Annotated in this window: 56 protein-coding genes and 1 pseudogene (1 of these 57 only partly in view); 16 read left to right on the top strand and 41 right to left on the bottom strand. The window is 62.6% G+C overall.

Annotated elements, in window-relative coordinates; genetic code table 11:
* Positions 1–334: 334 nt before the first annotated feature.
* Positions 335–1,588: a glycosyltransferase gene (locus tag EDC31_RS06375; protein WP_042061199.1), complete on the top strand. Its 1,254-nt coding sequence runs from the start codon at positions 335–337 to the stop codon at positions 1,586–1,588.
* Entirely contained in the window at positions 1,585–2,700 is a 1,116-nt protein-coding gene (locus EDC31_RS06380) for a glycosyltransferase family 4 protein (RefSeq protein WP_042061198.1), read from the top strand. Before EDC31_RS06375 ends, EDC31_RS06380 begins: the two co-directional genes overlap by 4 nt.
* Here the strand turns inward: EDC31_RS06380 and EDC31_RS06385 are convergent.
* The gene (locus tag EDC31_RS06385) at positions 2,654–3,574 is read right to left on the bottom strand and encodes a hypothetical protein (protein ID WP_132126960.1); all 921 of its coding nucleotides are present in this window, start codon (positions 3,572–3,574) and stop codon (positions 2,654–2,656) included. The two genes, EDC31_RS06380 and EDC31_RS06385, sit on opposite strands and share 47 nt — an antisense overlap.
* A gap of 322 nt (positions 3,575–3,896) precedes the next feature.
* On the opposite strand from EDC31_RS06385, the gene EDC31_RS06390 reads away from it, so the two are divergent.
* Both EDC31_RS06390 and EDC31_RS06395 read left to right on the top strand, forming a co-directional pair.
* On the top strand, positions 3,897–5,111 hold the full coding sequence (locus EDC31_RS06390; RefSeq protein WP_081797929.1) for a glycosyltransferase family 4 protein: 1,215 nt from the start codon (positions 3,897–3,899) through the stop codon (positions 5,109–5,111).
* Entirely contained in the window at positions 5,108–6,355 is a 1,248-nt protein-coding gene (locus EDC31_RS06395) for a glycosyltransferase (protein WP_042062180.1), read from the top strand. The genes EDC31_RS06390 and EDC31_RS06395 overlap by 4 nt, the downstream gene beginning before the upstream one ends.
* 517 nt (positions 6,356–6,872) lie before the next feature.
* Here the strand turns inward: EDC31_RS06395 and EDC31_RS06400 are convergent.
* Positions 6,873–7,984, bottom strand: a protein-coding gene (locus tag EDC31_RS06400; protein ID WP_132126961.1) for an IS3 family transposase whose coding sequence is annotated in 2 segments (ribosomal slippage) — positions 6,873–7,732 and positions 7,732–7,984 — 1,113 coding nt in all. Because the reading frame shifts where the segments join, the coding sequence is not laid out codon by codon here.
* A gap of 111 nt (positions 7,985–8,095) precedes the next feature.
* Between EDC31_RS06400 and EDC31_RS06405 the strand changes: the two genes are divergently transcribed.
* The gene (locus EDC31_RS06405; RefSeq protein WP_042058958.1) at positions 8,096–8,446 is read left to right on the top strand and encodes an HU family DNA-binding protein; all 351 of its coding nucleotides are present in this window, start codon (positions 8,096–8,098) and stop codon (positions 8,444–8,446) included.
* Between the two features lie 34 nt (positions 8,447–8,480).
* Here the strand turns inward: EDC31_RS06405 and EDC31_RS18365 are convergent.
* A pseudogene (locus EDC31_RS18365) lies at positions 8,481–8,833 on the bottom strand (haloacid dehalogenase); the annotation flags it as partial.
* A gap of 36 nt (positions 8,834–8,869) precedes the next feature.
* Here EDC31_RS18365 and EDC31_RS17660 point away from each other — a divergent pair.
* On the top strand, positions 8,870–9,082 hold the full coding sequence (locus EDC31_RS17660) for a hypothetical protein (RefSeq protein WP_042058961.1): 213 nt from the start codon (positions 8,870–8,872) through the stop codon (positions 9,080–9,082).
* A 196-nt stretch (positions 9,083–9,278) separates the two neighbouring features.
* On the opposite strand, the gene EDC31_RS06420 is transcribed toward EDC31_RS17660, so the two are convergent.
* The gene (locus EDC31_RS06420; RefSeq protein WP_052511928.1) at positions 9,279–10,331 is read right to left on the bottom strand and encodes a YncE family protein; all 1,053 of its coding nucleotides are present in this window, start codon (positions 10,329–10,331) and stop codon (positions 9,279–9,281) included.
* Between the two features lie 92 nt (positions 10,332–10,423).
* Positions 10,424–10,810: a hypothetical protein gene (locus EDC31_RS06425; protein ID WP_132126963.1), complete on the bottom strand. Its 387-nt coding sequence runs from the start codon at positions 10,808–10,810 to the stop codon at positions 10,424–10,426.
* A 93-nt stretch (positions 10,811–10,903) separates the two neighbouring features.
* Between EDC31_RS06425 and EDC31_RS06430 the strand changes: the two genes are divergently transcribed.
* A complete protein-coding gene (locus EDC31_RS06430) occupies positions 10,904–11,638 on the top strand; it encodes a hypothetical protein (RefSeq protein WP_052511930.1) in 735 nt (244 codons plus the stop codon).
* Between the two features lie 74 nt (positions 11,639–11,712).
* On the opposite strand, the gene EDC31_RS06435 is transcribed toward EDC31_RS06430, so the two are convergent.
* Genes EDC31_RS06435 through EDC31_RS06445 form a run of 3 tightly spaced genes read right to left on the bottom strand, consistent with a single transcriptional unit; the run spans position 11,713 to position 17,061 of the window.
* Positions 11,713–13,080 carry a sensor histidine kinase gene (locus EDC31_RS06435; protein ID WP_239641667.1) on the bottom strand — a complete coding sequence of 456 codons (1,368 nt, stop codon included), beginning with the start codon at positions 13,078–13,080 and terminating at the stop codon, positions 11,713–11,715.
* 40 nt (positions 13,081–13,120) lie between these two features.
* Complete coding sequence (locus EDC31_RS06440; protein ID WP_042058969.1) at positions 13,121–13,819, bottom strand: response regulator transcription factor; 699 nt, start codon at positions 13,817–13,819, stop codon at positions 13,121–13,123.
* Positions 13,816–17,061: an efflux RND transporter permease subunit gene (locus EDC31_RS06445; RefSeq protein ID WP_042058971.1), complete on the bottom strand. Its 3,246-nt coding sequence runs from the start codon at positions 17,059–17,061 to the stop codon at positions 13,816–13,818. The genes EDC31_RS06440 and EDC31_RS06445 overlap by 4 nt, the downstream gene beginning before the upstream one ends.
* 361 nt (positions 17,062–17,422) lie before the next feature.
* Here EDC31_RS06445 and EDC31_RS06450 point away from each other — a divergent pair, with 361 nt between their 5' ends.
* The 3 genes from EDC31_RS06450 (at position 17,423) to EDC31_RS06465 (ending at position 19,527) form a co-directional block, all read left to right on the top strand.
* On the top strand, positions 17,423–18,451 hold the full coding sequence (locus EDC31_RS06450; protein ID WP_239641668.1) for a sulfite exporter TauE/SafE family protein: 1,029 nt from the start codon (positions 17,423–17,425) through the stop codon (positions 18,449–18,451).
* 445 nt (positions 18,452–18,896) lie between these two features.
* The gene (locus tag EDC31_RS06460) at positions 18,897–19,130 is read left to right on the top strand and encodes an AbrB/MazE/SpoVT family DNA-binding domain-containing protein (protein WP_042058973.1); all 234 of its coding nucleotides are present in this window, start codon (positions 18,897–18,899) and stop codon (positions 19,128–19,130) included.
* A complete protein-coding gene (locus EDC31_RS06465; RefSeq protein ID WP_239641669.1) occupies positions 19,123–19,527 on the top strand; it encodes a PIN domain-containing protein in 405 nt (134 codons plus the stop codon). Before EDC31_RS06460 ends, EDC31_RS06465 begins: the two co-directional genes overlap by 8 nt.
* Positions 19,528–19,593: 66 nt before the next feature.
* Here the strand turns inward: EDC31_RS06465 and mobH are convergent, their stop codons facing one another.
* Positions 19,594–21,396: a MobH family relaxase gene (gene mobH / locus EDC31_RS06470; protein WP_042058977.1), complete on the bottom strand. Its 1,803-nt coding sequence runs from the start codon at positions 21,394–21,396 to the stop codon at positions 19,594–19,596.
* A gap of 315 nt (positions 21,397–21,711) precedes the next feature.
* Between mobH and EDC31_RS06475 the strand changes: the two genes are divergently transcribed.
* The 3 genes from EDC31_RS06475 to EDC31_RS06485 all read left to right on the top strand — a co-directional run bounded on the left by EDC31_RS06475 (position 21,712) and on the right by EDC31_RS06485 (position 22,807).
* Positions 21,712–21,945, top strand: coding sequence for a type II toxin-antitoxin system Phd/YefM family antitoxin (locus EDC31_RS06475; protein ID WP_042058980.1), 234 nt, complete (start codon positions 21,712–21,714; stop codon positions 21,943–21,945).
* Positions 21,942–22,328 carry a type II toxin-antitoxin system VapC family toxin gene (locus EDC31_RS06480; RefSeq protein WP_042059095.1) on the top strand — a complete coding sequence of 129 codons (387 nt, stop codon included), beginning with the start codon at positions 21,942–21,944 and terminating at the stop codon, positions 22,326–22,328. Before EDC31_RS06475 ends, EDC31_RS06480 begins: the two co-directional genes overlap by 4 nt.
* A 119-nt stretch (positions 22,329–22,447) precedes the next feature.
* Positions 22,448–22,807, top strand: a complete 360-nt coding sequence (locus tag EDC31_RS06485; RefSeq protein ID WP_081797607.1) for a DUF3742 family protein — start codon at positions 22,448–22,450, stop codon at positions 22,805–22,807.
* A gap of 20 nt (positions 22,808–22,827) precedes the next feature.
* On the opposite strand, the gene EDC31_RS06490 is transcribed toward EDC31_RS06485, so the two are convergent.
* From EDC31_RS06490 to pilL2, 28 genes are all read right to left on the bottom strand, one after another.
* The gene (locus EDC31_RS06490) at positions 22,828–24,357 is read right to left on the bottom strand and encodes a conjugal transfer protein TraG N-terminal domain-containing protein (RefSeq protein WP_042058985.1); all 1,530 of its coding nucleotides are present in this window, start codon (positions 24,355–24,357) and stop codon (positions 22,828–22,830) included.
* The gene (locus tag EDC31_RS06495; protein WP_042058986.1) at positions 24,354–24,725 is read right to left on the bottom strand and encodes a hypothetical protein; all 372 of its coding nucleotides are present in this window, start codon (positions 24,723–24,725) and stop codon (positions 24,354–24,356) included. Before EDC31_RS06495 ends, EDC31_RS06490 begins: the two co-directional genes overlap by 4 nt.
* A complete protein-coding gene (locus tag EDC31_RS06500; RefSeq protein ID WP_042058988.1) occupies positions 24,722–26,134 on the bottom strand; it encodes an integrating conjugative element protein in 1,413 nt (470 codons plus the stop codon). Before EDC31_RS06500 ends, EDC31_RS06495 begins: the two co-directional genes overlap by 4 nt.
* Positions 26,135–26,146: 12 nt before the next feature.
* Entirely contained in the window at positions 26,147–27,109 is a 963-nt protein-coding gene (locus tag EDC31_RS06505; protein ID WP_042058990.1) for a TIGR03756 family integrating conjugative element protein, read from the bottom strand.
* Complete coding sequence (locus EDC31_RS06510) at positions 27,106–27,546, bottom strand: TIGR03757 family integrating conjugative element protein (RefSeq protein ID WP_052511932.1); 441 nt, start codon at positions 27,544–27,546, stop codon at positions 27,106–27,108. Before EDC31_RS06510 ends, EDC31_RS06505 begins: the two co-directional genes overlap by 4 nt.
* Before the next feature lie 137 nt (positions 27,547–27,683).
* Complete coding sequence (locus tag EDC31_RS06515) at positions 27,684–28,256, bottom strand: hypothetical protein (RefSeq protein WP_042058993.1); 573 nt, start codon at positions 28,254–28,256, stop codon at positions 27,684–27,686.
* A gap of 467 nt (positions 28,257–28,723) precedes the next feature.
* Complete coding sequence (locus EDC31_RS06520) at positions 28,724–29,131, bottom strand: type II toxin-antitoxin system VapC family toxin (protein WP_042058996.1); 408 nt, start codon at positions 29,129–29,131, stop codon at positions 28,724–28,726.
* Positions 29,132–29,365: an AbrB/MazE/SpoVT family DNA-binding domain-containing protein gene (locus EDC31_RS06525; protein WP_042058997.1), complete on the bottom strand. Its 234-nt coding sequence runs from the start codon at positions 29,363–29,365 to the stop codon at positions 29,132–29,134.
* 121 nt (positions 29,366–29,486) lie between these two features.
* On the bottom strand, positions 29,487–30,209 hold the full coding sequence (locus EDC31_RS06530; protein ID WP_052511934.1) for a DsbA family protein: 723 nt from the start codon (positions 30,207–30,209) through the stop codon (positions 29,487–29,489).
* 9 nt (positions 30,210–30,218) lie between these two features.
* Positions 30,219–33,101: a conjugative transfer ATPase gene (locus EDC31_RS06535; RefSeq protein WP_042058999.1), complete on the bottom strand. Its 2,883-nt coding sequence runs from the start codon at positions 33,099–33,101 to the stop codon at positions 30,219–30,221.
* Positions 33,101–33,541 (bottom strand): TIGR03751 family conjugal transfer lipoprotein, encoded by a 441-nt coding sequence (locus tag EDC31_RS06540; RefSeq protein ID WP_042059001.1) that lies wholly within the window; start codon positions 33,539–33,541, stop codon positions 33,101–33,103. The genes EDC31_RS06535 and EDC31_RS06540 overlap by 1 nt, the downstream gene beginning before the upstream one ends.
* Positions 33,522–34,940: a TIGR03752 family integrating conjugative element protein gene (locus tag EDC31_RS06545; protein ID WP_456303998.1), complete on the bottom strand. Its 1,419-nt coding sequence runs from the start codon at positions 34,938–34,940 to the stop codon at positions 33,522–33,524. The genes EDC31_RS06540 and EDC31_RS06545 overlap by 20 nt, the downstream gene beginning before the upstream one ends.
* A 28-nt stretch (positions 34,941–34,968) precedes the next feature.
* Complete coding sequence (locus EDC31_RS06550; protein WP_042059006.1) at positions 34,969–35,883, bottom strand: TIGR03749 family integrating conjugative element protein; 915 nt, start codon at positions 35,881–35,883, stop codon at positions 34,969–34,971.
* Positions 35,880–36,569, bottom strand: coding sequence for a PFL_4703 family integrating conjugative element protein (locus EDC31_RS06555; RefSeq protein ID WP_042059008.1), 690 nt, complete (start codon positions 36,567–36,569; stop codon positions 35,880–35,882). Before EDC31_RS06555 ends, EDC31_RS06550 begins: the two co-directional genes overlap by 4 nt.
* The gene (locus tag EDC31_RS06560) at positions 36,566–37,003 is read right to left on the bottom strand and encodes a TIGR03750 family conjugal transfer protein (protein ID WP_456303999.1); all 438 of its coding nucleotides are present in this window, start codon (positions 37,001–37,003) and stop codon (positions 36,566–36,568) included. The genes EDC31_RS06555 and EDC31_RS06560 overlap by 4 nt, the downstream gene beginning before the upstream one ends.
* Positions 37,004–37,014: 11 nt before the next feature.
* On the bottom strand, positions 37,015–37,383 hold the full coding sequence (locus tag EDC31_RS06565) for a TIGR03745 family integrating conjugative element membrane protein (protein WP_042059011.1): 369 nt from the start codon (positions 37,381–37,383) through the stop codon (positions 37,015–37,017).
* A 23-nt stretch (positions 37,384–37,406) separates the two neighbouring features.
* Complete coding sequence (locus EDC31_RS06570; protein ID WP_042059013.1) at positions 37,407–37,646, bottom strand: TIGR03758 family integrating conjugative element protein; 240 nt, start codon at positions 37,644–37,646, stop codon at positions 37,407–37,409.
* Positions 37,643–38,008 (bottom strand): integrative conjugative element protein, RAQPRD family, encoded by a 366-nt coding sequence (locus tag EDC31_RS06575; RefSeq protein WP_042059016.1) that lies wholly within the window; start codon positions 38,006–38,008, stop codon positions 37,643–37,645. The genes EDC31_RS06570 and EDC31_RS06575 overlap by 4 nt, the downstream gene beginning before the upstream one ends.
* Positions 38,009–38,231: 223 nt before the next feature.
* A complete protein-coding gene (locus tag EDC31_RS06580; protein ID WP_042059019.1) occupies positions 38,232–39,413 on the bottom strand; it encodes a Fic family protein in 1,182 nt (393 codons plus the stop codon).
* Positions 39,414–39,896: 483 nt separating this feature from the next.
* Positions 39,897–40,535, bottom strand: a complete 639-nt coding sequence (locus EDC31_RS06585) for a YecA/YgfB family protein (protein WP_042059021.1) — start codon at positions 40,533–40,535, stop codon at positions 39,897–39,899.
* 155 nt (positions 40,536–40,690) lie between these two features.
* Positions 40,691–41,440 (bottom strand): TIGR03747 family integrating conjugative element membrane protein, encoded by a 750-nt coding sequence (locus EDC31_RS06590; RefSeq protein ID WP_042059023.1) that lies wholly within the window; start codon positions 41,438–41,440, stop codon positions 40,691–40,693.
* Complete coding sequence (traD, locus tag EDC31_RS06595) at positions 41,437–43,569, bottom strand: type IV conjugative transfer system coupling protein TraD (RefSeq protein ID WP_042059026.1); 2,133 nt, start codon at positions 43,567–43,569, stop codon at positions 41,437–41,439. Before traD ends, EDC31_RS06590 begins: the two co-directional genes overlap by 4 nt.
* A 12-nt stretch (positions 43,570–43,581) precedes the next feature.
* Positions 43,582–44,106, bottom strand: coding sequence for an integrating conjugative element protein (locus EDC31_RS06600; RefSeq protein WP_052511936.1), 525 nt, complete (start codon positions 44,104–44,106; stop codon positions 43,582–43,584).
* On the bottom strand, positions 44,103–44,684 hold the full coding sequence (locus EDC31_RS06605) for a phosphoadenosine phosphosulfate reductase domain-containing protein (RefSeq protein ID WP_132126972.1): 582 nt from the start codon (positions 44,682–44,684) through the stop codon (positions 44,103–44,105). Before EDC31_RS06605 ends, EDC31_RS06600 begins: the two co-directional genes overlap by 4 nt.
* Positions 44,685–44,782: 98 nt before the next feature.
* On the bottom strand, positions 44,783–45,355 hold the full coding sequence (locus EDC31_RS06610; RefSeq protein WP_132126964.1) for a transglycosylase SLT domain-containing protein: 573 nt from the start codon (positions 45,353–45,355) through the stop codon (positions 44,783–44,785).
* A complete protein-coding gene (locus tag EDC31_RS06615; RefSeq protein WP_042059028.1) occupies positions 45,340–46,071 on the bottom strand; it encodes a TIGR03759 family integrating conjugative element protein in 732 nt (243 codons plus the stop codon). Before EDC31_RS06615 ends, EDC31_RS06610 begins: the two co-directional genes overlap by 16 nt.
* Positions 46,072–46,084: 13 nt before the next feature.
* Positions 46,085–46,735: a hypothetical protein gene (locus tag EDC31_RS06620; RefSeq protein WP_042059030.1), complete on the bottom strand. Its 651-nt coding sequence runs from the start codon at positions 46,733–46,735 to the stop codon at positions 46,085–46,087.
* A complete protein-coding gene (gene pilL2, locus EDC31_RS06625) occupies positions 46,732–47,352 on the bottom strand; it encodes a PFGI-1 class ICE element type IV pilus protein PilL2 (RefSeq protein ID WP_042059109.1) in 621 nt (206 codons plus the stop codon). The genes EDC31_RS06620 and pilL2 overlap by 4 nt, the downstream gene beginning before the upstream one ends.
* Positions 47,353–47,743: 391 nt before the next feature.
* Here pilL2 and EDC31_RS06630 point away from each other — a divergent pair, with 391 nt between their 5' ends.
* From EDC31_RS06630 to EDC31_RS06640, 3 genes are read left to right on the top strand one after another with little or no spacing between them, the layout of a single operon-like run.
* The gene (locus EDC31_RS06630; protein ID WP_042059033.1) at positions 47,744–48,553 is read left to right on the top strand and encodes an ImuA family protein; all 810 of its coding nucleotides are present in this window, start codon (positions 47,744–47,746) and stop codon (positions 48,551–48,553) included.
* A complete protein-coding gene (locus EDC31_RS06635; RefSeq protein WP_252349748.1) occupies positions 48,453–50,003 on the top strand; it encodes a DNA polymerase Y family protein in 1,551 nt (516 codons plus the stop codon). The genes EDC31_RS06630 and EDC31_RS06635 overlap by 101 nt, the downstream gene beginning before the upstream one ends.
* Positions 50,000–53,167, top strand: coding sequence for an error-prone DNA polymerase (locus EDC31_RS06640; protein ID WP_081797609.1), 3,168 nt, complete (start codon positions 50,000–50,002; stop codon positions 53,165–53,167). The genes EDC31_RS06635 and EDC31_RS06640 overlap by 4 nt, the downstream gene beginning before the upstream one ends.
* A 108-nt stretch (positions 53,168–53,275) precedes the next feature.
* Here EDC31_RS06640 and EDC31_RS06645 read toward each other — a convergent pair whose 3' ends face one another.
* The 4 genes from EDC31_RS06645 to EDC31_RS06660 all read right to left on the bottom strand — a co-directional run.
* Complete coding sequence (locus tag EDC31_RS06645; RefSeq protein ID WP_042059036.1) at positions 53,276–54,313, bottom strand: nucleotidyl transferase AbiEii/AbiGii toxin family protein; 1,038 nt, start codon at positions 54,311–54,313, stop codon at positions 53,276–53,278.
* Positions 54,306–54,899, bottom strand: a complete 594-nt coding sequence (locus EDC31_RS06650) for a DUF6088 family protein (RefSeq protein WP_042059114.1) — start codon at positions 54,897–54,899, stop codon at positions 54,306–54,308. Before EDC31_RS06650 ends, EDC31_RS06645 begins: the two co-directional genes overlap by 8 nt.
* A gap of 210 nt (positions 54,900–55,109) precedes the next feature.
* Entirely contained in the window at positions 55,110–55,568 is a 459-nt protein-coding gene (locus EDC31_RS06655) for a hypothetical protein (protein WP_042059039.1), read from the bottom strand.
* Between the two features lie 92 nt (positions 55,569–55,660).
* Positions 55,661–55,923, bottom strand: partial view of a helicase-related protein gene (locus tag EDC31_RS06660; RefSeq protein WP_132126965.1) — the 3' end only. The gene runs 2,053 nt beyond the window's last position; 263 of the gene's 2,316 nt are visible here — the last part of the coding sequence; its start codon lies beyond the right edge, outside the window; its stop codon occupies positions 55,661–55,663.

Below are 55,923 nucleotides of genomic sequence, written 5' to 3' on the forward strand. Positions count from 1 at the left end.
CACTGGGGAATATCCATGAAAGTGAACGACTTTCTGGATTTCCCAGTTCCGGAACCTCAGTACAAGATACCCATCACGAAAAGTGCGGAAGAACCTACGATTGCCCCATGACTTCGTGAGGTGATGGGCCGATAACATAAACTGGCTTCTCCTGTATGGCCCGCGGCGTGACTGTCCGATCTTCGAAACCCGTCTCCATTCTCGATCACGCCAGCCGTGAGCATCAAGCCATTGCCTTTGCATGGTGGATACGTCAAGAGTTCGAGCTGGTTGTCTGCTGTCATGTTTCCGTCTGGGTACTATGGTCATCAAGTTACAGAGCCCGCCTGCCCGTATGAACGATGAAAGCGGCTTTCGCGTTCTGTTCATCAACGATACCTCCCGGAACGGCGGACCAGGACAGACCCTACTGGATATTCTGAAATTCCTGGACCCCGCGCGTATCGAGCGGAGCGTCATGCTTCCGCGCGAAGATATTGTCAGCCGTCGGATACGCGAGCACGCCGCTGCCGAGACCTTGATTATCGAACCGGCGATCATCGAGAACCTCGTCCAGCCGCTTTCCCGCGCCATGAGGCGCGACGATTTCGCCGCCCCGCTGGCGTTGCGCCTGTTGCGGGCGGGGGGCAATGTCGTCCGCGCGGTGACAGGCGCGCTGCGGCTGGTTCGCCATGTTCGGCGGGAACGCTATAGGGTGATCTTCTGCAACGGAACCACGGCCAATTTCATAGGCGGCGTACTGGCGGCGCTGCTTGGTGTCCCCGTGATCTGGCACGTGTTTTACCCTGCCGTGCCGCCGGCTCTGCGCGGGTTTCATCGGTGGCTGGCCTCGCGGTCGGGCGTGCGCGCCATTCTCTGCGTGTCGGGCGCTGTCGCCGCCCAGTTCCCGCCCGGTTTATCCAAAGTGCGCGTGTTGCATGATGCGCTCGACATCGCCGAATTCGACCGGATGGGTGCTCCCCCGGTTCTGAAGCAGGAACTGGGGCTTGAGGAGGATACGTTCATCTTCGGCGCGCATGGTCGCATCCTGCCCCATAAGGGGTTCGTGGAGCTGATCCGCGCCGCCCAGGCGGTTTTCAGTCACCTGGATGCGTCCGCCCGCGCTCGATGCCGCTTTGTCATTCTCGGCGATACCCCTCAGGATCTGCCTGTCGATCACCTCGCGAACTGTCGGGAACTGGTCCGGACGCTCGGGCTGGAGGAACAGGTGCTGTTCATCGGGTTCAGGCCGGTGGTGCGTCCTTATCTAGCGGATTTCGACGTGGCGATCGTGCCGAGCGTCTATCCGGACCCGTTGCCGAGGGCCGTTCTTGAAGCTATGGCGATGCGGAAACCCGTGATCGCCTTTGCGGTTGGTGGTATGGGCGAGATGATCACGGACGGGGTGGAAGGGCGGCTGCTCAACGGCGATCCGCCAGATATAGCCGGTCTGGCCGAGGCCTGCCTGAACGCGCTTAATGATCCCCAAACATGGCGTGCAAGAGGCGAAGCGGCGCGGCGGCGTATCGAGCAGGATTTCAACGCCCGGACCCATGCGGACGCCATTGCGCGCGAACTGTTTCGCGCGGCAGGTGCGCCCGCGCGATGAGCGCAAGACACAAGGTGGTTCACGTCGTGGTGGCGGGCGATATCGGCGGGGCCGAGCGCCTGCTGCTGGACCTGACCACCCGCCCGGTTGAAAGCAACGCCGAGCACTGCGTGGCCCTGATGACGCCCAACCCGAAGCTCAGGGCCTATATCGCTGCGAGCGGCGTTGCGCTCCGGGAGCGGGGGCCGATCCGTGCCGACCCACTTTCCTATCTCTGGCGCGCGTTTGGGCCGGTTGATGTGCAGTGGCTGGAGACGGTCCTGACGGAAGAGCGCGCCACGATCGTTCACATGCACACCTACGCCTCGCACATCATCGGGGTACGCGCGGCGCGGCGTCTGCGACTGCCGAGTCTGCGGACGGAACATGGCGTTCATCATTATACCGATCCGAGTTGCGCGCTCTTTCGCTCCTGGGCGTTGCGACATACGGATTCTGTCGTCGCCGTAAGCGACTATGTGCGCCGCTTCGTGAGCCGACGCGCGCCCTTCGCGGCGGGACGCATCCATGTTGTTCGTAACGGCGTGGATACGCGCTATTTCGCGCCGGTGCCGTCGCCTCCGCCCGGTCCGTTCACGCTGGCGCTGGTCTGTCGGCTTGAGCCGTGGAAGCAGGTCGATCTCGTGATTCGGGCGGCCGCGCATGTGCCGGGACTGCATGTGCGTATCGCAGGGGACGGCAGCGCACGCGGCGCATTGGAAGAGCTGACACGGAAACTGGGTGTGACAGACCGTATTGTCTTCATGGGTTACCAGCCCGATCCGCGTTCCGTCATCGCCGCGTGCGACGCCGCCATCAACACGTCTCGCGACGAACCACTCGGTCTGTCTGTCATGGAAGCGCTCTCAATGGGGCGCCCGGTCGTCGCCTTCGATGGCGGCGGTATTCCCGAGATCGTGCAGGATGGCGCTACCGGATGGCTCGTGCGGAGGCATAATGTCGAAGCTCTGGCCGCCACTCTCGCGCAGGTTGCGGTCAGTCAGGCCGAGGCTGCGCGTCTGGGGATCGCGGCGCGCGCATTCATTGAGCGCGAAGGCCGGATCGAGACAATGTGCGAAGGCTACGCTACGGCCTATGCGACGTTGCGCTACGGTCAGCGCGCAGGTGTGTGATCAGCCAGGAGACGCTTACCACGGCAAAGTCCATCACCTGCTGAAAAGCCGCCATGATGATCAACGTCGCTGCGACCTTGGGGCGGGAGAGATCCATCATTCCGGCTGCTTCGAGGCCCAGCCCGACGAAGAGAATATCCTTGCCCGGCACGAGCGGTAACCGCGTGACGATCAGCCGGAGCGCCACGAACTCGAAGCAGACGAACGCGCTGGGCAACGCGTCGGAAAGCCACCAGCTTGCGAATTCGAGGATAAGCGTCACAAAACTGCGCGCGAAATGTATGCCGAAAGTCCAGAGCATCTCCTGCCGCGTCAAGCGCGTAAGACGCGCTCCCGCCACCATCAGCACCAGACAAGGCAACAGCGGCAAGGTGGACGCGCCCAGCAACATCCAGTGTCGGCTTCCGGTAAGAAGTGGCAGACTGGCCCCACTGGACAGCAGGAAGATCAGCACCACCACCCAGACCATCGCCAGCCCCGCTCCGCCGGAAAGCAGCGCTGATTCCCGGACGACGTGAAGCAGGTTATCGCGCGTGAGCCGCAGTTTTTTCTGCGCCCAGAAGAAGAAGTAAGTTTCTCCTGAATACTCGACCAGTACGGAATTCAGATAGCGCTTGCGAAAGAGCACAGAAAGCGGAAGCTGCCCGGACACATCCAGCAGACGGCGAAAGATGAGCCATTCCGAGACAGGCTGCACCCCGTAAGGCAGGCATTGGATAAGGTAAAATCCGACCGTCCGCGGGCGTGCGTTCCAGACCTGCATCCATCCGATCGTGCTCAGGTTATGGATCAGGAAAACAAGCATCACGGCCGGAAAAAGCCAGCGCAACAGGAGAGATACTCGTCCTGTGATCCGGTCTTTCAGGTCAGGCATCTAAATCGACTTTCCGGGGGGGCATCTGCGACCATCGCTGGCTATGTGCAATATCGTCGAGGCCGACACAAGCGCCTGATTCCAATACCTTGTCTTGGTTGGGATTGTTTAATGAAATGATCAGAGACAAAGCCCATACCCGAGATTACAAACAGTGACAGGCTAGGTCTAAGTGCAGAAAAATAGGATGTTTCTGTGGTGTGAAATATCTTCTGTCTGCGGTTGGATGAATTATTCGACGGGCAGAACTTTTGCATGACCGAGTATACCCCCCCCCCCCCCCGCGAATGCGGTTAAAGATGATGTTTTGGAATCGCTGACCATGATAGCGGAGAGCGTGGCGTTCCGCGATGCCGACTCCGGACTGGAGCAGGTACCATGTCGGCGGCCAGACATCGCGGGAAGACCGCTGCGGATCGCAATTGTAGCCAGTTCGTACAATTTTATCAGTGACGGTGTGGCGCTTACGCTCAATCGTCTCGTCGGATATCTTGAGAAACAAGGTGTGGAGGTGCGTGTTTTCGCGCCTGTTTCCAGCACGACTTCGTTTCCCGCGCCTGGCATTATCGTACCTGTGCCTTCTATCGCTCTGCCTGGTCGCGGCGAATACCGGCTGGCTTTTGCCTTACCCTATGATGAAATCAAGGCCTTCTCCCCGGATCTGATTCATATCGCGCTTGCGCCCGATTACCTCGGCTTCACGACCCTGCGTGCCGCGCGCAAGCTCGGCATACCACTCGTGGCATCTTACCATACTCGTTATGAGACCTATCTGAAGCATTATTGGTACGTGGCATGCTTCGAAACAGCTCTTAAACGCTATCTCAGTGCCTATTACGCGAAGTGCTTGGAAATTTACGTTCCTACGCAGTCGATGATCGACATTCTTCAAGCTGACGGGCAGAAGGGTAAGTTGGTCCTGTGGCAACGGGGGGTTGATTCAGACCAGTTCAACCCCGGACATCGCTCCGTGCAGTGGCGTACCGATCATGGCATCGGCCCGGAAGAAACCGTCATTCTTCTGGTTTCGCGTCTTGTACGGGAGAAGCAACTTGGCGTCTTCAGTGAAACTCTCCGCAAGTTGAACGACAAGGATGTTCCCTATCGCGCCGTCGTCGTGGGCGACGGACCGGAGCGCGTGACCCTGGAGCGCGCCCTGCCGCAAGCCATCTTCACCGGTTTTCTGCGGGGTCAGGAACTCTCCATGGCTTATGCCTCGTCCGACATTTTTGTCTTTCCCAGCGAAACCGAGACGTTCGGGAATGTCACATTGGAAGCGATGGCCTCCGGGTTAGCTTGTGTCTGTGCCAACGCCTCGGGCAGCCGTTCACTCGTGCTTGATGGCGTAACCGGCTTTCTGGCCCGTCCCGGCGATGCGGAGGATTTCGCTTTTCGCGTCCAGCAGCTCACTCTTGACTCTACACTGCGGGCTGGAATGGCAGCAGCAGGTCGGGCGAGAGCACTGGCGTTCTCATGGGATCAGACCATGTCCAGCCTGTTGAATCATTATATGGCTTTGGTGCGGAATACGCCTTGAAAATTGTCGATATTTCGGAATTTTACTCCCCGACTAGCGGGGGGGTCCGCACTTATACTGAAGCGAAATTCCTGGCGGCCGATCGCCTTGGTCATAGGTTGACAGTTATTGCTCCGGGTCCGGAGGATCGAGTAGAGACGCGTGGGGCGGGGAAACTGGTCTGGGTGAAAAGCCCGCCGCTGCCATTCGACAAGAATTATCACATGTTTTGGTCGAGAAAGCCCGTCTGGCGGATTCTCGATGACGAGGTTCCGGATTTCATCGAAGGCTCATCTCCATGGCGTGGTGGGTGGATCGCCGGCACATGGCCTGGACCTGCGCCCCGGGCGCTGTTCATGCACGCAGACCCGGTCGCGGTCTATCCCCAGACCTTTCTGGGCAATATTTGTTCTCCAGCGCAGATCGACGCGGCATTTGGATGGTTCTGGTCGTACTTGCGACGTCTTAACAGCCGGTTTGACGGCACGATTGTCGCTGGAGCTTGGCTGGCCAAGCGATTTGCGGAACATGGGCTGAAGCACCTGCACACGGTGCCGTTCGGAGTCGATATCGCGTTGTTCTCTGCCGCTTCCCGAAGCGAGGACGTTCGTCGCGAAATGCTTCGCTGGTGCGGTCTTGGTCCGGAGGCGACCCTTCTCGTCACAGTCGGACGGCATCATCCCGAAAAACGTATCGGTCTCCTGATCGACGCCGTAACGCTGGCTCAACGAACATGTCTGGTCGGTCTGGTGATTATCGGCGACGGCCTGTCGCATGAGCGCGTGCGACGCAAGGCCGCGCGGGCTGCTCATATCCATGTGGCCGGCAGGGTGGATGACCGTTCGCGTCTTGCCACTATGATGGCTAGCGCCGATGCGCTGCTTCATGGGTCCACGGCAGAAACATTCGGCTTTGTGACGGCTGAAGCCTTGGCTTGCGGCACGCCTGTCATCGTACCGGACGCTGGGGGGGCCGGCGACATTGCGGACCCTGCCTATGCGCAGATCTATGCCTCCGGGAATGCGAACGCTGCCGCGGATGCCATCGTACGTTTCGTGACGCGCGATCGGAGTGTTCTGTCCGGTGCAGCGCGCGAAGCCGGAACCCTCATCGGCACGATCGATTATCACTTTGACAAACTATTTTCTTTTTATGAAAAAATGAAAAATTTATCATCTGTTCGTCTGACGCAAGCGTATGCTTCCACATCAAATTTCTCGCAAGACGATTGGGAGTGGTCAAGCAACGAGGCCGGCATACGGTAATGTTTTCTTGCGTTAGTGGAGCACCTCCGGGATTTTCCGGAGGCTGTTTTGTTGGAGTTATGCGGTCATCAATACGTTAACTGATACGTAATATGGTATTTGCGATATATCCTGACCATACACTTGGTGGCGAACATCGATCATCACAAGTAATCAGTATTCTCCCCTGGTATTCAGAAGGGGACGATTGGCGACACCGGGAGGCGGTGGGTCAAAGTGCCGGAACGCGTCCCTTGAGCCATTCTGGTGCGGCTGCCTCTCGCAACAGGCGAGGAGCAGACACATGGCGAGTCCGCTCCACCGCATAATCGTCCTCGCACGCATTTACATCTCCAGCAACGGCTGACCGATATAACCTCCCGGGCGTCGTCCCGGACAGGCGAAGAGGCCACCGCCGACATGGGTCGTGAACCGGTTCAGCATGTTGAACATCGACATCTGATCGAAGAGTTTCGTGAATCCGTTTGCGGGGCCGCACGGTATCAGGCATGACCCTGCCCCGAACATGCCCACGGATTTAAGTTAGGGTCTGTGCGTTGCTGTATGCCGTTTTGACGTGTTGAGCGAAAGCCTCTGGCGTCATGCCATTGAGGCTGGTGTGGGGCCTGACGGCGTTATAGTCGGCCCGCCAGTCCTCGATGACCGTCCGAGCGTGGGCGATATTACGGAACAGGTGCTCATTGAGGCATTCGTCGCGGAACCGGCCGTTGAAGCTCTCGACGAACCCGTTCTGCTGCGGCTTGCCCGGTGCGATGTAGTGCCACAGCACCGATCGCCGCTCCTGCCAGGCCAGGATCGCGTTCGAAGTCATCTCGGTGCCATTGTCGCTGACGATCATCAACGGCCAGCCGCGCTGCTCTCCGATCCGGTCGAGTTCGCGGCCGAGTCGTTCGCCTGACAGCGACGTATCCGCCACCAGCGCGAGACATTCGCGCGTGTAGTCGTCCACCACCGTCAGAACCCGGAACCGCCGTCCGTTGTTCAATGCATCCGAGACGAAATCCAGGCTCCAGCGCTGGTTCGGCCCGTCGGGCAGCATCATCGGCGAGCGTGTGCCCATCGCCCGTTTCCGGCCGCCACGCTTGCGGACCGACAGCCCCTCTTCGCGATAGAGCCGGAACAGCTTCTTGTGGTTCATCGCCATTCCTTCCCGGCCGAGCAGGATATGCAGTCGCCGGTAGCCAAATCGCCGTCGCTCCCCAGTCAGTTCGCGCAGCCGCCCGCGCACGGCAGCATCATCCGGGCGGCGTGATGCATAGCGCCAGGTCTTCGGGTCCATGCCGATCAGCCGGCAGGCCCGCCGCTGCGAGTAATCCCGCTCCGTAATCGCCCAGGTCACGGCTTCCCGCCGCAAGCCGGGCGTCACGAGTTTTTTGCCAGCAGGTCCTTCAGCGTCGAGACGTCCATCACGCTCTCCGCCAGAAGCCGCTTCAGCTTCGCGTTCTCTTCTTCAAGAGCCTTGAGCCGCCGCGCCTCCGATACTTCCATGCCGCCGTATTTCGACCGCCAGGTGTAGAACGTCGCATCGCTGATCCCGTGCTTGCGGCATAAATCCGCAGCCGTCGCACCAGCCTGATGCTCCTTCAGGAGCCCGATGATCTGCTCCTGCGTAAATCGTGCTTTCTTCATTGCCTGTCTCCAATGGACAGACCTTACTTCAATTCGAGGGCATTCCACGGGGCAAGGTCAGGCACGATACGAAGACCCTTTTTATCCACCCTGACTTTTTCAGGATGTTCCATGAACACATCAGAGCTGATCGAACAGATCGCTGAGACCACTGACCGCTCCAAAGCGGAAGTAAAGCAAATCCTCGAAGCCGTGCTCGATGCCATCACCGTCGCCGCGAAGAAGGGCGAGGACGTATCGTTGACGGGTTTCGGCAAGTTCTCCGTCCGTCATCTCGCGGCGCGCACGGGGCGCAATCCCGCCACCGGTGAAAGAATCGAAATCGCGGCTTCCCGCAAGCTGGCCTTCGCCGCCGGCAAGACCGTGAAGGACGCCCTCGTTCTGCCAGAAAAGCCGGTGAAGAAAACCACGGCGGAGAAAAAGGCTTCCGTGCCGAAGTCCGCGGCCCGGCGGCGCGCCTGAGCGAGTCAGCGCCAGTCGTCGATTTTTGGTCTTTTCATCCTTTTCCGAGCCTGAGCGCATTGGTGATGACCGTGACGGAGGAGAGCGCCATGGCGGCGCCTCCGATCATGGGCGACAACAGAAGCCCGAATACTGGGTAGAGGACGCCCGCCGCCACGGGGATACCGATCCCGTTGAACAGAAACGAGAACGCCAGATTTTGCCGGATATTGTGCATCGTATCATGCGCCAGCCTTCGGCGCGGATCAGCTCGCCGAGGCCGCCATGTGCGAGCGTGATCCCTGCGCTCTCGATGGTGACATCCGTTCCCGTGCCAATGGCGATGCCGACCGATGCGGCCGCGAGCGCGTCGTTCACGCCGTTCCCCGTCATCGCCATATGCGCGCCCGGTGCCGACCATGGCCGACATCGGAGTGTCAGACGATGAAGGTCACGACGGAGACAGCAAGCACCGGTGGCACGAATCAACCCGAGACGCGGTTGGCGACGGTCCGGATCGGCGTGCGCAAGCACTGGGATGAGGCGACCATCTTGGCGATCCGCGCCAGCATCGTGTCGCTGCCGTCAGCCTGCGCCATCGGCCTGTCGTCCATGTCAGCCATTGATTTCGTGCCGGACGCCTCACTGATCGGCTGAAGTGTCATGCCGCATTTCGGACGTTCGCCGGGTTTCGATTCCCGCACGTCCAGAGGGCGGGGGCAGATGGGTGTTGCTCGCCCTGCTGACGCGTCTCTGACATGCCGTTTCTCTCGATTGACGGCATAGGAGCCTGACCGTCGCAACCGGCCGATAGTCTTCCGGTGTATAAACGGGTATCGGAAGAGAATGAGGTTCAGCGCGTCTGGATGATCAGGACGCCAAAGCTTCCCGGTGTCAGATGGCGCTTTTTGTCTTCTCCTTTCGGGGCATTGCCATAGGGCAGAAAAGCATAACCAGTCTTTGGGTCGAAGGCTGCGGTACGTGCGCCGGGGCGCGTTCCCATGACGCGGACAACGCTGGGGCTAGCGCCGTCCAGGGCAATCTCGCTGAGGGTAGCATCCTTGCCGCTGGGAACGAGCACATGCTCGTTGGCGGCGTTGAAAATAGCGGCATCTGGTCCCTTGCCGATCTGCAAGGTCGCAACAGCCTTGCCGTGGGCGATATCTGTTACCTTCGCGACACCATTGGCGCAAACAGAGACGACCCACGATTTGCGCGGGTCAAGGGCAATGCCCGTCGGCCCCTCGCAGTCGTTCAGTGCAATCCTGGCTGTTACTTTGTGACTCGCCATATCCACCAGAGCCAAGGCATTCTGGTCCTCGATATTCACGGCTACGTGTCCGGCCCCATCGGATACCGCCGCTTCGAGGCCCCCCCCGATATTGATCGAGCCGACTAGCGTGCCGCTCTGAGGATTGATCATGTCGATCCGACCGTCATCGGCCGCCATCACCAGTACGTCGCCAGTGAATTTGTCAAAGAGCGCAGCGTCCGGCTTCGCGCCGGTATGGATGGTCGCACGGACCTTGCCGGTTATCCCGTCGGCAATCACGGCCGTGTTGCTATCGCCATTGGTAATCAGGATTTCCTGACCGCCCGGCAGAGGAAGAACCGCATGGGCATGTTGTGCAGGCATGAACGCGTTCGTGACACGCATCGACGACAGATCGATTGCCATCACGCTGACTCCGCGTGCGACATAGACGCGCCTCGTCACGGAATCGACGCTCGCATAGTCCCAGAGTCCGCCATCGTCCAGACCCGGCGTGTTCCGAGCGTTGATGTCTGCGACAATCTTGGGTTGGACCTTCGTCGGCTCCGCTGTTGCCACGCAAGGCGTTACCGCAGAAAGCGCAGCCACGCATACGCAGCGGACAAGAAAATGCGTAGAAAATCGGACCGCCATCGAATGATTATCCTGATAGATGAAGTTTGAAAATCTGAACTCCCAGCCAATATATACTGCGTAATTTCGCCAGGAAATGATTGAAACATTGCCTATTCCCAATTTTCTATGGTCGTTTCAGAGGGGATCTGTTTGCCGCGAGAGGCGGCCCACGGCGGTCCGTAGCCGGGGTCTCGCACGTGGCCGAGATCTACGCGGCCCGTCGCTGTCAGATGCAATGCCGGAATCGCGCTGCTGGGATATTCAGTCGTCTGCGCGATCCGCAGCGTCCGTGTTGAGACTACCAAACGTGTCAATCCGCTCAACGGAAAGTGGCGATTGATGTCAATAGCATGAGGCAGTTCCCCGAAATCCGAAGTGGCTCGGTTGCCGCAGAGCGATATCATCGTGCCAGTTTTATCGTGATTGGGAGAATGTAAGCTGACAACGTCGTCGGTTTCCCGTTCTTGATGAGCGTAGCTTAATACAGTCACGATCATGAATTCCGAGGAATTCCCCCAATGTCCAGTCATTTGGACCGTATACGACCAAGGCACATCCGAAACTCCGTCACGGCTGCGATCGGGGGCTCGATGCTGGCACTGGTGCTGTCGATGTCGACCGCGGCACAGGCCGCGGAGAGCGGATACCAATCTCTTATCATTTCCTATCGGACGACGCCTGCCGGCCGTCCTGCTCTCCTGGACGCCCTGCGTACCCGGCTGGCTCCCCGCCTTGACAAACTACACGCGAAGGACACGCTGTCTCACTATCGCATCCTGTTCAGTCGCCTTGCCGATTCACAGACCTGGGATGCGCTGGTAGTGCTGGAATTCCGCAATGCCGCCCAGTCCGCAGCATGGCGCGCCATTGATACGCAAACGCCGGGCGGCCTGGACGCCAAAAGTCTGGCGGATACGACAGCCGTTGAAAGTACGATCTCCGACTCGATCGGCAGCGGCGGCCCATTCTCGGGAGGCTCGGATCCGGTCTACATGGCCATTCCATATGATTATTTCGTGTCCCCGAGCGAGTACGCTGCCTACGCTCATGCATATGTAGAGCCGCAGACCAATGGCTGGATCAAAGCGGGAGCGCTGAATGCCTATCAGCTTTACATGGCGCGCTACCCTGCCGGTCGGGGCTGGATGTCCATGCTTCTGCTCGCCTATCACGGTGACGCAGGGCTGGATGAGCGTGACGCCGTGGTCGCGGCTACGCGCAAATCATTGGCGTCCAATCCCGAATGGGCCGCGCAGGCACAAGGCAAGCATCATATCCGCACGGAGAAAGCTGCCATGATCGCGGATAGGATCGCGGGAGACTGAGCATCATCGGAGATGCCATAAAATGTGTGGAGGCGGGTTCCGGCGGAAATCTGGTCGCGTCCTGGGTCAGAAAATCATGTCTGACCCACGACCGAGGCAGGAAGCGTGATCTCACAGCGCAGACCCGGTGCATTGTCATCGAGCCGGATGGTACCGCCGTGGAGGCGCACGATCGCTCGCACCATGCTCAGTCCCAGCCCGGTGCCGGGCACTGTGCGGCTTGCATCGAGCCGCACCATTTTTTCGAAAACCCGCTCGCGATCGTCAACCGGAATGCCCGGTCCTGTATCCGCCACCACCATGGCTAGTCCGCCTTCATGCGTGGTCGCCGACAGGGAAATCACCGTCTTCGACGGCGAATGATTAATGGCGTTTTCGACCAGGTTGGATAGCATCTGAACCAGAAGAACGCGACTACCCTCGATTACCATGTCCGGTGGAGGCATGGACATGGCAAGAGTCTGTCCATGATCCTCCGCAACCGCGCGATAGAACGCGTCGATCGTCTCGAACAGGTCCGCGACCGGGAACGTCTGGCTGCCGGGAATGCGATCTCCTGCCTCGATCTGGGCGAGCCTCAGAAGGGAAGAGAAAATCTCAAGCGCGTCATGAAGATCGCCTTTTGCTCTCTCCAGCGCAACATCCCGCCTATCAGGCTGAGGTGTCTCCGTGGCTTCGTCGAGATGCTGAGCCAACCGCGCCAGAGGCCGTCGCATATCATGGGCGATATCGTCCGACACCTGGCGGACACTGGCGATGAGAGCCTCATTCCGGTCGAGCATCGCATTGAGACTGCCGGAGAGATGATCGAACTCGTCTCCGGTGCCGTTCAGGGGCAGCCTGCGTGACATGTCGCCGCGCATGATCTCGCGCGCCGTCAGGCTGATGGTCTCGATCTTGCCGAGGACGAGACGGCTCAGGATAAAGCCGCCGCCAAGACCAATCAGGAGAAACGCGATGCTGCTCCAGGCCAGCGTGAACCAGAGATCCCGCCGCAGGGACTGGAGCGGCGTGGCGTCGATTCCAACAAAGAAATAGCCGCCATCTTGCAGAACCGCGCCGTAACCGATCACCGGATGGTGGTCGGCGGGCGTTGTGCGGTGTGTCCATGTCAGCCATCTCCACCCCGTGACAGGCCGCAGATGGAGCATATTGCCGATGACGACCTGTTCCCGTCCGTCCTGAAGCAGGTAGTAAAATGCAGGCTCATTCCGGACGAGTTCATGAATGACAGGGCGAAGACGGGGAACGTCCTGCCCCTGGGCCTCCGAACAGGCTTCATCCCGCTCGGCGGCAACGGTACGCCGGAGCTGCTGCAATAGCAGTTTCTGGCTGTGATAGCCGGAAAGCGCCACGACCATCAGCCCACTGACGAGAAAACAGGCGGCGAACAGGCCGACGATCCGAAAAGACGAACTGCGGAGAACCGGAAGTCGTCGCACTGATGCCAGGGACACCGAAGGCCGGGATTTGACCACCATATCAGGAGGACCGCAGCACGTAACCCTGGCCTCGGACCGTGTGGATCAAAGGTGCAGCGTCCCGGCCAAGGCGCTCGCGCAGCCGACTGATATGCGTTTCGACAAGATTGGTCCGAATGGGAAAATCGATGTCCCACACGGCCTGGAGGAGCATCTCGCGCGTGACGATCGCAAGAGGGCGGCGCATGAAATATTCCAGAAGTTTCAGCTCCTGTGCCTGAATGTAGAGCTTTTCACCAGAACGATAGACTTCTCTGTGGAGAAGATCGAGTTCGACATCGGCAAAAATCAGGCGCGCTTCCTGATGGTGCGGCATGATTCGGCGTAGCAGGGTATCGAGCCGTGCCGACAGTTCGATCACCGAAAACGGCTTGACGAGATAATCGTCGGCGCCGCTTTTCAACCCCGTTACCCGGTCGCTGATGCCATCCATCGTGGTCAGAAAGAGAGCCGGGGTCTGGATGTTGGCCGCACGCACGGACTCCAGGATTGTCAGGCCATCCATCCCCGGAAGTCGGCGGTCGAGAATGATGCAGTCCCATGTTTCATTGAGAGCCAGATACCGGCCGTGCGTGCCACTGGTCGCAACCGTGAGGGCAACGTGTGCCATTGCCGGTGATTGCGCGATACAAGCCGCGGTATCCCGGTCGTCCTCAACCAGCAGGACTCGCGGCGTTCTGTTATGGCTATCATCTGTCATAGATTGGCTCCCGCTGTCACATCGCGGCGGATTGCAGAGCCGCGACGGCTCGAAGAGAGCCTGTCCAGCGCCAGATAGAGGACCGGGGTCGTGTAAAGGGTGAGAGCCTGACTGACGGCGAGTCCCCCGAGTATCGTGATACCCAGTGGCAGGCGCAGCTCGGCGCCATAGCCATGACCGAACACCAGCGGCGAAGCTCCGAACGCCGCGGCGAAGGTGGTCATCATGATGGGTCGGAAACGCAGGGCGCACGCCTGACCGATGGCATCTTCGGCGCTGACGCCCGATCGTCGAGCCTCTATCGCGAAATCGATCAACATGATGGCGTTCTTCTTGACGATCCCCACCAGCAGAAGAAGCCCGATCATCGCCATGAGGGAGAATTCCTCTCCGCACAGCCAGAGAGCCAGCATTGCGCCGACGCCCGCCGACGGTAGGGTGGATAACACGGTAATCGGATGGATATAGCTTTCGTAGAGGATGCCAAGGATGACATAAATCCCGAAAACAGCCGCGCCAATCAGCAGTGGCTCGCTACTGGTCGAACTGCGAAGCTGCGCCGCATTGCCTGCGTAGGCCCCCTGGATCGATGGAGGGAGTCTGACCTGGGCGACAACCCGGTCGAGGGCGTCCATCGCCTGGTTCAAAGAGACGCCGGGGGGAAGATTGAACGAAATCGTCGTGGCCGTTGCCTGGCCTTCATGATTGACGGCAAGAGCTGTCTTGTTTGCTTGGCGGGTCGCGACCACCGAAAGCGGGATCATGGTTTCGCGCGCCGTCGACACGGCGGAACCCGATGAAGCCGCTGCACCCCCAGCCAGGCTGTTGGCAATCTGGTTGGTAACACTCTGCGCGCTGGTGTCGTTCGTGATGCCCTTGCTACTCGGCAATCGCACCCGAATGAGGTTGGATCGCGATGCGCCTCTGGGGCTTCCGCCCGACGTGCTGACCCATGTCTGCGTCAGTGATTCCGGCGACTGCCAGAAGCGCGGGGCGACTTCCATAACCACGCGATACTGGTTGAGCGGATTGTAGATGACGGATGCGGCTCGCTGCCCATACGCATCATACAGGACGTTGCTCACCAGTTGTGGTGTGATCTGCACGCGGGCCGCCGTGTCGCGCTGGATATGTACGTCCACGCTGTCCCCGCCCAGCAGCACGTCCGATGATACATCCATCAGCGTTTTTTCCAGCCTCAGCCGTGTAACAAGACGCTGAGTGTAGTCATAAAGCTCCTGCGGATTGTCTCCTTGCAAACTGTATTGATAGGCCGCATTGCTCGGACGTGCCCCGATCCGAATGGCCCCGCGTTGTAGTGCAAAGAATCGTGCGTCCTTGAGAACACGGGTTCGCTCACTTAATCGTCTGATGGTTGTGGCCACCGTATCGTTCCGCTCGGCCTTGTCCGTCAGCCGGATGAAGATATTACCCTGATTGGACGATCCCCGGCCGCCGAGAAAACCGGCGACACCCGCGACATCCGGATCCTGAGCGAGCAGGCCCTGCACCGTTTTCATATCACGTTCCATGGCCTGGAAGGAAATCGTCTCGTCGCCGATCACCCGCCCAAGCAGCATGCCCGTATCTTCATTGGGGAACAGCCCCTGGGGGATATGTTGATAGAGAACGCCAGTGAGGCCGAGTGCCAGAGGAAGAGAGAGCAGGGTTAAGGTCCGGTGACGCAAGGCAATCGCGAGCGTGCGTTGATAAATGCGTAGAGAGCGAGCATGCCAGTTCTCCAGTGTGTGGGTGAAGGCGTTATCGGCCGCATGGGTCCCCATACGAGCGCAGAGCATGGGCGTCAGACTCAGCGACAACGCCGCGGAGACGACCAGCGTCAGCGACACGGTAATGGCGAACTCGTGAAACAGGCGTCCGGTTAATCCCCCCATCAGCAGGATCGGCAGAAAGACGACGATGAGCGACGCCGTGATTGAGACGATCGTAAAGCGAACCTCTCTCGCGCCGCGTCTCGCAGCCTCGAACGGCGACATGCCCTGCTCGGCGTAGCGGGCAATGTTTTCGGCGACCACAATAGCGTCATCGACCACGAAGCCGGTCGAGATTGTCAAGGCCATCAGGGACATGTTGTCCAGACCATAGCCAAGCAGCCACAGGAAACCGAGTGTGCCGAGGAGGGATGCGGGAATGACAATGGCAGGGACCAGAACGATGCGCGGAGAGCCGAGGAATAGCAGGACAATTGCTATCACGAGGAGGACGGACAACCCGAGCGTCATGCGCGTGTCGGCCAGAGAGGCACGGATGACGATGGACCGATCCATCACCACCGCGAGATCCACACCGGAGACAAGGCTACCCGCAAGGCTGGCACTCTCGCGGTGGAATTGGTCCATGGCGGCGACCACGTTGGCGCCGGCCTGCATATAGACCTGCGCAATAATAGCGGGCTTGCCGCCATAATAGCCGGCATTGCGGACATCCTCCACGCCATCGACGATTTCGGCCACATCCGTCAGATGAATGGGATGGCCGTTGCGCCAGGCGACGACCAGTTGCCGGTAGTCGGCCGCGCGATGCACCTGATCGTTGGTCTCTAGTTGTACGCGCTGGTGGCCGGTATCGATGAAGCCTTTTGGGGTATGGGCGTTGGCGGACGCCAGCGCCGCGCGGATGTCCTCAAAACCCAGCCCGTATTTATAAAGGACCAGCGGATCGATCTCGACGCGTACCGCCGGCAAGGCGCTGCCGCTGATCTGCACCAGCCCGACGCCGCGGATCTGGGAGAGGCGTGGCAGGAGCCTGTTGGTGGCCTGATCGTATAGTTCCGGGAGTGTGTGGGTATCCGAAGTCAGGGCCAGGATCAGCGCGGGAGGATCATTCGGGTTCGCCTTGGAGTAGGTCGGGTTCTGGCGAAGCGTCGTGGGAAGGTCGGCTCGCGCCGCCTGAATGGCCGCAGCGACGTCGCGGGCAGCCCCATTGATGTCGCGCGAGAGCGCAAACTGCAAGGTTATACGCAGCATGCCGCTGCTGGACTGGGAGGTCATCTCCTGTAGGTCTGCGATGGTGCCGAGATGGCGTTCGAGAGGCTCGGCGATCGAGCTGGCAATCTGCTCCGGCGTTCCGCCGGGCTGAAGCGCCTGCACCTGAATGACGGGAAAGTCGATATTCGGCAGGTCGGACACCGGGAGAGAGGCGTATCCCATGAGACCGAGCAGGCAGAGCGAGAGGGTCAGCAGAATAGTGGCGACCGGCCTGGATATGAACCAATCCGTCATAAGAGTGTGCGTTTCAATTCATCATGTCGAAGATCCGCATTGGGATCGATTCCTTACTCTCTTGGAACTCCGAACCTTGGACAAGACAAAGCTGTCAAAGTTGGGAATTATTAACAGAACAATCAGTTATTTTTGATGTTGAGTGCGCTATACTTCGAGAGCAGGCAGGTCTTGTTGTTACTTTTGCATCGGGTTTGAGAGCATAAAAATGCTGAGGCGACTGTTTATAGGCGTTATTATGTTCAGCTTGTGGCTACAGGATAGGTGGAGACGAAAATAATTCCGATTTTATCCTCTGATCATTTGAGGGTAATGGCGTTTAAGATCAGGCGATGATGCGACAGCGTCAGAGGGTTCAGACATGATGTTCGGATTTATTGCTCTGTTTGCCATTGCAAGCGCTGCCTTTGCCCTTAGTGCTGTCTCGGGCGGGGGGGCCGGGCTGATCGTGATGCCCGTGCTGGGCGTGCTGCTCGCGGCGGACCACGTTCCAGCGGCGCTCTCGATCGGCACGGCCCTCAGTTCCGTCTCCCGCATCGCCCTCTTTTTCAAGGCCATCCGCTGGCCGGTCGTGCTGCGCTTCGTCCCGCTGGCGCTGCCCGCCGCGTGGGGCGGCATCGTGCTCCTCAAGCAGATCCAGCCCGCCTATCTGGATTTTCTCCTCGGCCTTTTCCTGCTCGGCAACCTGCCGCTCGTGCTCCGTCGCCCCAAGAAAGACGGCACGACCCGGGATGCCGGCGGCATGACATGGCTGCCGGTCGTCGGCGCCCTTGCCGGTTTCATCTCGGGCTTTACCGGCGCCGTCGGGTTACTCTTTAACGGCTTTTATCATCGTCTTGGATTGCGTAAGGAAGAAATCGTCGCAACCCGCGCCGCCAACGACATCCTGCTGCATCTCGTAAAAGTGGCGCTGTATGCGGTATATGGGTTGATCGATCAGGCGACCCTGACCGCTGGTATCACGGTGGCAATCGCGGCACTCGTCTCTTCTGCCGCCATGAAGATGTGGTTGCACCATATTCCCGACCACATGTTCCGGCAGATCGGACACGGCGCGGCCGTTGTTGCAGGCATCGCGATGATGGTTCTGGCGGGCCGCCAGATCAGTGTGCAAAATCATATGGCAGTGCATTATGCACGAAGTACAGACGAGGCAGAGCTTGCACTGGACTGGCGTCGGCATCGTCTGTCCGTCGAACTCGAAAATCCGGCGGAACTCGAGATCCGCCACTACTCCAAAGGCCAGGATGTTGTAGGGAACGGTCTTTCCAGAACGCGTCCGTCTGCCGGACCCATCCTTCATGTTTCGCTGACTCGTGGTGTATATGTTACTCGCGTGAGCCATAATCGCCATCGTATGACCAAAGACGCAGATGTTAATATGCTTTAGCAGGCTGTTAATTGCCGCAGGATCGTGCGGCTGACCGCCCATAAACGCCGTTGTCTCCTTCATTCGTTAGTACTTCAGGGTTCAGCCCGATAGCCTGCCAGCAGCCTGTCGGGTTGGGCATTTTGCGGCTTATAACGCCGAGGCCAACCCGGCTCATGCTGCCTGACGCCGCGCCATTCTGTTGCAGTTATATGCGAGGGCGACGAGGGGCCATTCGGTGGTGACCTTTGCAAGGCCACGCAGGCTGAATAGCGCTTTTCGAGCCGCGAGGTCGTCAAGGCCGTGGGTTTCGCGTTGAGGACTCTGGCGCCGTCGCTTCGCGAAGCGGGCTGAAGCGGCGCAGGAGACGAACGAAAGCGACGCGCCGCCTGTCTTCAGTCCGAAGTGGACAGGGGGCGTTAGTGCGGATATACATTCGTCATGTATATCCATGAGGAGAAGCGTCATGCAGGTTGCCAAATGGGGAAACAGTCTGGCGGTGCGCCTGCCGTCAAGTCTCGTCGAAGCATTGGAACTACGGGAAGGCGACGACATCGAGATCGTGGTCGATGCGCCTCGGACGTTCGCCGTGCGCAGGAAGCCGGGTCCGGATGCGTTGCTGGAACGTCTCCGGCAATTTCGCGGCAAGTTGCCGCCTGATTTCAAATTCAGCCGCGATGAGGCGAACGAGCGTGGCTAAAGATGAGATCTTCATCGACAGCAATGTCGTGCTCTACCTTCTCTCGGGCGATGCCCAAAAAGCCGATCGGTCGGAAGCACTGCTCAGGATGCGGCCGACCATCAGCGTTCAGGTGTTGAACGAAGTCACGAATGTCTGCGTGCGCAAGCTTCGGATGAACTGGGCTGAGATCGCGCGGTTTCTGGGGCTGGTGCGGAGTTTCTGTGTTGTGCGTCCTCTGACGGTCGAGATTCACGATCTGGCGCGTCAGCTCGCCGAGAATCACGGATTCTCCTTTTATGATGCGTGTATCGTGGCCGCGGCATCCTCGGCCGGGTGCCGTATCCTGTATACCGAGGACATGCACCATGGTCTGATGATCGAGGAGAGCATGACTCTGCGTAATCCGTTTGCGTGAAGGAAATCATCGCGATTCTTCCGGTTGGAAATCCCCGGATATCCGCGAACGCAAGGGATGTCGCAGTCAGTTCGGTTCTTCCTGTGCGAGGTCTGCCGACTTCGCGGGAGGGCTGCTTTCATCAATGAGAGTCAGATAGGGGTTGTCCGCGAACGGCCGGGCGATGACAAGGTCCGGATCGTTCAGCAGATAGCCATGGATGCGTCTGGTCTTCCGCGGCCCCTGAACCTCGCAGGTCCAGATATTCAGCCCGCTCGGCTGCTTGCGATGGGCGTGAATCCTCTCAAAGGATTTCTGCACCCACTGCCAGTCGGGCATGCGTTCCAGCTTCGCGAGCGCCGCGACGCCCGGGTGTTCCTGCACATAGCGTTGAAACACACCGGGGCTGACGAGATAGACCGTGCCGGCAACGGTGTGGACGAGCGCCTTCGCGTCGTTGATGATGAGACGGCGCGCCCGAATGCTGTGTCCCAGCCAGTGAAGAAAATGCTCGCCCGAGGGCGTGTCGTCCTCAACGAGGGCCTGTGTCTGGTCGGAAGAGATCGGATCAGGAGCGGTCGGCTCTTCCACCGCCGTTGAAGTGTCCTGATCAGCTTCCGGCTCGGGGTCAGTGACACCGCCCATCATCGACAGCAGATCGGAGACGGCGTCAGCGACGGGAGAAGACGGTACGCTGGATGCCGGGGCGGCGGTCGCGGGCGAGGATGGCGCTTCGGTTGTTCCTTCATCCGCCTTTACGGTGCCTGCGAACGGTTCCGGACGTTCATCTCCCGACCAGATCACGGCCGGGGAGAGTTTCAGGAAAGTGAAAGCGTGGGACCATCCCGCGTCGCTGGTGACGGTGGCCTTCCAGATCGCCTTGCCGTCCGCTGCCGGTTGCGCGATGCCGTGATCCTGGAGCACGTTGAAAACGGCGGTATTGTTGGCCGGAATGCCGTCGATCCCCTGTGTCAGCAAATAGGCCCGGAGCTTGTCGGAGACGGTCTTGCTCACCAGCCATAGAGCGTCCTGTGTCAGCCAGCCGTCGGAAGCCTGCGGCTGGTTGAGCTTCAGTTCGTCGCGCACCAGATAGCGCAGCCCGTCGAGCAGCTTGCGTTGCAGCGCGTGCTTCGGTGCCGTCGTTGCCTTGGCAGGATCGCCGCCGAGCGCCTGGGCGACGGACGCCTGATCAGCTTTTGTGACCAGTTCGCCGATCATGCCGGCACGTTCGTCCTGGCCCGCCAGGACGAACAGCAGCGCGGCCCAGAGTTCGGGGTAGCCACTGAGCCAGTCCAGGAGAGCAGGGTCGAGCACGCGCGTATAGAGCAGCCCGGTGGCCGCGCCGTGGAGGTGATAGTCGCGGTCCTTGCGATAGCGGAAACGGTAGGGCGACTGGATCGGGCCGTGCCATGGATGCCAGATCCGGCCGCCGGTATCCTCCACATGCAGATCGACGGCGATCTTGCCAAGATCATGCAGCAGCGCCGCATAGGCGATCCCGGCGGTCCAGGCTTCGGACTGCGCAGCCTGTGCTTCCGGTGTCGCACCGGCGGGCAGAAGATGGGACTGCCGCAGCTTCAAGGCATAGGCGATGATTTCCAGCCCGTGATCCAGCATCCCCCCGGCATAGGCATGATGGTGGCTTTCAGATGCGGGGAATTGCTGGACCAGTTCGGCATAGCGTTCGATGGGCGCGCGATAAAGCGTTCCGAACTGCTCCCGCGAGAGCGAGGTGCGTTGCCAGATATGTTCCAGCAGGATTTGCCGACGCGGGGTGCCCAGCAGTTTCGATGCGGGAAGCGGCATGAGCAGCCCTTTTCCCTTTTCAGGCCGGGGGGCGGGTGATGGCGGATCGGCGGGGGCGCTTTTGCGCCGGAACGGCAGGAGCATGGCAAATCCCGGAGTGCGACGGGAAGGAGAGCCTTTTCGGCCCTTTCAGGTAGGGCCTTTCCCCTTGGCGCCCTTCCCTTGACCCCTTCCCGACCTTTTGGCCTTTTCCCCTTTTTCGTAGGGCAGTTGCGACAATGCCCCGGCAACCAATGCGGAATGCGGGGGCATCGGGTTGGAAGGAGGCAGAGACCTGACGGCTGCATCTGTGCCTGGTTCAATGTCTTCACGTTCAGCCTGTCCCGTGCTTCCGCTTGCTCACAGAAGTCTTGCCCAAGCGCAGGAGATTAGCTATATGATTAGCTAAGGAGGTGTTCCATGGCCCAGTTTTCGGTTCACGACGCCAAAACCAACTTATCCCGCCTGATTGCCGACGCGCTTGCGGGCGGTGATGTGGTGATTGCGCGCGGTTCAGTCCCCGTGGTGCGCCTCGTGCCGGTGGAGCCACGGGGGCGGCGTGTATTCGGGACGCTCAAAGGCAAGATCACGTTGGACAAGGCTTTTGATGAGCCGTTGCCCGCCGATGAACTGGAGGGGTGGACCCTTTCTTGAGGCTATTGCTTGATACACACGCGCTGATCTGGTGGCTGGCGGGCGACGAGCAGTTGAGTCGGCGTGCTCGGGAGGTCATCGCGGACGAGGCCAATGTCGTTTCCGTGAGTGCTGCGTCGGCCATGGAAGTCGCAACCAAGTTCCGCATCGGCAAACTGCCGGGGGCAGCGCTGCTGGCCCAGGATTTTGAGGCTATTGTGGCCGGGCAAGGATTCCTGGAACTGCCGATCAGCGTGACACATGCTCGCATCGCGGGCGAGATGAATATCGCTCACAAAGACCCGTTTGACCGTTTCCTGATTGCCCAGGCGCAGGCTGAGGACATGACGTTGATTTCCAACGAAGCCTTGTTTGACAGCTTTGCTGTCAAACGTCTCTGGTAACGGCACGGGCGTTTCCTGCGACGGGGTGAGCCAGCAGGCAAGTCGGTTGGAAGGCATGCAAGAGAACGCAGATGATTTTGAACAGGAACAGACAGAGCAATTGATGAGGTAGGACGACGATGAGACGCTCCGGTCAGACCAGTTTCGCAGAACGTGCCGGTGGCTTTCTCGGGCGGCTGTGGCGTACCTATAGGTGCTCCGAGCGCCGGAGTGCGAACTGGCTGGTTGCCCGGGGTTTACCCGATCCGGCGGTTGTCGTGGTGCTATGGGGCATCAGGCTTGGTGTGGCTGTCGTGCTGTTTCATACGATGTCTTGGCTGGCCTTACTGGTAACAATTGGGGTGATCGTAATGTGGTTTGGTCACGAAGGTGCTCTGGCTGAAGACGGTCAATCTCCTGAATGGAAAGATGGTCACGATGGGTTTGGACTTTATGATAAGAGCGAGTGGCGAATAGACATCGATAATTCCGACGATTAGAGACGCTATCTGAAGTTTATTCATTTTAATGCACTTTTTGTTGCATTCAAAGCAACTCGTGCTCCGCTAGAACCGGCGTTCTTGGCATCGGTTGTCGCTGTCGTCAGGCCGCCGAGAATGTTCCCCGCGCGCACGCCGACCCATCCAAGCGCCCCGACCCAGAATGTCGGCAGCACGATGAACATCGTCGCCATGACGAAATTCAGCAGCATATCCCCGAAGGCATTGTTAAGGCCGATCAGGGGATCGAAATTGACGTGGGTCGTACCGGTGGAGAGCCCCGTTCCGTAAAGCGCGTCCAGGATGGTGCTATCGACCCAGCGCGCGAGCTGGAACCAGAACTCGACGAAGAACAGCGCGAACTCCACGCAGCTCACGGCCATCACCGCCTTCAGCTCGTAGGTGCCGACCACCAGCACCAGCGGAATGCAGATCACCAGCGCCATCTTGAGCATCGAGAGGACCATGGGCAGGGCCTGCCGCACGGCGTCCATGGCCGGGAAGAACCCCATCGCTCCAACGGTCAGCCCGACATCGCCCACGCCGCGCGAGACGATGTTCGGCAGGGTCATGCCGACCTGTCCGCCATAGTCGCTATAGACCTGCCCCTGGTTCATGATCTGCTGGCGGGGTGAGACCACGGCCCGGATCACCGAATTGTTGACGTCGTCCTGTGACAGGAAGCCGGCCCATTTGCCGATGCGCGACAGCAGATCCGGGCTGACCTGGGCCAGAAGACGGCCGCGCAGCCCATGGCTTCCGTCCGACCACCATTGCTTGCAGGTCGGATAGCCGCCACCACTGCTCACCTGTGCCAGCCCCGCGTCACGGGTGGAATCGTACGGCCAGCCTGTTCGGGGTGTTTCGGAATGATAGGTGTCGTAAAAGCCACTGGTGCCGCTGAAATAGCTCGAGCCGATCCAGGTGACGTCGTTCATCTGACTGTCGGAAAGCGTCGGACGGTTCATGAACAGCTTCGCCCGGGCCGGCCCGTAGCAGTCGTGCGTGAAGTCCGCGACCTCCTGTGCCAGCACCGGATCGTTGATGCGGGTGGCGTTCACATCCATGCGGATCTGTTGCAGATCCGTCCCGCAGGGGATCGCCGCGACGGCCGCGCCGGTGATCGCCTTGGAAATCGCGTGCATGAAGAACCACCAGACCGGCACCAGGGCGCTCTGGTTGTTGAGCGCGGTATAGGAGGTGCCCCACCCGGTATTGGCCGGCTGCGGGGCGCTGACCTGGCATTGCTGTGAACGGGTCGTGTCGAACTGGATCGTGGAGAGGCTGACCGGGATGAAGGGGATACCGGCGAACAGGATGACGACGATCGCGACGAACACCCGGTTCTCGATGCGCATGGAGGACAGCACGCCCTTGTTGCCTTCATCCGCACCTTCCGCCCGCGCGCGAAGCCATTCCTGGATGATGATGCTGAGAAACGGCAGCGCAAACACGCCGCTGATGACGAGCGTGTTCCAGATGCCGTTGCTGACGAGCCAGCCGACCAGCGTCAGGTAATATTCCAGGTAATCCGTCATATAGAGCGTCATGGCTGCCGGATTCCCTGCTCGTGTTGCAGCCAGTTGCTTCCTTCCAGGAGGATGATGGCCACGACGGCCGCGATCTCGATGCGCAGGAAGCGTTGCCGCGTGTCCAGCGACGGCTCGCGCGCCAGCACGCGCTGACGCATCCACCACCAGCCACGGGCGGTCGCGGCATAGAGGCAGAGCCGCCAGGCCAGGAAGAAACCCGCATGGGCGTGCAGCCAATGGTCCCAGCCATTGATGTCGCCCACCAGGCGGAGGCCGGCGATATTGGCGGCTAGTGCTGCGGTGACGATCAGCCCGCCCCAGGCGAGCGACATGCCGACGCGCCGGTTGATGAGCCAGCCGAAGCGCCCCCCGGCACGCCGCGTCATGGATTGCCGCTCCGCGCCTTCTGGACCTGATCGAGGCGATCCGGCACGGCGTCGCCCTGGAAGATACCGCGCGAACCGTCGGCCCGCACCGTATGCCGCCCGATGAGGGTCATCGCTGAATCGCCAGCCAGCTCCCGCCGCAATTCCAGTTCCGTCCGGAGATTGGCGATTTCCTGTTCCAGCGTGGTGTTTTCCTGCTCGATCGCCTTTCCGGCCAGGTCGTTGGCAGCGACGTTCGGCTCCTTCGCGCCGGTCAGCATCGTGCGCTGAAGCAGCAGCGCCTTCTCCAGCACGCTGGAGAGCGCGACCTCCGAGGCCAGGCGCTGGCCCAGGATGTTCTGGTCCTGCTCGTCGCGCAGCGCCTCGACCACGCCGCGGGTGATCGGCAGCGCATCGCTGCCAGCCGCCTCCAGGTTGGCGGTGGTCGTCGGCTTCGCACCGGTTACCAGGTCCTGGAGCGCCTTGAGCTTGGTGTCGTATTCTTCCTGGATCACCGGGGGCAGCCCGACGCCCGGCGTGGTCTGCGTCTTGGTGCAGGTCTCGCAGGTCTGTTGCTCGCGTTCGCCCAGTACCCGCGTCGCCCAGTCCGAGGCCGCCTGCGGCGATGACCAAGTCTGGCAGGTCAGGCGGTTGCCACAGGTGGTACTGTCGATCGACGAGGTATCGGTGACGCCGCGGCCATTGAGGAGGTTGTAGCCGGCGCGGGTGACATCGCTCACGACCCTGATCGCGGACTGGCCGCTGCCGCCGGCGTTGCCGCCGCCGACCCAGGGTACGCCATCGTTGCCGTGGCTGGACTCCGCCTGGCTGACGGCAGAGACGGCATCGCCGTTTCCACTGCCGAGGACGTTTTTCAGGGTCATGCCTTCGGCAAGCTGATCCCAACTGACCTGGCCGCCGGCGACATCCGCCAGGCGATTGGCGATATTGCGGCAGGTCAGCTTCGACCGGTCGAAATCGAGCCGCGCTTGCAGGATGCCGTTGGTCAGTAGATTGTAGAGCCCGGGATCGGCCCGCTGGAGGATAAGGGCAGGCAACGAGGCCACCGCGCTGGTGGCGCTCTGGATGACCGACGACATGATGGTCTGGAAGCCGTTGGTGACGCCGTTGAGCTGGTTTTGCAGCGTCGTCGCGATATTCATGTTGCCGCAGATCAGGTTGCTGTTCCAGCCGAGCCCGACGCCAATGCTCTGCATATTGCTGGCGCCCCCCATGGAGACGGCCCGCCCCCCGCCGATGCTGTACAGCACGTCGTCGCCGATCACGCTGCCCTGGATCGCCGCGCCGTTGCTGTCCAGATGGACCTGCTGCGTTCGGGCGGCATTGCCTCCGGCGATGAGCCAGAGGGTTACGAGTACTAGTCCTGACAGTCGGGTACCGCTTCGGAAGAGGGAGGAAAGAATGCGCATGGGCGTCTCCGTTCAGTCGAAATCGGTGCTGCCGAGGAATATTTCCCCCATGCGTTTGCAGCAGGTGTAGGGTCGCCACAGCGCCCAGGCATAGGCGCCATCCTGGGCCTGGACATGGGTTCTGCTGTTGGGAAAGACCGCGCAGGTCGAGGAGAGCGTCGGCGTGAGTTCCTGCCATTTCCCGGTGGAGGCGTCGCCTTCCTTCAGGGCGCCTGCCGGCCAGTAGCCGTCATGGGCCGTCGCCAGGAGAGGCTGGTAGACATGCACCTGGTCCCGGCGCGTGACGATATCTCCGGCGCGCTGGGCGATCACCGCACCCGTCTTGTAGTCGTCGGTTTCATGCAGGAAGCCGCCGCGCGGATAGATGTTCCCCCAGAGGTCGAGCGCGGCACGGCTGCCGACCTCCCGCATTCCCGGAATCAGGGCTTCCGGGTAGACCGACTCAGGCAGATTGTAGCGCCAGGCCACGGTATCGAGCGTGCTGAGCAGGTAGGGCATCAGCGGCTGACCGGCGCCGGAACAGGCGAAGCCGAAGCTGCTCGCAAAACGGCTGAATATCACGCCGGCGGGATCGCCGATCACGTCGGCGTTCTTGAACTTGGCGATGTCGTTTTCATTGCTGTGGCTGGTGGTGCCGTCACCGCCCGCCTGGGCCGTCGGGTTCGGCAGGCTCAGGACCCGCATGTCGATCCAGGGATTGGCGCCGGTGTTCGCATAGGCCGAGACCACGGCATCCGGGACATAATGGCGGATCTTCACCGAGGTCCGCACCGAGCAGCCATACCACGAGCAATGGAGCCAGTAGCAGATCCCGACGATGCGGTAGTCGAGACAGTCGGGGGAGAGGGCCGACGTCATGAGGGTGGCGCTGTTCACGGTGGCGGCGGATGCGGAGCCGCACAGCAGCATGGCCAAAGCGGCCGCCCGCAGACGATGGGTCAGCGGGATGCGATGGCGGTCGGTGACCCGGCTCATGGCCGCGCGTCCCGATAGCGCGCGATATGCGCGATGGCGCGTCCGACGTCGGGGTCGCCGTACACGACATAGCGGTGGTCGACCACGACGGCGGGAAGCTTCGTGATGCTCAGTGCGAAGGCGGTGGCGACTCCCCGGTAGGCGCTTGCCAGTTCCTGCTGCAAAGCTGGACTGTCGTCGTGCAGACGCAGCCGGATCAGCGCGGCAGCCTGTTCGGGGTCGCTCGGTAGGTTTCGGGCGAGGTTCGCTTCGATCCGTGTTGGTGCGTCGAGTTCCAGCACCGGGACGCTGGCGACCGTCTGGACCGGGTGACGGCTGTCGGTCACGACGAGCGCGTCGGCGCGGGCAGCGGCGTTGCAGAGTGCAAAGCCTGTGACAGCGACGATCGCGATGGCTGACGGCCGGAGACGATGGGGAAAGTGAGAAGGAGTCCGCATGGCAGGCTTCCGTGCGTCGATAGGGCGGTCAGTCGATCGCTTCTGGCGCACGGTTGCGACCAGGAAGCGGAATTGCGTGAATGCCGGATTGTTGGAGGTTCAGAAAAACGCGCGGAAGCCGAGGCTCCCGCGCGCGTTCAGAGGAGAGAGGTCAGTGCGTTGCGCGCATGGGCGCGCCAGTATGGATCGACCAGGCGCCCGCGGAGACTATCCGCGCGAAGCCAGAGGCTCCTGGCGGTTTCGTAGTTGTCCCAGCCGTATTCGACGCTGCCTTCGGCCTGCACGGTGCAGGCTTCGGTGGCGACGGCGGCCGCTTCTTCGTCCGACCCGACAGGGACGCACCATGCGATGGCGCTCCCCGCCGCGGAACCGGCGAGAACGAGGCGGTCGCGCCGGTCATGGACGTGGATCAGTTGAGGGCGGAAATCCAGCTCATCACTGGAGCGGTCGAGAACGAAGTCGTGGTTTTCCACGCATTGCCGGGCAAGAGCCACGGCGTCCTGGATCAGGCCGGATTCCCCGAGCGTCAGGGTGGCGGATGTCCACCAGGTTCCATGGACCGGCTCGTCCTCGGGAAGTTCAAGCAGGCCCTGGCATTCGATTATGAACTGGGAGGCGAAGATATCCCTGCGAACGAAAGCTCTTTCGTAGGGTGAGTCGACGAAGGGAATTCCATCGAACAGATGGATTTTGAGGGGTGACGTTTGCATGGTGGGCTCCTTGGCATGGACAGGGCGCAGGGCCACCAGCAGACCCGTCGGGTCAGGGCGACCCGCGCGGGAGGAAGAGGGAGAGAGTGTGTCGGACGGCGCTGTTGTGAGTGGCGCGATCCGGAACACGGATTGTCCAGGAGATGTGTCTCCTGGTGGACGATCGCACGAGAGGAACAACAAGGCGTCCATCACCTGTGCGGGTGAGTGCTCGCCGGCGGGACGCGATGCGAGCGGGTCGATCAACGCAATGACATCATCACGCCGTAGCCTTGAGGATCGGGACTACCTGGGCATGTCGCCGGAGAGAACGGCGGGGATCGTCAGAGACGATGAGCCGGTGTCATTCTATCGGCAGGCCACTGCACGCAAACCAGGAACGCGGGCTGGGGTGGCATCCTATTGCGAGACGCTCAGATTAGCCGGTTTCGTATACAGAGATCGAGCATCCGACCGGCGGTAGATTTTTATTCCGGCGCGATGACCTTCACCGTCGGGAAGTTGGTGCGGTAGCGGGCTGCATCTCGTGTCAGGAGTTCGTATTCGGTAATGGCGGCGTGGGCGCCGATGAAGAAGTCCGGCAGGGGAGAACGCTTCGTGCCGCCACGCCGCTTGTAGGTGAGGAAGGATTTTCCCGCGAGAAATGCTGCTTCGTAGGGGATGTCCTCACGATCGAACAGGCTTCGGGGAAGGGCTGCTTCGAGATCCTCGATATAGGAATAGCGGATCGAGACTTCGGCATAGATGATGGGGTTGATGACGAGACGGGAGCGCTCGGCTGCGCATGAGACAGCGTTCGCCGACCACTCGAACCAGTGCTCATCTTCTGTCATGATGTCGAGGAGGATGTTGGCATCCACAAGAACGGACGTCATTCAGTCATGCCGCGTCAGGGCCATGATGGCGTCGGTGCTCATGGCCACGTCACCCCGGCCACGAAGATGCGCAACGAGTTTCGCGCCCCGCCCGTTGTCTCGGCGCGGTGCCACGCGCACGAGGCGCACGACTTCGCCGTCGAACTCGAAATCAACCTCCGTATGTGGCAGCAGCCCCGCTTTTTCGCGAATGCTTGCCGGAATGGTCACTTGCCCTTTGGACGTAATACGCATGACAGGCTCCTTACTTCTTACTGGTAAGAGTAAGAATTTTGGTGATGTCGCGCAAGATCATTTTCGGGAATGGCGGGTAAGTGGCGCCTGGCACGCGTGTTTCAGCCTTCAATAATGATTTCTATCTGGATGGAGTGATGGCGGGGCTGCCAGACGGCGTGGGTACATGCGAGGATTGATGTCCCGCGAGAAGATCGAACCCCGAAAGCAGGGCGTCGCCATCGACGGGACCCGGAAGCAGAAGCGAGCGCCCGGTCTCTCTGTCCACCAGGCGCAATGTCGGTGTCGCGTCGATCCCGGCACGCGACGCTTCTGCCGCCTGCTCCCGGATGATCCTGTCCGGGCGTGGACTGTCGAGGCACTGGCGGAAGGGGGCGGCAGACCATGGAAACGGCACGTCGTCGGGAATCCCCCGGCCATCGCCCCTGGTGTGTCCGTAAATCCAGGTGACCGCGTTCCAGAACCCCGAAGCGCCTCCGACCGCGCCGGCGCATTCGGCCAGACGGGCCTCGCGGAGCGCCGCCGGCTGGTGCATCGGCAGCGGCAGGTGTCGCCATTGCCAGTCCACCTCCGGATGGACGTCGATCCAGCGCCTGAGCACCGGGAAATAGGCCCGGCAATAGGGGCATTCGAGGTCGGCATATTCAATGACGGTGAACCGCGCATCAGGCCGACCGTAGATCCACGGTGGCCCGGCCTTCGACGGTGATGGTGCGACGGAAGGGGCGGGTTGCGTCGCAGGGTGGTCCTGACCGGCAAGCCGACCAGCGGTCCCCAGGACCAGTGCGCACAGCGCGGCGGAGAGAAACCACCGTGTGGCCGCACGGCGTGACGGAGACCACATCGCTCCCTCCTAGTCCGAAAAATCCATGTCGAGGGGCGTGATACCGCGCGCCCGGTCGATCTTCTCGGCCACCCTGAACGCCGCCTCCAGCTCGCTGATCCCGTATTGCTGCATCAGCTGGTAGCGTTCGGCCTTCTCTTCCGGCTCGGTCATCGCCATGGCGAGATACAGGCTTGGCGGCACGGCGCGGAACAGAACCTCCATGGATTTGGACAGGATCACGCCTTCGCTGAACTTCCCGGATTCCTTGCGCGCCGAGAGCATCAGTGCCTTCTGCGCAGGCGTGAGTTCGCGGAAGCGCGCGATCTTCTCCACTTCGTCGGGCGGCATGTTCAGGCAGATCCACCACTCGATCATGTTGAGCATCGGCTCGGCGGCGCGCGGCAGGTCGTCGACGTTCTGCGTCGCCAGCCAGTACCACGCACCGAGCTTGCGCCACATCTTGGTGATCTTGACGACATAGGGCGCGAGTAGCGGGTTTTTGGTGATGATGTGCCCTTCGTCGGTGACGTTGACGATCGGCCGACCGAGAAACTGGTCGCGCTCGGCGATATTGTTCACGGTGCTGATCAGCGAGATATAGGCGATCGAGAGATGGGCGCTGTAGCCCTCCCGCGCGAAGGTTGCCAGATCGACCACGGTGATGTCGGCCTCGGGCCAGGGCGTGCCGGGCCGGTCGAACATCTCGCCATCGACGCCCTGACAGAACAGGGTCATGGCGTCGCCCATCTCCAGCAGGCGCGCGCGACGCATTTCCGGCAAGGTCGCGTCCCGGCCGCGCTCGCGCAGCGCGTCGCGCACGTCCCGCGTCAGGACCGGGCGGTCGTCCGCCGCGCAACGCTGGGCCGCATCCAGGATACACTGGCGGATCAGGCTGCGGTCGGCGCGGGTCATCCGCGCTTCCTCCTTGTCCTCGCCGCCGGTGATCATCAGCCGGGCGGTGATTTCCAGTTCGCCGAGCACGTCGCGCTGCTCGTCGCCATCGGGTGCCGCGCCCGCGTCGGGCTGATCGTCCAGCACGTCCGCATCCAGCGTCTGCACCTGCGCGGGTGTGGCGACCAGACGCCAGGCGTCCGCGAACGGTGCGAGACTGACGCCCGAGCCAGGGGAGAGCTTGACCCGATGCACGGAGAGGCCCAGCCGCGCGGCGAAGTCGCCGAACAGACCGAACGAGTTGCCCGCTTCGACGATGAACAGGCGGGGCCGATAGATCGCCACGACCTGATTGAGCAGGTTGTTGAGCGTGGCGCTCTTGCCCGAGCCGGTCGGCCCGAACAGGAAGAGATGGGCATTCATCTGCCGGTCGAGGCGGTTCAGCGGATCGAAGGTGATGGGGCCACCGCCCCGGTTGAACAGGGTGAAGCCAGGATGGCCGGTGCCCCGGCTGCGTCCCCAGACCGGGGCGAGATTGGCGACATGCTGGGCAAACATCAGTTGCGTGTACCATTGCCGCTTGTCGGCGGCGGGATCGAACGCGGCCGGCAGCCAGCGCAGATAGCTGTTGAGCGGTGCAACCTCGTCTTCCTCGCGCACCGGCTGCACGCCGGCGTTCAGCATCACGTTCGTCAGCTGAAGGCTGCGCGTGTCCAGCTCGTCCTGGTTGCGTCCGCGGAGATAGAACGCGACAGCGCCCCGATAGAGCTTGTGGGCGCTCCCGATCAGATGGCGGGCCTGCTGCACGTCCCGGCGGGTCTGCTCCGAAGCCAGGGTTTCCCCGACCGATTTGCGGCTCAGATGGTTGAGATGCGCCTCCAACACGTCCTGCGGCGTGGCGACCATGGTCAGGCACAACACGGTGTCTTCGGGCATCTGGTCCAGCAGCGCGTTCAGCGCGTCGCCCTTGCGCGTCTCGCCGGTCAGGTGGCCCGTCGCAGGAGGGGTACGCAGGCGATCCATGACGACGACCCGGTGCGGCAGGCCGTCGAAGAGCCAGGTTCCGGTCGCGAGATCCGATCGCGGCTGGCTGAAGAACAGACGCTGCGCGAAATCGGTGCCGCTGGCCAGTTCCAGCGCGCCTTCCTCCGGCGCGTCGGGGTAGCGGGTCAGCGCATAGAAGCGTTCGCGGTCCTCCTGCGTGTCGCCGAGATAGGCCGGGGCCGGGTTGAACCAGCGCAGTAGCCAGGCATGGATGGCGGCCGCGTCCAGGCGGTGTGTCCGCACCCCGGCATTGGCCAGCCCGCCCGCGAGGCGGTCGCAGATGGTGGTCAGCGCCTGCTCGGGCGTCTGGCCGCGGCGGGCGCTGGCGCTGGCCGGCGTGCGACGATAGACGACCATGCGCACACGCCTTTCCTGTCCGCGCCAGGGCAGGCGCGTGACGGTCCTGTCCTCGAACAATCCGCCCGGCTTGGCGATGGCGTGCAGGTGATGGGCAAAGAAGCGCAGATAGAACTCGGTGAAGGCGCTGCCTTGCGCGCGGGGCCGCACGTAATCACGCAGACCGTGCAGGTAGTCGTCGAAATCGGGCTCGTCCTGGGCGTAGAACTGCACCACCCAGGGATTTTCGTCGAATTCATCGAAAGAGTCCTGCAAGGCGTTCTCCACCGCGTCGCGGGCATGCCACAACCACGTCATCTCGCGGCCCTCGGTGCCGAGCGGGGTCAGCTCGAAGAAGGCGGCGACGGAACGTCCGTCTTCGAGCAACAGGTTTTTGGAGTCCGGCAGATATTCGACCCAGGGGAGCAGGTCCGTGAACGATGGCGCGACGTCGTAAAGCGCCTCGATATCAGCCTGCGTGGCGGGTTTGTGCCGGTTGTGGTGGTGACGTTGGCCCGGCAGCGGAATGCCATGCTCCGCAAGGGCTGCAAGGTATCGGTCCCATGCGCTCGGTGCGTCGGGTTCGCTGCCGTCCGACGGCGGGCGGACCAGGCGCGACCAGGGCAACGACCACGCCATCAGTAGTCCTCCACCCGCTCGCCGGGCATCGCGTATTGCACGCGCTGATACAGCGGAAAGACCGTCGTGTAGCCGGGGACCGGCACCGGGTCGGTCCCGGCCAGATGAGGGAACACGTACATCACCAGGTCGGGGTTGGGCAGGCGGTGGAACTGGCGGTAGATCTCGATGGCGGCGGAACGGGTGTAGGCGCTGGCGACGTTCGGCTCGCGGCTGATATCTGTGCTGGTCAGCGGGCGACGCAGGCTTTGCCGCGCATCGAGCAGGCGTCGCGATGCCTGGCTGCCGCCCGCACCACCGTCGGTCTCCTGGTTCCAGATGTCGAGCATCGTGCTGTCGCCATGGGGCAGCACGCTGTCCTTGCTGGCCGAGCATCCGCCAAGCACGACAAGCAGCGAGACGGCGAGCAGGCCGCGCCTGTCAATCGAGGTCCGACGCATGGGCTTCTCCGAGGCGATGATTGACCCGGCGTCCTTTCGGATCGTAGTCGAGGTTCAGGGGGCGATCGAGATGCACGGCGACTTTGGCGCCGGGTGGCACATAGATCGCGGCGAAGGCCTGCCCGTAGAGCTTGTCCACCCATTGCGACATCTCCTGCACGCCACCGGCGAGGATGCGGCCCATCGCCTGGTTGCCGGTGATGCCGACCGTGCCGATGGTCGAGCCGCTGCCGCCGTTGGTGAGGAACGAGTAATCGTTGTCACCTTTGGGGATCAGTGAGGCGGCGCCCGCTCCGGCCGCGGTGATGAGAAGCTGCGAGCCGAGATATTGCTTGGCATTGCTGCGCCGCTCGCCCGAGACGCACGGGATGCCGTAGGGATCGCTGATCCAGCCAAGGCCGCCCTGGATCGCGTTGGTGTTGCCGTTCTGTCCGGTATTCGTGTTGGCGTTGTTGCTTCCATTGCCAGTGTTCCCGTTCCCGTTGCCGTTGTCCTCCGGAATGGTGCGGATGGTGCCGTCCTGGAAGACGAAGGTGACGCTGCGGATCTGGCCGCGCACGCAGGAGAGCGTCCAGTCGCCGGATGCGGTACCGCTGACGACGGCGCCCGCGACGTCGGGCAGGTCGATGCCGTTGGCGGTCAGGTTGTCGGGGCCGATCAGGACCTTGAACGGATAGGGATCGTTCACCGTGCCGTCGATGGGCACACGCCCGATCAGCGCGGTCATGGCGATGGACCCCATGAGCGTGGCATTCACCGGGACCGTGTAGACGGGGATGCCGGGTTTTTTGCCGGGTGTTCCGGCGGTGGCAGCGTCATCGGCCGGTCCGGTCAGCGTGGTCTGCGCGGGGCCGAAGCTCGTGGGAAAGCCGGGTGTCCGCGGGCTGTTGCCTTTCTTGTCGTCAGGCCTGGCGTCGTCTGGCTCTACCCAGTGCGTTCCGGTAAAAGCTTTGCCGTCTCCATCTTCCAGGCCCAGTCCTACGGGGAGGTCGGTCTGGGCCGTCTTGCCGGTCAGTCCGTCCAGGCGCTTTTGCAGGTCCTGCAACAGGCCCTGCGTCTGCTTGCGGTCGCTGGTGACGCGGTCCTGTTCCTCGCGAAGATGGTTTCGCTCGCCGTCGATCGCGCCCTGAACACGTTGGTCGATGGTGCTCTCGCGCGCTCTCAGCCGGTCGTTCTCGGCTTTGGCGTTGGTGTTGTCGTTGAGCGCGGTCTGCAACTCGTTGCGCAATTCCTTGACCTGGGCGACCAGCGTCGCGACGGTGTCACGTGGGCTGTCGCCTTCGATCCCGAGGGTCTTCATCTCCTCCGGTGTGAGCCGGGAGGTATTCTGCGATCCCGGCGTTGGGCCGGAATGTCCCGAGAACAGCCGGATCGCCACGAACAGCACCGCCAGCACCATGGGGATCATTAACCATTTGAGCAGGCCGTTACTGCGCATCGGCGTGTCCCTCGGCCCGGCCGGCGGCGCCCGCGGGCGGCAGGTTCACGACCGGATCGATCGGTGCGATGGCCGGAAGCAGCGCCGCGCCCAGTCCGTGACCGCGTGTGACCAGATAGACGACCGTGGTATCCGTGGGCTGCCCGGCCGGCCCCAGGTTCGGATGCTGGAAGGTGGCGGCCACGAAATCGCCTTGCAGGGCGCGCGGGTCGAGATCAAGCCAGTCCGGGGAGGTGTTGGTGAGGCGAACCGCCGTCACCCACTGGTCTTCCAGACGCCAGGCGGCCAGCGCCCGTGCGCGGACCGGAAGCGTCGGCAGCAGCATCCGCAGGGAGAGATCGCGGCGCAGATTGGCGCGACCGATTCCGGCCACCGGCTCCACGGTGCGCAGCGGTGCGTAGAGGCTCTGCGCGGCATAGCGGGTCAGGATCACGGGGACCGGTGTTTCACGAGGGGCAGGTTTGGCGGTGTCGGATGCCCCGTCGTCGTCGGCGGATCGCGACGGCGCCAACGCGCCATAGCCGGTGGTTGCGGCGTCATCTTCCACGATGCGCACCGGCTCCAGCGGGGATTGTCCTTCTTTCGGTGCCTCGGCGGCGATATCCACCAGGATCAGCGCGCCCGTCGCGACGTCCTGCAATTGCAAACGTGTCGGCAGGATGGGGTCGCTTGCCCGCAGGTAGATGGCGCCCCCGGCGCTCTGGACGCGCAGATGACTGGCGATGCCCGGGGGCACGCCGACGCGCACGTTGCGATCGACGAAGATCACCCGTTCCTGGCCGACGACCAGCGGGACGGCCAGCGGCAGACGGGCCCAATGCAGGATCTCGACGGCCCGGCTTTGAGAGATCGAGGCCAGGGTCAGGGCGAGACCGGACAACACCGGCAGCAGGCGCCGCGTCATGGGGTGTCTCCTTCGATGCCGGGAAGACCGCCGTTCGACGGGGTTTTGGAGGGCGTCGGCGGGGTCTCGATGCGCTGCGGCGGACCGGCATAGCAATCGAGGGCGAGACCGAACGGGTTGTGTTCGGGATCGACATCCATCCGCACGATCTTGAGCGGGTAGCGGACAAGCGCGCGCTTGACCTGCTCGGCACCGTAATATTCGTCCGCGGTGACATCGAGCGTCACCACCCATTCGTCGTTCGAGAGCGCCCTGACCCGGAGAGCGGGATCTTCGCCATACCCACGGCCCGGAATCTCATAGACGCCGCGCACGCGCTTGCGCAGTTCGCCGCTGCGCGCCCGGTAGAGATAGTCCTGTTGCAGGAACGCCTGGCAACTGGAGGTCAGATAGGGGGCCAATGTGCGCAGATTGCGCGGATAGTCGGTTTCGCCATCCGTCGGCCAGCGCTGAAGCTGCTGCCAGACATAGAAGGCAAAGGTGTAGACGCTCTCGGGCGGAACGTCCCACCAGCGGCGCGTGCTGCCGGAGCGCAGATCGGGCGGCACATGGATGGTGAGGTTTCTTGGTGCGTTCCACCAGCCGACCGCCAGCAGGAGCGCCACGACGAACAGCGCGCCGCCTGTCAGGCGCAGGGTTCTGACGTGCGCCTGCAAATGCGCCACCTCATTGCGAAAGCGGCTCATGCGGACCTCCGGGGTGCGGTGGTCCGGCGATCCAGACGACGCGTCGTCCAGAAGCCCGATCGGGTGATCAGGGACCGCCCGCCCAGCATCGCTGCGATCATGGGCTGGCGCACGGCGAGCCACCATTGCAGATACCGATAGAGCCAGGTGTCTGGCCGTCCGCGTTTCTGGCGACGCAGGAATCCGCCACCGGCGAAAATGCCGATCGCGATAACCGCCACGCCTGTCGTCGGGATCATGGCGATGCTGCGTGTGGCCCAGGCGAGGGGAATCCCGAGCATCAGCCCGGCCATGCCGGAGAGACCGGCGCAGATCCACAACTCGTCGGCGGTCAGCCCGCGCACGACGACGGGCTGCCGGTTCAGCCGATGCGGCAGGAAGGTGACGAGACCATCCTGCGCTTCATGCGGGGTTTCGGGAGGGACGGTCATCATCTGTGCCGCGATCAGAGGATGCCGGTGGCCTTGGTGAGGAGCCAGATGCCGATCACCAGCAGAATGGCGCCCACGGAGACCGTGAGACCGAACTGCCCCCAGGTGGCGCGTCCGGTGTGGATCTCGGAATAGCGCGTGTAGGCGTGGTAGCAGACGCCGATGAACATGGAGGCGATCACGATCAGCGCGATCAGCGTCACGATGTCGTAGCCGTAGTTTTGCAGGGTCTGGATGATCCCGCTGCCGGTCCCGCGCGTGGGATCCTCCAGGGTCGGAAGACCGGCCGCGAAGGCGCTTGCGGGCAAGGCGGCCACGGCCGGCGCCGCACATGACGCGAGACGCAGGAGTGGAAAACGCCGGGAATTCGGAAGGGTCGTCATGGCGGGTGGCCTCGCGGAGTGGGTCAGGAAAGCAGGAGAAAGCCGAGGGCGAGATACATCGCGACAAATCGCGCGAGCACGCCGACGAACTGGCGGTCGGTCAGTCTGCGGCTGGCCCAGCCGGCCCAGGCGGCGTGAGTGGCCCAGGCGCCCCAGAGGAGGAGCACCGCGAAGATCATGCCGATCGCGGCCGTCGACACGGCGCTCGGTGCGAAACCGCCATTGGCCTGGAAGGCCGCGCTCTGGTCGGCGGACAGGGTCATGGAGTCGACGCCTTGCGACGCTGGCCGTCCGTGGTGCGCCTATAGTCGCCGTCAAGAGGCAGCGGATCACGGGGCTGCGCGCGCTGAGGTGCCAGATAGTCCGCAATGCCCGTCCGGACCGCCTCGAGATCGGTGTTCAGGCGCCGGTAATCGAAATGATAGCGTGCGGGTCCGTCGGGCGTGACATGAGCCGCCTGTGCGGCCAGCCGATCAGCCAGTTCAAGCTGGCGGGCAACGACGGCGAGTTGCTCGTGTTCGGATGGGGCCTCTCCGGCCAGCGCGGCCGACGCGCAGGCGAAGTGCAGCGCCAATGCCATGACGAGGAGGCGTCCCGGAGGACCGGGACAGGAAACGGGCGCCATCGTGCAGTCTCCCGAAAAGGCAGGGTGAGAGAGTCAGATGGCGGGATGGTGCTGGAAGAAACGTACCGGCGCCGCAGGGAAGGCGGAGCGCGATGCGCCCGGATTGTTGTGTCCTGAAGTGGCGAGGTCGTCAGGGATGGCGGTGTTCGACGCGGGTGTTACGATGTCGGTTCGTCTGTCTGGCAAAATGCCCGGTATCGCCGCCTGTGCCGACCTCTTTCCGCTAGATGGAAGTGGGCAGCGGCTCTGTCCCTTCGCTCAGGATGGCAAGATAACTCTGGTAACTGAACACGCGGCCACGTTTGCGGCCGGTGATTTCCTCTACGATGCCGAGCCGTTCCAGATCGGCGAGAGCCGCATTGACCGTGGGGGCGGAAAGCCCTGTCTGCCGGGTGAGCTGATTGGCTGTCAGGAAAGGGTTTTGCTGAAACAGGTCATGAATACGGAGTGCGGACCCTGCACGATCGCTTTGGATGGTGATGCGCTCACGGTCTTCCTTGAACAGGTTGACAATCCGGGTGGCGGCGTCGAATGCCTGATTGGCGGTATCGGCGATGCCCGCGAGAAAAAAGTCGAGCCATGCTTCCCATGCGCCATGTTCACGCACATCCTGGAGAAGACGGTAATACTCGGCACGGTGGGTTTTGAGATAGAGGCTCAGATAAAGCAATGGCGTACGGAGAACGCCGTTGACGCAGAGATAGAGCGTGACCAGCAGGCGACCAATCCTGCCGTTGCCGTCCAGGAACGGGTGAATGGTCTCAAACTGAACATGCAGCAGACCAGCCTTGATGAGCGCCGGCAGACGTGAACTGTCCTCGTGCATGAAATGCTCCAGCGCAGCAAGGCAATCGTTCATTTCGGTCGGCGGCGGGGGGACGAAGAGAGCATTGCCGGGGCGGGTCCCGCCAATCCAGTTCTGTGAACGTCGAAATTCGCCGGGATTCTTCGTAGCGCCACGACCATCTTGCAACAATCGTGCGTGCATTTCGCGAATCAGGCGGAGCGAGAGAGGCAGTTCTTTCAGCCGCTCCAGGCCATACATCATGGCATCCACATAATTCGAGACCTCGCGGACATCGTCGATCGGCTGACCGTTCTGCGCTTCGGTTTCAAAGCGAAGCAGATCCGAAAGGGTCGATTGCGTGCCTTCGATCTGCGAGGACAGGACGGCCTCCTTCCTGACATACATATAAAGGAACAGCTCCTGACGCGGGAGCAACATCGTGATGCCGTCGAGACGCCCCAAGGCACGTTCGGCCAGGCTCAGCCGCTCCAGAAGCGCCAGCACGTCGATCGGTGGCTGCGGCGGCAATGGCGGTGGCACGAATGCGCGCACGATTTCGCCCGCCACCGGGGTCTCGCCAAGGCGGCCTGACCGAAGATTGGGTGTAGAAACGCTCATGGGTCATTATGGTGCGACCTCTCTTATTTAAGCAAGAACAAGTTCACTTAAATAACTGGCACGCTAAGGTAAGCACCCTTAAATAGCGGTGAGCAAGGATACCTCTGCCGGACATGGTCGTCGGGCGCCACCTTTGCCGCCGCAGCGCGGATTCACCGAAAGCTAGAGGCTGGGCGCAAAAATCAGGCGAATCAGCATAGGTGTCGAAGATATTTCTTGAACGTCGCGGCCGTGATGCTCGTGGCGATACCCAGCAACGCCGCGCAAGGAAGGGGAATATCGCTGAATTTACGATGGCTATTCGTCATTCAGATATTGGCTGGATCGGCAGAGGGGGAGACGCGAGCGAATGTTCCGTCGTCATATTCCGTCGCGGCGCCCTGTGATCGGTGTTCAGCTTGCGGCCCGTAGAAGGTGACCCGGGCCAGCTATGCCTGTCTCGCACCGGAGAACCACCTCCCGGGCGTGTGGCGGACACAGCTTTCAGTGGAGAGACACGACGTTATCCTGACGATGATTTCGCCACCACAAGGCCGTCTCCCAGGCGAGTGTACGCAATGTTTCGACGCCCTCAGCGCCACCATAGGGAGGCGGCAGAACCGGATGGCCCTCACGGTCTTCGTCAAACCACTCGTCTCCCAGTGCTTCGCACTCGACCGCGGGACGCAATATGGTGCGTCCTCGAAAACTCTCCAGCATCGGAAGCCACGGCCATTCGACGAACCTGATTCCGTCGAGAAACCCCTGCGCCCATTGCTCGACGCGCACGGCGTCGCTCTCCGGACGCCACGAGACCACGGGATGGTAGTCCTCGAACCGACCTGCGAAAGCGGAATCCAGTTCGGTCATCCGGTTGATGAAGGCCGTGTGAATGGTATTCCGATGCGCCTCATCTCGAAACCAGGGCTGCTTCTTACCATCGAAATTGAGGGATATCAGAATCTTCCGTATCCACAGTTCCGGCGCGGGCCGTGTCGGTCCGACGGCGAGTGCCGTCATGAACCCATCCATCTCGGGAAGGGACATTTCTTCATCGATAGTTTCTTCGTCGTAGAAATATTCGACAATCGTGTAGAGCGGCGTTCCGTATGCCCATCCGATGTCGGGGTCTGGATCGGTCATCGGGTGCGTTCCCCTTCCTGAGCGGAGCCATCATGATATGAAACGCTTGCCGCAGGTGGAAATTCAACGATTTTTGTTCTGGTGTGCCGCTTCGATTGGCGGGTGATGATTTGTTCTGGTGCGACGAGCCGTTCAGGTATCTCTTGCGACGCCGCTCAGATGTATTTCTTGAATGTCGCGGCCGTGACGTTGGTTGCGATACCTAGCAGAACGGCACAGGGAAGCAGGATGACCAGTGGGGGTACACTGATCGGGAGCGCGAGATACGTCACCCAGGGCCAGACCGCCAGGGGCATGAGGCTGGCCCTGGCCCGATGGTAGACGAACCCGGATTCCTGACCGGCGCCGAACCGCCGGATGTCCCGCCGGACCAGCCCGTCCACGAAGCCGACGAATGCGCTCAACACGAACAGCGGCAACGTCAGTACGAGCACGAACAGCCGGACCAGAAAGGTCAGCACGGTATATGCGGCGGCGATCAGATAGGCTTCCACATGCACATAGACGACGGCCATGTAATAACGGAAATCATGGGCCTGCCCGTGGATGCCCGCGCTTGACTGGACGGAGGCGTCGCGTATCCAGTTCAGAAGACCGCTTTTTATGAACAACCCGTCATAGGCGCGTTGCACCAGTTCGTAAGCCGTCCGTCCGGGCTCCTGCACCAGCGCGCTGCGAGTAAAGCGGGAGGACAACTGCCCCAGTTCGTGACTGAGCATGTGTTCGGCATGATGCCAGCCTTGCTCCGGCCAGAAGAACCCCATGCCAAGACATTCGATGACGATGCACAGCAGGAGCGATCCGCACAGGACGCCGATAAAACGGAACGGCAGCGTGATCAGGCTGACGAACGCGCCCTGCTGACGTTGCTGGGCGCGCTGGGCGGTCGCGGCCGGGTCGCTCATGATTGTGCTTCATCATCAAGGCCCATGGGCAAGGTAGGCTCGCGCGGCTCCGACGCATCGGCGTTCTGCCACCAGTCGTCGGCCTCGACATAGTTCCGGCGCATGGCGGCGGCGAGGTCCTGTAACCCTTTCGGCATGATCTCGTCGGGGTCCGGAGCGGGCAGCGGCATGCGGATTTTCCACAGATTGCCGCCCTCGATCAGCGCGAAACATTGTCCCTTCGGCAGGGCGACGACATGCGCGGGCTCGATCATCGGAACGCTCGAACTGCTGACCCGGTCCTGTGTGTTCGAGGTGAACGCGGTGCGTCCGGTCGGATCGGAACTGTCGGTGGCGCCGCTCATCATGGACGCGGCATAGACCTCGACCCTCGGCAACTGGCGCGTCAGCAACTCGGCGGTCGCGGTTTCGCGCACACGCAGCATGAACAGGTTGTTGAAATTGCCGACCACCTGGCCGGCCTTGGCGCGGTTGCCGATGCGCGCCTCGATGTCGGAGAGGGTCTGGGTGTAGGCGGTGACCTGCATCCCGGCGCCGCCGCCCTTGTTCACCATCGGGATGAACTCGTCGCCCATCAGCTCATTGAATTCGTCGGCATGGACGTTGATCGGCACCTTTACGCCCGGCATGGTGTCGGGCAAGCCGTCGTCGATCCCGAATTTGTAGATGTGCCCCGCAACCGAGACCAGGTCGGCGAACATCGAATTGCCGACCGCCGAGGCCACCTCGGCATCGGACAGTGCGTCGAGACCGACATAGACCACCGCGCGTTTGCGGATGATCTGCATCCAGTCGAAGATCGGCCGCGGGTCGTTGAGATCGGCGTAGTCGGGGGCAAGCAGTTGCGCGATCTTGCCCGTGGTGAGCTTTTCCAGAAGGGGCAGGAGCGAGGCGACGATCTTGTCGAAATAGGTGCGGTCATAGCGGACGGCCGAGCGGAGTCCGTCCAGCACCGGATCGTAGGTCCGCACCTGCGACAGATATTGCTCAAGAGCGACGACGCGCTTCTCGCGGCCGATCATGTTGCGCGGAATGTTCTTGTCGTTGAGTCGTCCTTCGATCTGGACGATCATCTCCCAGGCTTTCGGCTCATGGGTGGCGAAATAATGCTGCGCATATTCCATGAACAGGGCGTCGATATTGATGACGTGACGCTGGATCAGAAGATAGTCCGGGCGTTGGCCCAGTTCCACGAGAGCACGGGCGATGATATTGACGAAGCGCCAGGCGAACTCGCGGAAAGCGGCGCTGTTGCCCTCGCCCGAGAGCTGGCCGGCAATGCGCGTGGCGACTTCGGAGATGCGTCCGAACCGTCCGACGGCATTGTAGCGGGCGCTAAAGTCGGGCCAGCCGAGGTGGAAGACATAGAATTCCCCCGACCGCCCCGCGCGCTCGGCTTCGACATACATGCGCCGCAGCAGGTCCGCGTCGCCCTTGGGATCGAAGACGATCACGACCTCGAATTCGCCGGCCGGATTGCGGCGGCGGATGTCCTGGGTGATGAACAGTTCCGCGAGCCGCGTCTTGCCGACGCGCGTGGTGCCGAGAACCAGGCTGTGGCCGACGCGCTCGCCCAGCGGCAGCGTGACGTCGACCTCATCGGGTTCGATACCGTGCAGGCGGGGCATCCCGCCGACCGGCGGCAGTGGGCGGGTCGGATTGAGCGGGCTGTCCCAGCCCAGGGCCTTGCGGATGCTGGAGGCCGGAAATGGTGCGAATTCCAGTCGCTCTTCGAGCCGCCTCGCCACCCGGTAGATCGCGGTCGGTTCTACATACCGGCGGAACTCCGGCCGATAGGTCTGCATGAGCCGGTGGGTGTGCCGCTGATCCCAGCGGAAGCCACGACCGACGAACAACCTTTGCTGGCTCACTGGCACTTCGCGGCTGGTCATCACATAGCGCGGCAGGCGCCGGATGTTGCGCCGGTAACGGAGGATGGTCCACGCCTCCCGGAGACGGATTGCGCCGAAGGCAAGAAAGGCCACCGCGCTACCGAGGCCGAGCAGCGGGCTGAGCGCGAGCGACCAGGGTGCCGCAACGCACAGCAACGCGGCGGCAGCGCAGACCGCGACGGTGTAGAGTTCCACGGCCGGCCGCAGCAGGACTTCGATGGTCTGGGACGGGGCCATCGTGACCTCCGATCAGGGTTCGATGGCCGTGGCGGTGATCAGCGCGGGATAGGTGCGCAGACCCAGGCGCCGGGCGAAATCGTCGCCGGGCGTCGGGGAGAGCAGGAGTCCCGGCGCCAGGGCGCGCAGCGCCGCCAAGGCTTCGGTTGTCTCGACATTGACCACGAGGCCGACCGCGTGCAGCGACCGCAGATGCGGCGCGCGCTGGCGTAGCCACTGGCGGGATCGGTCGTCATCTCCCACGATGAAAACAGGTGTCAGGCCGGGCGCCTGGATCGCGCGCGCCGGCACATCGCCCGGTGACAACAGGGAGGAGCGAACCGGGAGCATCGTGCTTTCATCGGCCTTTCGGGGATTGTCGGGCAACGGCAACGACGCGTCCCCAGGCTCCGGTGTCAGGGCTTCGTAATAGGGCGCGGCCGGCACGCCGCCGTGGTCCTCGACGACGATCAGCGGCTGGGAAGACTGCGCGTTGCCGAACGTGGGCGTCAGCAGGCATGAGAGGGTGAGACTGAATGCCGCGCAGGATCGGGTCATGGTGTGTCTTCTCCGGCCGCCGTCGGATTGTCGCCCGTACCGTCACTCACATCCTCCGGCTCCGTCCTCTCGCACAGGGCGAGGTCGGAAAGGCATCCGCTGCCGTGCTGATGGTCGAAGAAGAGAGCGTACTGGCGTCCGCCACGGGTGGTCTTGCTCCATTCCGCGATTGTCCGTATGCGCGCGTACTCGCCCGGCCGCCCGGCATCAAGCGGGTCGGTTCCCGCGCCGAAGAAGGTCGAGACGCCACGTTTGCTGGCCGCCGAGACGATCGCCTCCCAGCGTTCGATCCGGTCGATGTGCTCCGGGAAGCGTTCGGCGATCAGGCGCATCTCGTTCTTGGCGCAATGAATGCACGGCAGGCAGCCGACCCTCCCCATGCCCTGCGCATAGAGCGGATTGGGCGCGAGGCCGTGCCGGCGGTGCATCGCCCATACCTGCTGGATGGACCAGTCAAAGATGGGGCGCCAGAGAAAGGCGCCGCTATCATCCCGGTTCCAGCGGGGGTGGCGGGCGCGACGGGTGCTTTCGGCTGCGCGAATGCCCAGCCATTGCAGGACCGGACCGGCTTTGAGCATCGGGAACACAACCTGGAGCGTGATTGGCAGACGACCCAGGCGACGTTGCCGATTGAACGGCAATGTCAGACCGGAATCCCCTCGGATCTCCACATGGTTCATGGCGTCCCCGCTTTCGCGAGCAGCCGGGCGAGATGGAGACCGACGCTGCGGCGATAACGCATGGCCGGGTCGCCACCGGCAGGACGATGATACCGCCCGATTGCCAGGAGCCAGTCTTCGTTGGGCAGATGCTGTTCACGCAGGATGCGGGCAGCGATGGTGAGGTTGGTATAAGGGTCGAGCAGGTCACAGGGTTTCGCGTAGCGATGACTCTGAAAGCCCAGATTGATCTGGGCGAGACCGACATCGACCCGCTCGGCGGCGAGCCGGGCCAGGAGATGTTGAAGGCGGATGCAGGCTTCCGCGCGGGTCGGATAGCGTTCGGGATTCCCCGCGACATCGAGTGTCCAGGGCCAGGGGATCAGGCGTCCGCGCAGAACGGCGCCGCTCTCCTGCAAGGCGACGGCGAACAGGACCGGCGACGGCACGTCGGCTGACGCGGCCGCCATCTGATAGGCCGGGGGCGGCACCTCTCCGGCGTATGTTGGCGAGGCCCAACCCATCGGAAGGAACGCGATGACGCGCAGACACCGCCAGGTCGGGCGCGCATGTGTCAGCGCCGTTGCCATTGGCCGTTGACCTCCTGCACGACGGCGGGCAATTCGCCGGGAAGACCGAGGGAGAGCCAGCGTCCTGCATCATGGTTCAGCGTGATGGTCGCGGCGCGGACTCTGGCGGGGTCGATGCCAGCCTGCCGCGCCCATTGGCGGATGCGCTCGTCATCCTGCTGACTGCCGACCAGATACAGGTCGAAGCTGGCGCTACTGGCCTGTAATTGCTGGACGCGCTGCGCACAGGCGGAACAGTCAGGCTTGACGAACACGGCCAGCCGACCGGAGCCGACATTGCCGGTGTTCTGTGCCTGCGCGTCGGGCAGGCTGACCCGCAACTGGCCCGGAAACAGGCGTTGCCAGGCAGCGTCGTAGGCGCGCTGATAGGCCAGCATCTTGTCGACGCGCCGGGATTCGGCCTGGGCTTGCAACGCGGCGTAGTGATTTCGCTCGTCGTCGTTCCGCGCCTCGATGCCCAGGGCCGTCAACGGATCGAGATTTGGCGAGTAGGTTCCGAGCGGTCCCTGCATCAATGCGCGGTACCGCGTCCACTCGTCGGTCCGCAGGCCCCAGTCGTGTGCCTGCCGCTCGTCGAGGGCAGAGTCGCTACTGGCCTGGGTCTGGCTGAGTGTTGTGCGTGAGACGGTTGTCGATGCCGATTGGGCACAGGCCGGGAGCGGGCTTCCGCTCAAGGCACCGATCAGTCCGGCGATGGCAAGAGGAGCGGGACGCATCTTGGTCGGGCCCCTATGGCAGGATTACACGTTGCGCGGTGCCGTTGACACGGAACAGCGCGGCGTGAGGATCGAGGCGTTGCAGTTGCCAGCCACGCTCGCTCTCGCCCGGATGGAGCAGGCGGACCGACGCCAGCGAACCCGTCGCGAGTGGCGCGATCGAAAGGAACGGTTCGCCGCCGCGCAGTTCGATGCCTCCCACCCGGAACGGCGGCGCCAACGGTCGGGGTGGCGCCGATGTGCGTCGGGGTGTTGTCTGAACGGTGGTCAGTGTGACGCGGTCTTGCTCCTGCCGGGCTTCGATATCCGTCATGCGGGCCTGGAGCGCCTGCACGTCGCCGACATGCGCGAAGGCGGCCTGCGCCTCTTTCAGATGTGCGATCTGCACGTCCAAGGAACGGCGCATCGCGGTGAGTTCGGCTGCGCTGGCGGGTTTGGGCTGACGTCGCTCGGCCGCGATCAGCCGCTCCAGATCGATCACGCGTGCGCTCAACGTGCCAATCTGCGCGTTGGGGTCGTTGCGGCGCGTCTGTTCCACCAAGCGGGCCAGGGCGATGCGATCGGCGAGCGCGATCAGGCTCACGGCCAGCAGCCAGCCGATGGCGGCAATCCTGAACCATGGGATTCGACGCCCGTGCAACGCGGAGGGCAATGGCAGGCTCATGGCAGATTCTCCTCCGCGGGGTGGAGATCGAGCGGGGACGCGGGCTTTTTGGATCGAGCGGGAGGTGGCGGCGATGTGACCGGAGGGGCTGAGAGGTCGGGAGGCACCGGTTCCACATGACGGCTGAAACACGCAGTCCGACTCGCATCGTCGATCGACAGTTCCCAGGCGGGACCCGCCAGCGTGAGCAGGGCTTCACGCAAGGTCATCGGGCCCAGACGCATATGAGCGGCAGGCAGGGGCAAGACGTAAAGCGGGGCGGCATCCCCCTTTGTGCAAAGGCGATATCCTGAACGCAGCAGGACGTAATTCAAGGCATCCCCGACGGTCGTATCGACCGTGAGGGGTATCCGGGCATCCACGATTTGCCGTGTCAGATCGCGTTGTCCGATGCCGGGCGAGAGTTCGACCAGCGTATAGCGGCCCTGGCGCAGCACTGGCAGGTAGCCCGGAGGAAGCGTGAGGGATTGGGGTGCTTCCGGACTGCTCGATGCCTTGACGGCCGCAATGGGCGTCTGTGTGACGCCCTTCGGCGCAACGCAGCCCGCGAGAAGCAGGCTACCCGCTATGCAGCCGGGGGCGGAGAGGACGCGAAAAATGCCGGACGGTCGATACATCAGCAAATCCAGGAACGATGGATCGCCATTCTCGCCGTAGCATGACACATGAAACACGCAACAAACCGGATCGCTCGTCCTCCGCGTTGCCCGGTTCCGGCGACATGGAGGTTTGAGGATGCCTGTCTCGAGTCGACGGGCAATGCGGATCGCCTTTAACTCCGTCCTGCTCTCCCCCGTCATCCCCACGACGATTCACCGAGACGGGAGAGACAGGCCGGGGCAGAGAACGCGCTGGAGTCAAAAGGTTATTGTCCCGGCATCCGTTTTTTACGCGGGGCGCGTCTCCGCATCCCGCCCGTGCGTCACGGAATTGGGCATTGACTCTTTTCACCATCAATGAACAAAACAGGAACATAATCACCTGCACCGGAAACCTATGGACCCGTAAATGACCGCCGCACCTTCATCGAACCTGCAAGCACTGCGCGACCAGATCCGCCGTCTGGAAGGTCATGCTGACCGTCGCCGCACGGTCCTGCCTTTTGGTGTGCCGGACATCGATCGCAGATTGCCCGGCGGTGGCCTCGCCTTGAGCGCGCTGCACGAGGTGGCCGGTGGCGGCAATGACGCGCTGAACACCGCCGCGGCTGCGCGTTTCGCCGCCGGCATCGCCGCGCGCACGAAAGGCCAGGTGCTGTGGATCGTCTCGACCCCCGATCTGTTTGCCCCCGCGCTGCAACAGGCCGGGCTTCCGGCCTCTCGGGTGCTGTTCGTGGAAGCCGGCAGCGATCGTGACGTGCTGGCCTGTTTCGAGGAAGGACTGCGTCATCCGGGCCTGGGGGCCGTGGTCGCCGAAGTTGGTCGCCTAACGATGACGGCCTCGCGCCGTCTGCAACTCGCCGCCGAAAGCGGTGGCGGCATCGGTCTCGCCCTCCGGCGCTGGCGGCGGCAGACCGACGCGGCCGATTTCGGCCAGCCGACGGCGAGTACCACGCGCTGGCGCGTCTCGCTTCTGCCGTCGGTCCCGCTGCCGGTGGCGGGCGTGGGCGAGAGCCGGTGGCTGCTGGAACTGATCCGGACACGCTCGGGCGAGAGTGCCGATTTCGAGGTGGAGACGCGGGATGGACAGGCAGAATTGCGGATCGCCGGCGACCGGAATGGACACACGGACGAAACGGCGGATCGTGTCCCTCTGGCTGCCGCTCTGGGCCACCGACCGCCTGCGGCGCGAATTGGGCGACGACGCGCCTCCGCCTGAACAGCCACTGGTTCTCGCGGGGCGCGACGGCAATCGTCGGGTGGTGCTGGCCGCCAACCGCACCGCCCGTAGAAGCGGGGTGACGACCGGGATGCCGGTCGCCAAGGCGCAGGCGCTGGTTCCCGGCCTGGCGGTTCAGGACGCTCACCCCGACGAGGACCGTGCGGCGCTGGAGCGGCTGGCGCTGTGGCTGCAACAGCGGGTCAGTCCGATCGTGGCGGTCGATGCGTCCGGCGGGGCGGCGGATGGGCTGGTTCTCGACACGACCGGCGCCGATCATCTCCATGGTGGCGAAGCGGTGATGCTGCGCGATCTCGTCCGCCGCCTGCTGGGTGCGGGGATCACGGCCCGCGCGGCGGTCGCCGACACGCTGGGGGCGGCCTACGCCGTGGCGCGCGTCACACCGGGCACGGCGATCGTCGTTCCTCCGGGCGGGAGCGCCACGGCGTTGGCGGATCTGCCGGTCGCGACACTCCGTCTGCCGGCCGCTATCGTTTCCGGCTTGCAGGATCTCGGCCTGACCCGCGTGCGTGATCTCGCCGCCGCCCCGCGGGCGCCGCTGGTGCTGCGCTTCGGCGAGATCGTGACACGACGACTGGACCAGGCTTACGGCCGGAGCGACGAACCCATCCTGCCGGTCCGTCCGGTCGATCCCGTCGCGGTGTCGCGCAATTTTGCCGAGCCGATCGCCGCCGCCGAAACGATTGCGCGCTACATCGGCAAACTGGTGCCGCCGCTCTGCACCGGCCTGGAAGAACGCGGTCTCGGCGCGCGGCGTCTGGACCTGCTGCTGCATCGTGTCGACAGTGCGGTGCAGGCGGTCCGCGTGGCGCTGGCCCGGCCGGTCCGTGATCCGAAACATGTGTTGCGTCTGCTCTGCGAGCAGATCGAAACCATCGATCCCGGGTTCGGGGTCGAGCGCATGGAACTGGTCGCGGTGCTGGCCGAGCCGATCGGGCCGCGTCAGGCGGTCTCCTCCCTGATCGAGGAGCCGGAGGCCGATCTGTCGGGGCTGATCGACACGCTGGCCAACCGGCTGGGCGGCGCGGCCCTCTATCGTGTGGTTCCGGTGGAGAGTGACGTGCCGGAACGCTCGGTGCGCCGCGTGCCACCGCTCGAACCCGTATCCGACGCGCGTTGGCCGGCGGACTGGCCGCGACCGACCCGTCTGCTGGCGCGTCCCGAGCCGATCGAGACCATGGCCATGCTGCCCGATCATCCGCCGGTGTTTTTCGTCTGGCGCGGCATCCGCCGCAAGGTGCGCTGCGCCGACGGACCGGAGCGCGTGTTCGGCGAATGGTGGCGGGGGGATACCGAACTGACCACGGCGCGGGATTATTTCCGCGTCGAGGATACATCCGGCGAGCGGTTCTGGATCTATCGCGCCGGTGACGGCGAACACGGCGAGACCGGATCGCAACGCTGGTTCCTGCATGGGCTCTTTGCATGAATGCCTCGGCATCCCCCTACGCCGAGCTTCAGGTCACGAGCTATTTCTCCTTCCTGCGCGGCGCGTCGTCACCCGAAGAACTGTTCGGCCAGGCGAAGGCGCTCGGGATCTCCGCGCTTGGCATCGCCGACCGCAATTCTCTGGCTGGCATGGTGCAGGCGCATCTGGCGGCCAGGGCGTCCGGCGTCCGGCTGGTCGTCGGCTGCCGCCTCGATCTGGAAGATGCGCCGCCGGTGCTGGTCTATCCGACCGACCGGACCGCTTATGGCAAGCTGTGCCGTCTGCTGACGCTCGGCAAGGCAAGGGCGGGAAAGGGGAAGTGCCGCCTTCTCTGGCGCGATCTCGTGGAGTGGGGCGAGGGGATGCTCGCCGTGCTGGTGCCGGATGTCGCTGACGAGGAGTGTGCGGCGCATCTGCGGCGGTTGCGGGAGGCGTTCGGTGACCGCGCCTATCTGGCGCTCACCCTGCGCCGCCGCCCCAACGACCAGATGCGGCTTTACGACCTGGCCAATCTCGCCCATGCCCAGCGCGTGAAGACTGTCGTCACCAACGACGTGCTGTTCCACACCCATGATCGCCGCATCCTCCAGGACGTCGTCACCTGCGTGCGGCACAACACCACCATCGAGCACGCTGGCTTTGCCCGGGAGCGTCACGCCGACCGCTACCTGAAACCACCGGCGGAGATGGCGCGGCTGTTCGCGCGGTATCCTGAGGCGATCGACCGCACGATGGAGATCGTCGAACGTTGCCGGTTCTCCCTGGACGATCTGGCCTATCAGTATCCCGACGAGATCGAGATCCCGGGCCAGACCCCGCAACAGGCGCTGGAAGCCCTGACATGGCAGGGGGCGCGGGAGACCTATGGCGGTACAATCCCGCCGGATGTGGAGACGATCCTTCGTCATGAACTCACGCTCATCGGGCGCATGCAGTACGCGCCGTATTTCCTGACGGTGCATTCCATCGTTCGTGAAGCGCGACGGCGCGACATTCTCTGCCAGGGACGGGGCTCAGCAGCAAACAGTGCGGTATGCTTCGTGCTCGGCATCACCGCCATCGACCCATCGCGCACCACGCTGCTGTTCGAACGGTTCATTTCCGAGGAACGGGGCGAACCACCGGATATCGACGTGGATTTCGAGCATGCCCGACGCGAGGAGATCATCCAGTGGGTCTATGACCATTACGGCCGCGACCGCGCGGCGCTGACCGCCGTGGTGATCCGTTATCGCGCCAAGGGCGCGTTGCGCGATGTCGGCAAGGTGATGGGGCTACCGGAGGACGTGATTGCTCTGTTGAGCAAACAGATATGGGGCTGGTCGCGGCATGTCGAAGCAGAGAAATTTGCCGAGACTGGGATCGATCTGACCGACCGGCGCATCCGCCTGACGCTGGACCTCGCGCGCTGTCTGATCGGAGTGCCGCGCCATCTCTCGCAGCATCCCGGCGGGTTCGTGCTGACCCGCGACCGGCTGGACGAGCTGGTGCCCATCGAGCCGGCGGCGATGGATCAGCGCCAGATCATCGAATGGGACAAGGATGATATCGACGCCCTGAAATTCATGAAGGTCGATATCCTGGCGCTCGGCATGCTGACCTGCATGAAAAAAGGGCTGGACCTGCTCGCTGCTCACAAGGGCCAGCATTTCACGCTCCAGACCATCCCGGCCGAAGATCCCCGGACCTACGCCATGATCCGCAAGGCGGACACCATCGGCGTCTTCCAGATCGAATCCCGCGCCCAGATGTCGATGCTGCCGCGCCTCAAGCCGCGCACCTATTATGATCTGGTGATCGAGGTCGCAATCGTGAGACCCGGCCCGATACAAGGAGATATGGTCCATCCGTATCTACGGCGCAGGGAGGGGCTGGAAAAGCCGGATTATCCGACGCCGGAGCTGGAGGAGGTGCTCAAGCGCACACTCGGCGTGCCGCTGTTTCAGGAGCAGGTGATGCAGGTCGCCATGGTCTGCGCGGACTTCACCGCCGCCGAGGCGGACGGGCTGCGTCGGGCAATGGCGACGTTCAAGAACACCGGCACCGTGTCCCATTTCCAGACCCGTCTGCTCGAAGGCATGACGCGCAAGGGCTATCCGGAAGAGTTCGCGCAGCGCATTTACCAGCAGCTCGAAGGTTTCGGCTCCTACGGTTTTCCGGAAAGCCATGCCGCATCCTTCGCGATCCTCGCCTACACCTCGTCCTGGCTGAAGTGCCACCACCCGGACGTTTTTCTGGCCTCATTATTGAACTCTCAACCGATGGGTTTCTACGCGCCCGCGCAACTCGTGCGCGACGCTCGGGACCACGGCATTGAGGTCCGACCGGTCTGTATAAATTCTTCCCGCTGGGACAGCACTCTTGAAGGCGAGGACGACGAACGCGGCTGTTTCGCGGTGCGGTTGGGGATGAGCCTGGTCAAGGGGCTGGCCAATGCTCATGCGGCGGCGCTCATGGCGGCGCGGCTACGGCGGCCCTTTGCGTCCATCGACGATCTGTGGCGCCGGGCCGGGGTGCCGCAGGAAGCGCTGGTGCGACTGGCGGAGGCCGACGCCTTTCGGCCGGCGTTCGGGCTGGCACGGCGCGAGGCGCTGTGGGCGATCAAGGGCCTGCATGACGAACCGCTACCGCTGTTTGCCGCTGCCGCGCAGGCGCGCGAAACCGACGAGCCGGCGATGGCGCTGCTCCCGATGACCGACGGCGCCGAGGTGGTGGGCGACTACAACCATCTCGGGCTGAGTCTGCGCGCCCACCCGGTGTCGTTTCTGCGGGAGGATTTGCGGCAACGCCGGATCGTGCCCTGCGGCACGGCCATGGCGCTGCGTGACGGCAAACGGGTCGAAGCGGCCGGACTGGTGCTGGTGCGCCAGCGGCCGGGATCGGGCGAGGGCGTGTGTTTCATCACGCTGGAGGACGAGACCGGCATCGCCAATCTGGTCGTCTGGCCGGATATCTTCGAGAAATACCGACCCATCATCCTCTCGGCCAGCATGATAGCGGCGAAGGGCCGTGTGCAGCGCGAGGGCGATGTCGTGCATCTGGTGACGCTCGAATTGACCGATCTGTCCGGATTGCTGCGTCAGGTCGGGGCGCGGGGTGGCGTGGACGATCAGGCTGGCCGAGGGCTTGACCGGCTCAATTTCCGGTCGCGGAATTTCCATTGACGGCCATGATCGGCCGATCTTTTTGCTGCTGATGAGAAAAGTATCCGAAAAGCCGGGATCGGAAAGAGGCAGCACGAAGTCTGGGCATCGAACGGGGAGAGGCTTGAGTTAGCTGTTGATCACTTCTTGAAGCGCGGCAATTTTCGCGAGTATGTCATCGAATGGCAGCGGCGTCTGATCAAACATCATCGGCGCCATTGCACGATAATCCGTTCGTAAGTCTTTGACTCGGAATTCGTCCGGCATCAGCCGAAGCGTACCCGGCCGAGCCGTTTCATAGCTGGCCCAGCCCGAACGGAAGAAGATCGCCTTGTGGCGAGTGACCTGGATCAGCAGGTCGAAATCGACCATGGCGGCCCGGCCTTCGTCCGTGTCGGCAAGCATGGCCAGATCGTAATAATGCCGCGAGAAATAGTGCGGCGTCGCCGATTCCGCCGGGCGGTGCGCTTCCGCGTGAAGCGCGGTTGCCTTCTCCCAGAAGGTACGCCGTGCAGACAGGACGGTCACGTTTGTATCGGGCGACGTGAAGAAGTCCGGAAAGTCGTCGGCCGCATAGGGGCGGATGCTCTTTTCTTCGGTCGGCCACGGGTCGCCGCGCGCACCGAGTTCCAGTTTTACGCGCGGGGTAATATAGGCCATTCCCGCATAGTCGGAGGCAGGCAGCGCCGTAGGGTAATGGAAGTTGACCGTCTGGGTGTCGTTCGCGTCGATCTCCAGAGACCACTTGCCGCTGGCAGCGTCGCCAAGCTGTTCGGAGATCGCGTCGTGAAGTGCAGGCACAAGCTTCTCGGCGATGTGCTGCTCGACGTCACCGACTAAACTGTCGATCAGCCGCGCGACCTGCTTTTTGCTGATCCCTTCCTTCTCCGGGTCGCGATCTCCGGTATATCCGAGTTCGGCGCGGTCGAATGACAGGTCGATATCCTCGGAAAAACGGCGTATCGCGCCGAACGCCTTGGAGAGCGACGTCCCGCCCTTGAAAACGAGGGACGCGGACGTTCCTGGTGGCAGACCAAACAGGCGCCGCAGACACCAGCAGACCCAGAAATCTTTTTCGATGATCGTCTCGGAGATACCGCGAATGGCGGCCGTTTCCCCAAAGAGGGCCGCCCGATCACCGGCAGCAAGGAGGGCGACCTTATCCATTGAGAGTGGTCGCTTCCGTGTTGGCGATCGAAACAAGTGTCGGCCGCATCCAGGCGGGCGCCTGTGCGGCGTTCGCGGCGAGCGTTTTCTTGTCGCGGGACGAAAGGCGCAGTACGGCGACCTGTGCGACATCCGCCGCGTGCATGGAGCCGACATGGCGAAGCGCCTGAACGACCGTGCCGACGGGACTGCCGGGTGCGATCAGGTGCTTGGGGGAGGCGTGGCGAAGATCAATGACACGCTTTCCCAGCACGACGCGGCGCGACGGGCCATCGGTCAGGTAGGTGCTTTGAGCGGGTACCTGCGTCGACAGGCCGAGCGCGTTTGCCGCCCGCGCACCGGCGATCTGCACATGGGATCCGGTCTCCCGCGCTAGGGCCTGGGCAACATCATCAGGAGCCGGCGAGAGAGCGCCGAGCTTTGGGTGCAGCTTTGGAAAGTCGTACAGCCCTCGCGCGAGGCGGCGCAATTGGCCACCCTTGACCAGTCGGGAGAGGGCCTGATCGACAGACGAGCGGCTTGCGATGGTGAGGAAATCGCTGGGCGTGAAGACGCCGCCGCGTCCGCTGGCGCGGACACGCTTCATAATCCGATCGGGAACGGAGGTGACAACCGTCTTCATACGTCAGAAAATAGGATATGTTTTTCTGACATGCAAGAGGCGTCTCCTGGTGCCGGAAAGCTCGTCCAGACCGTCTGAATCGATTCATCATGTTCTTTGTGGACCGGGCACACCGCTTGTCATCCCCGACGTGAGGGAGCAGTCAAAAAAACGGCCCCGAAGGGCCGTTCGTCGTCAGGAAAGCGATGGCGGCCAGTCCCGGGCCTTCTTCAGACCCGGATCGACGTCCGCGGTTTCGATATGCGCCCAGCACCGGATCGCCGCGCCGTTCTCGCCGACCGGATGGTCGTCTACGGCGTCCGATGAGTCATCGGTGTCATTCTCGTCGTAGCAGATCACCTTGATCTCGCCGGTGTCGCAGCACACCGAATGGACCAGTCCCTCTGTGATGTTGATAACGACGACCTGGGGGACCAGATCGAGCGTTCGAACCGCCGAGACGATGGCGGGTTGCTCGACAGGATCGAAGCAGACGAAGGGTTTTTCGTAACCAGCCTCTTCAGCCATGGCTTCGGCCTTATCGTAATGAATACCGAGACCGTACTCCTCATCGGAGACGGCGACAGTGAAGACGGGCATGTCGGCCATGCCCGAGGCGTTGCGGCACGCGACCGCGATATGGATCGTTTCCATGGTGATGGCTCCTTGCCTCAATGGGGAGGCTGCGATGATGGAAAAGGAAGGTTCCCGACGATCCGATGGATCGCCGGGATGTCGGGAGTGCGTCACGCGGCCAGTAGCTGCCGGGCGAGCGCGACTTCGACGGAATCTCCGTCCTGGTTGAGGACATCGAGACCGGATTCAGGCACGTCTCCCGACGTGCTCTGCGAGACCATGATTTTCTGGGCCATGAGGCTCAGGCAGGTCATTTGCGACGTGCCCGCATAGCCGAGGAAGATGACCTTGACGGACTGCTTCTGCCCGATGCGCCAGGACCGGCGTGCAGCCTGCTGCAACGAGTAGACGTTATACCCGCTCTGCATGAACA

Origin of the sequence: Acidomonas methanolica (genome assembly GCF_004346035.1) — a bacterium.
GTDB lineage: Bacteria > Pseudomonadota > Alphaproteobacteria > Acetobacterales > Acetobacteraceae > Acidomonas > Acidomonas methanolica.

Coding starts and splice junctions, on each gene's coding strand:
- EDC31_RS06375 (WP_042061199.1), top strand. CDS start 335: ATGAACGATGAAAGCGGCTTTCGCGTTCTGTTCATCAACGATACCTCC.
- EDC31_RS06380 (WP_042061198.1), top strand. CDS start 1,585: ATGAGCGCAAGACACAAGGTGGTTCACGTCGTGGTGGCGGGCGATATC.
- EDC31_RS06385 (WP_132126960.1), bottom strand. CDS start 3,574: ATGCCTGACCTGAAAGACCGGATCACAGGACGAGTATCTCTCCTGTTG.
- EDC31_RS06390 (WP_081797929.1), top strand. CDS start 3,897: ATGATAGCGGAGAGCGTGGCGTTCCGCGATGCCGACTCCGGACTGGAG.
- EDC31_RS06405 (WP_042058958.1), top strand. CDS start 8,096: ATGAACACATCAGAGCTGATCGAACAGATCGCTGAGACCACTGACCGC.
- EDC31_RS17660 (WP_042058961.1), top strand. CDS start 8,870: ATGAAGGTCACGACGGAGACAGCAAGCACCGGTGGCACGAATCAACCC.
- EDC31_RS06420 (WP_052511928.1), bottom strand. CDS start 10,331: ATGGCGGTCCGATTTTCTACGCATTTTCTTGTCCGCTGCGTATGCGTG.
- EDC31_RS06425 (WP_132126963.1), bottom strand. CDS start 10,810: ATGATCGTGACTGTATTAAGCTACGCTCATCAAGAACGGGAAACCGAC.
- EDC31_RS06430 (WP_052511930.1), top strand. CDS start 10,904: ATGCTGGCACTGGTGCTGTCGATGTCGACCGCGGCACAGGCCGCGGAG.
- EDC31_RS06440 (WP_042058969.1), bottom strand. CDS start 13,819: ATGACAGATGATAGCCATAACAGAACGCCGCGAGTCCTGCTGGTTGAG.
- EDC31_RS06445 (WP_042058971.1), bottom strand. CDS start 17,061: ATGACGGATTGGTTCATATCCAGGCCGGTCGCCACTATTCTGCTGACC.
- EDC31_RS06450 (WP_239641668.1), top strand. CDS start 17,423: ATGATGTTCGGATTTATTGCTCTGTTTGCCATTGCAAGCGCTGCCTTT.
- EDC31_RS06460 (WP_042058973.1), top strand. CDS start 18,897: ATGCAGGTTGCCAAATGGGGAAACAGTCTGGCGGTGCGCCTGCCGTCA.
- mobH (WP_042058977.1), bottom strand. CDS start 21,396: ATGCTCCTGCCGTTCCGGCGCAAAAGCGCCCCCGCCGATCCGCCATCA.
- EDC31_RS06475 (WP_042058980.1), top strand. CDS start 21,712: ATGGCCCAGTTTTCGGTTCACGACGCCAAAACCAACTTATCCCGCCTG.
- EDC31_RS06485 (WP_081797607.1), top strand. CDS start 22,448: ATGAGACGCTCCGGTCAGACCAGTTTCGCAGAACGTGCCGGTGGCTTT.
- EDC31_RS06490 (WP_042058985.1), bottom strand. CDS start 24,357: ATGACGCTCTATATGACGGATTACCTGGAATATTACCTGACGCTGGTC.
- EDC31_RS06495 (WP_042058986.1), bottom strand. CDS start 24,725: ATGACGCGGCGTGCCGGGGGGCGCTTCGGCTGGCTCATCAACCGGCGC.
- EDC31_RS06500 (WP_042058988.1), bottom strand. CDS start 26,134: ATGCGCATTCTTTCCTCCCTCTTCCGAAGCGGTACCCGACTGTCAGGA.
- EDC31_RS06505 (WP_042058990.1), bottom strand. CDS start 27,109: ATGAGCCGGGTCACCGACCGCCATCGCATCCCGCTGACCCATCGTCTG.
- EDC31_RS06510 (WP_052511932.1), bottom strand. CDS start 27,546: ATGCGGACTCCTTCTCACTTTCCCCATCGTCTCCGGCCGTCAGCCATC.
- EDC31_RS06515 (WP_042058993.1), bottom strand. CDS start 28,256: ATGCAAACGTCACCCCTCAAAATCCATCTGTTCGATGGAATTCCCTTC.
- EDC31_RS06520 (WP_042058996.1), bottom strand. CDS start 29,131: ATGACGTCCGTTCTTGTGGATGCCAACATCCTCCTCGACATCATGACA.
- EDC31_RS06525 (WP_042058997.1), bottom strand. CDS start 29,365: ATGCGTATTACGTCCAAAGGGCAAGTGACCATTCCGGCAAGCATTCGC.
- EDC31_RS06530 (WP_052511934.1), bottom strand. CDS start 30,209: ATGTGGTCTCCGTCACGCCGTGCGGCCACACGGTGGTTTCTCTCCGCC.
- EDC31_RS06535 (WP_042058999.1), bottom strand. CDS start 33,101: ATGGCGTGGTCGTTGCCCTGGTCGCGCCTGGTCCGCCCGCCGTCGGAC.
- EDC31_RS06540 (WP_042059001.1), bottom strand. CDS start 33,541: ATGCGTCGGACCTCGATTGACAGGCGCGGCCTGCTCGCCGTCTCGCTG.
- EDC31_RS06545 (WP_456303998.1), bottom strand. CDS start 34,940: ATGGTGCTGGCGGTGCTGTTCGTGGCGATCCGGCTGTTCTCGGGACAT.
- EDC31_RS06550 (WP_042059006.1), bottom strand. CDS start 35,883: ATGACGCGGCGCCTGCTGCCGGTGTTGTCCGGTCTCGCCCTGACCCTG.
- EDC31_RS06555 (WP_042059008.1), bottom strand. CDS start 36,569: ATGAGCCGCTTTCGCAATGAGGTGGCGCATTTGCAGGCGCACGTCAGA.
- EDC31_RS06560 (WP_456303999.1), bottom strand. CDS start 37,003: ATGATGACCGTCCCTCCCGAAACCCCGCATGAAGCGCAGGATGGTCTC.
- EDC31_RS06565 (WP_042059011.1), bottom strand. CDS start 37,383: ATGACGACCCTTCCGAATTCCCGGCGTTTTCCACTCCTGCGTCTCGCG.
- EDC31_RS06570 (WP_042059013.1), bottom strand. CDS start 37,646: ATGACCCTGTCCGCCGACCAGAGCGCGGCCTTCCAGGCCAATGGCGGT.
- EDC31_RS06575 (WP_042059016.1), bottom strand. CDS start 38,008: ATGGCGCCCGTTTCCTGTCCCGGTCCTCCGGGACGCCTCCTCGTCATG.
- EDC31_RS06580 (WP_042059019.1), bottom strand. CDS start 39,413: ATGAGCGTTTCTACACCCAATCTTCGGTCAGGCCGCCTTGGCGAGACC.
- EDC31_RS06585 (WP_042059021.1), bottom strand. CDS start 40,535: ATGACCGATCCAGACCCCGACATCGGATGGGCATACGGAACGCCGCTC.
- EDC31_RS06590 (WP_042059023.1), bottom strand. CDS start 41,440: ATGAGCGACCCGGCCGCGACCGCCCAGCGCGCCCAGCAACGTCAGCAG.
- traD (WP_042059026.1), bottom strand. CDS start 43,569: ATGGCCCCGTCCCAGACCATCGAAGTCCTGCTGCGGCCGGCCGTGGAA.
- EDC31_RS06600 (WP_052511936.1), bottom strand. CDS start 44,106: ATGACCCGATCCTGCGCGGCATTCAGTCTCACCCTCTCATGCCTGCTG.
- EDC31_RS06605 (WP_132126972.1), bottom strand. CDS start 44,684: ATGCTCAAAGCCGGTCCGGTCCTGCAATGGCTGGGCATTCGCGCAGCC.
- EDC31_RS06610 (WP_132126964.1), bottom strand. CDS start 45,355: ATGGCAACGGCGCTGACACATGCGCGCCCGACCTGGCGGTGTCTGCGC.
- EDC31_RS06615 (WP_042059028.1), bottom strand. CDS start 46,071: ATGCGTCCCGCTCCTCTTGCCATCGCCGGACTGATCGGTGCCTTGAGC.
- EDC31_RS06620 (WP_042059030.1), bottom strand. CDS start 46,735: ATGAGCCTGCCATTGCCCTCCGCGTTGCACGGGCGTCGAATCCCATGG.
- pilL2 (WP_042059109.1), bottom strand. CDS start 47,352: ATGTATCGACCGTCCGGCATTTTTCGCGTCCTCTCCGCCCCCGGCTGC.
- EDC31_RS06630 (WP_042059033.1), top strand. CDS start 47,744: ATGACCGCCGCACCTTCATCGAACCTGCAAGCACTGCGCGACCAGATC.
- EDC31_RS06635 (WP_252349748.1), top strand. CDS start 48,453: ATGGACACACGGACGAAACGGCGGATCGTGTCCCTCTGGCTGCCGCTC.
- EDC31_RS06640 (WP_081797609.1), top strand. CDS start 50,000: ATGAATGCCTCGGCATCCCCCTACGCCGAGCTTCAGGTCACGAGCTAT.
- EDC31_RS06645 (WP_042059036.1), bottom strand. CDS start 54,313: ATGGATAAGGTCGCCCTCCTTGCTGCCGGTGATCGGGCGGCCCTCTTT.
- EDC31_RS06650 (WP_042059114.1), bottom strand. CDS start 54,899: ATGAAGCGTGTCCGCGCCAGCGGACGCGGCGGCGTCTTCACGCCCAGC.
- EDC31_RS06655 (WP_042059039.1), bottom strand. CDS start 55,568: ATGGAAACGATCCATATCGCGGTCGCGTGCCGCAACGCCTCGGGCATG.